Annotated in this window: 51 protein-coding genes, 6 pseudogenes and 1 riboswitch; of the genes and pseudogenes, 27 read left to right on the forward strand and 30 right to left on the reverse strand. The window is 56.0% G+C overall.

Annotated features, from left to right (window positions below):
- Positions 1 to 224: 224 nt before the first annotated feature.
- Positions 225 to 425 carry a hypothetical protein gene (locus tag JCM12296_RS38055; protein WP_157067487.1) on the reverse strand — a complete coding sequence of 67 codons (201 nt, stop codon included), beginning with the start codon at positions 423 to 425 and terminating at the stop codon, positions 225 to 227.
- A 60-nt stretch (positions 426 to 485) separates the two neighbouring features.
- Between JCM12296_RS38055 and JCM12296_RS08805 the strand changes: the two genes are divergently transcribed.
- Positions 486 to 857, forward strand: coding sequence for a tetratricopeptide repeat protein (locus JCM12296_RS08805; RefSeq protein WP_054691622.1), 372 nt, complete (start codon positions 486 to 488; stop codon positions 855 to 857).
- On the opposite strand, the pseudogene ahcY reads toward JCM12296_RS08805, so the two are convergent.
- The 11 genes and pseudogenes from ahcY to JCM12296_RS08860 form a co-directional block, all read right to left on the reverse strand.
- Positions 825 to 2,416 (reverse strand): annotated as a pseudogene (ahcY, locus tag JCM12296_RS08810) (adenosylhomocysteinase). The gene JCM12296_RS08805 and the pseudogene ahcY overlap by 33 nt on opposite strands.
- Positions 2,417 to 2,478: 62 nt before the next feature.
- Positions 2,479 to 3,644: pseudogene (gene metK, locus JCM12296_RS08815) on the reverse strand (methionine adenosyltransferase).
- A 242-nt stretch (positions 3,645 to 3,886) separates the two neighbouring features.
- The gene (locus JCM12296_RS08820; RefSeq protein WP_054691624.1) at positions 3,887 to 4,519 is read right to left on the reverse strand and encodes a cytidylate kinase-like family protein; all 633 of its coding nucleotides are present in this window, start codon (positions 4,517 to 4,519) and stop codon (positions 3,887 to 3,889) included.
- A gap of 60 nt (positions 4,520 to 4,579) precedes the next feature.
- Positions 4,580 to 5,458, reverse strand: coding sequence for a universal stress protein (locus JCM12296_RS08825; RefSeq protein WP_054691626.1), 879 nt, complete (start codon positions 5,456 to 5,458; stop codon positions 4,580 to 4,582).
- 56 nt (positions 5,459 to 5,514) lie between these two features.
- On the reverse strand, positions 5,515 to 5,907 hold the full coding sequence (locus JCM12296_RS08830) for a response regulator (protein WP_054691628.1): 393 nt from the start codon (positions 5,905 to 5,907) through the stop codon (positions 5,515 to 5,517).
- A gap of 171 nt (positions 5,908 to 6,078) precedes the next feature.
- Entirely contained in the window at positions 6,079 to 7,998 is a 1,920-nt protein-coding gene (locus JCM12296_RS08835) for a GAF domain-containing sensor histidine kinase (RefSeq protein ID WP_246804089.1), read from the reverse strand.
- Positions 7,999 to 8,033: 35 nt separating this feature from the next.
- Entirely contained in the window at positions 8,034 to 10,859 is a 2,826-nt protein-coding gene (locus JCM12296_RS08840; RefSeq protein ID WP_054691633.1) for a PAS domain-containing protein, read from the reverse strand.
- A 35-nt stretch (positions 10,860 to 10,894) separates the two neighbouring features.
- Complete coding sequence (locus tag JCM12296_RS08845; protein WP_054691635.1) at positions 10,895 to 11,782, reverse strand: universal stress protein; 888 nt, start codon at positions 11,780 to 11,782, stop codon at positions 10,895 to 10,897.
- Positions 11,783 to 11,801: 19 nt separating this feature from the next.
- Positions 11,802 to 13,375, reverse strand: a pseudogene (locus tag JCM12296_RS08850) (sodium:proton antiporter).
- A gap of 136 nt (positions 13,376 to 13,511) precedes the next feature.
- Positions 13,512 to 14,231 carry a trypsin-like peptidase domain-containing protein gene (locus tag JCM12296_RS08855; RefSeq protein ID WP_246804090.1) on the reverse strand — a complete coding sequence of 240 codons (720 nt, stop codon included), beginning with the start codon at positions 14,229 to 14,231 and terminating at the stop codon, positions 13,512 to 13,514.
- A gap of 29 nt (positions 14,232 to 14,260) precedes the next feature.
- On the reverse strand, positions 14,261 to 14,590 hold the full coding sequence (locus JCM12296_RS08860; protein ID WP_054691645.1) for a DUF4124 domain-containing protein: 330 nt from the start codon (positions 14,588 to 14,590) through the stop codon (positions 14,261 to 14,263).
- A 450-nt stretch (positions 14,591 to 15,040) separates the two neighbouring features.
- On the opposite strand from JCM12296_RS08860, the gene JCM12296_RS08865 reads away from it, so the two are divergent.
- Both JCM12296_RS08865 and JCM12296_RS08870 read left to right on the forward strand, forming a co-directional pair.
- Entirely contained in the window at positions 15,041 to 15,724 is a 684-nt protein-coding gene (locus JCM12296_RS08865; protein WP_157067488.1) for a DMT family transporter, read from the forward strand.
- Positions 15,725 to 15,801: 77 nt separating this feature from the next.
- Positions 15,802 to 16,326, forward strand: coding sequence for a type I restriction enzyme HsdR N-terminal domain-containing protein (locus JCM12296_RS08870; RefSeq protein WP_054691647.1), 525 nt, complete (start codon positions 15,802 to 15,804; stop codon positions 16,324 to 16,326).
- A 31-nt stretch (positions 16,327 to 16,357) separates the two neighbouring features.
- Here the strand turns inward: JCM12296_RS08870 and JCM12296_RS08875 are convergent, their stop codons facing one another.
- The 8 genes from JCM12296_RS08875 to JCM12296_RS08900 all read right to left on the reverse strand — a co-directional run bounded on the left by JCM12296_RS08875 (position 16,358) and on the right by JCM12296_RS08900 (position 22,158).
- Positions 16,358 to 16,921, reverse strand: coding sequence for a nucleotidyltransferase family protein (locus JCM12296_RS08875; RefSeq protein WP_054691649.1), 564 nt, complete (start codon positions 16,919 to 16,921; stop codon positions 16,358 to 16,360).
- Between the two features lie 198 nt (positions 16,922 to 17,119).
- Complete coding sequence (locus JCM12296_RS08880; RefSeq protein WP_054691650.1) at positions 17,120 to 17,827, reverse strand: ABC transporter ATP-binding protein; 708 nt, start codon at positions 17,825 to 17,827, stop codon at positions 17,120 to 17,122.
- Positions 17,820 to 17,876: an ABC transporter ATP-binding protein C-terminal domain-containing protein gene (locus JCM12296_RS51340; RefSeq protein ID WP_308417250.1), complete on the reverse strand. Its 57-nt coding sequence runs from the start codon at positions 17,874 to 17,876 to the stop codon at positions 17,820 to 17,822. Before JCM12296_RS51340 ends, JCM12296_RS08880 begins: the two co-directional genes overlap by 8 nt.
- The gene (locus JCM12296_RS08885) at positions 17,855 to 18,625 is read right to left on the reverse strand and encodes an ABC transporter ATP-binding protein (RefSeq protein ID WP_306303993.1); all 771 of its coding nucleotides are present in this window, start codon (positions 18,623 to 18,625) and stop codon (positions 17,855 to 17,857) included. The genes JCM12296_RS51340 and JCM12296_RS08885 overlap by 22 nt, the downstream gene beginning before the upstream one ends.
- Positions 18,615 to 19,529 (reverse strand): ABC transporter permease subunit, encoded by a 915-nt coding sequence (locus JCM12296_RS08890; protein WP_246804091.1) that lies wholly within the window; start codon positions 19,527 to 19,529, stop codon positions 18,615 to 18,617. The genes JCM12296_RS08885 and JCM12296_RS08890 overlap by 11 nt, the downstream gene beginning before the upstream one ends.
- Before the next feature lie 53 nt (positions 19,530 to 19,582).
- Positions 19,583 to 19,870, reverse strand: coding sequence for a hypothetical protein (locus tag JCM12296_RS43880; RefSeq protein ID WP_246804092.1), 288 nt, complete (start codon positions 19,868 to 19,870; stop codon positions 19,583 to 19,585).
- 61 nt (positions 19,871 to 19,931) lie between these two features.
- Positions 19,932 to 20,840, reverse strand: coding sequence for a branched-chain amino acid ABC transporter permease (locus JCM12296_RS08895; protein ID WP_054691652.1), 909 nt, complete (start codon positions 20,838 to 20,840; stop codon positions 19,932 to 19,934).
- Positions 20,841 to 21,198: 358 nt separating this feature from the next.
- Positions 21,199 to 22,158: a branched-chain amino acid ABC transporter substrate-binding protein gene (locus tag JCM12296_RS08900; RefSeq protein ID WP_281491963.1), complete on the reverse strand. Its 960-nt coding sequence runs from the start codon at positions 22,156 to 22,158 to the stop codon at positions 21,199 to 21,201.
- A 320-nt stretch (positions 22,159 to 22,478) separates the two neighbouring features.
- Between JCM12296_RS08900 and JCM12296_RS43885 the strand changes: the two genes are divergently transcribed.
- From JCM12296_RS43885 to JCM12296_RS41565, 5 genes are all read left to right on the forward strand, one after another.
- Positions 22,479 to 22,994 (forward strand): NAD(+)/NADH kinase, encoded by a 516-nt coding sequence (locus JCM12296_RS43885; RefSeq protein WP_246804093.1) that lies wholly within the window; start codon positions 22,479 to 22,481, stop codon positions 22,992 to 22,994.
- Positions 22,952 to 23,335 carry an NAD(+)/NADH kinase gene (locus JCM12296_RS43890; RefSeq protein ID WP_304512139.1) on the forward strand — a complete coding sequence of 128 codons (384 nt, stop codon included), beginning with the start codon at positions 22,952 to 22,954 and terminating at the stop codon, positions 23,333 to 23,335. The genes JCM12296_RS43885 and JCM12296_RS43890 overlap by 43 nt, the downstream gene beginning before the upstream one ends.
- A gap of 445 nt (positions 23,336 to 23,780) precedes the next feature.
- The gene (locus JCM12296_RS41560; protein WP_218188019.1) at positions 23,781 to 24,008 is read left to right on the forward strand and encodes a hypothetical protein; all 228 of its coding nucleotides are present in this window, start codon (positions 23,781 to 23,783) and stop codon (positions 24,006 to 24,008) included.
- Positions 23,993 to 24,892: an OmpP1/FadL family transporter gene (locus tag JCM12296_RS08910; protein WP_246804099.1), complete on the forward strand. Its 900-nt coding sequence runs from the start codon at positions 23,993 to 23,995 to the stop codon at positions 24,890 to 24,892. Before JCM12296_RS41560 ends, JCM12296_RS08910 begins: the two co-directional genes overlap by 16 nt.
- 29 nt (positions 24,893 to 24,921) lie before the next feature.
- A complete protein-coding gene (locus tag JCM12296_RS41565) occupies positions 24,922 to 25,062 on the forward strand; it encodes a hypothetical protein (RefSeq protein WP_157067489.1) in 141 nt (46 codons plus the stop codon).
- A 253-nt stretch (positions 25,063 to 25,315) separates the two neighbouring features.
- Here JCM12296_RS41565 and JCM12296_RS08915 read toward each other — a convergent pair whose 3' ends face one another.
- Positions 25,316 to 26,623: an MFS transporter gene (locus JCM12296_RS08915; RefSeq protein ID WP_054691657.1), complete on the reverse strand. Its 1,308-nt coding sequence runs from the start codon at positions 26,621 to 26,623 to the stop codon at positions 25,316 to 25,318.
- 173 nt (positions 26,624 to 26,796) lie between these two features.
- On the opposite strand from JCM12296_RS08915, the gene JCM12296_RS08920 reads away from it, so the two are divergent.
- Entirely contained in the window at positions 26,797 to 27,636 is an 840-nt protein-coding gene (locus tag JCM12296_RS08920) for a methyltransferase family protein (protein WP_054691659.1), read from the forward strand.
- An 88-nt stretch (positions 27,637 to 27,724) separates the two neighbouring features.
- Positions 27,725 to 28,561 carry a M23 family metallopeptidase gene (locus JCM12296_RS08925; protein WP_054691661.1) on the forward strand — a complete coding sequence of 279 codons (837 nt, stop codon included), beginning with the start codon at positions 27,725 to 27,727 and terminating at the stop codon, positions 28,559 to 28,561.
- Here the strand turns inward: JCM12296_RS08925 and JCM12296_RS51345 are convergent.
- Together JCM12296_RS51345 and JCM12296_RS51350 are read right to left on the reverse strand one after the other, a co-directional pair.
- Positions 28,558 to 29,058 carry a hypothetical protein gene (locus JCM12296_RS51345; protein WP_340147794.1) on the reverse strand — a complete coding sequence of 167 codons (501 nt, stop codon included), beginning with the start codon at positions 29,056 to 29,058 and terminating at the stop codon, positions 28,558 to 28,560. The two genes, JCM12296_RS08925 and JCM12296_RS51345, sit on opposite strands and share 4 nt — an antisense overlap.
- Positions 29,055 to 29,441 carry an acyl-CoA thioesterase gene (locus tag JCM12296_RS51350; RefSeq protein WP_246804095.1) on the reverse strand — a complete coding sequence of 129 codons (387 nt, stop codon included), beginning with the start codon at positions 29,439 to 29,441 and terminating at the stop codon, positions 29,055 to 29,057. Before JCM12296_RS51350 ends, JCM12296_RS51345 begins: the two co-directional genes overlap by 4 nt.
- Before the next feature lie 156 nt (positions 29,442 to 29,597).
- Here JCM12296_RS51350 and JCM12296_RS08935 point away from each other — a divergent pair, with 156 nt between their 5' ends.
- Positions 29,598 to 30,416, forward strand: coding sequence for a DUF3786 domain-containing protein (locus tag JCM12296_RS08935; RefSeq protein WP_054691663.1), 819 nt, complete (start codon positions 29,598 to 29,600; stop codon positions 30,414 to 30,416).
- Between the two features lie 52 nt (positions 30,417 to 30,468).
- On the opposite strand, the pseudogene JCM12296_RS50320 reads toward JCM12296_RS08935, so the two are convergent.
- The 3 genes and pseudogenes from JCM12296_RS50320 to JCM12296_RS08955 form a co-directional block, all read right to left on the reverse strand.
- Positions 30,469 to 31,103: pseudogene (locus tag JCM12296_RS50320) on the reverse strand (LysE family translocator).
- Between the two features lie 26 nt (positions 31,104 to 31,129).
- Positions 31,130 to 31,594 carry a cache domain-containing protein gene (locus JCM12296_RS08950; protein ID WP_054691669.1) on the reverse strand — a complete coding sequence of 155 codons (465 nt, stop codon included), beginning with the start codon at positions 31,592 to 31,594 and terminating at the stop codon, positions 31,130 to 31,132.
- Positions 31,595 to 31,756: 162 nt separating this feature from the next.
- Positions 31,757 to 32,290, reverse strand: coding sequence for a nucleoside deaminase (locus JCM12296_RS08955; RefSeq protein ID WP_083455981.1), 534 nt, complete (start codon positions 32,288 to 32,290; stop codon positions 31,757 to 31,759).
- 98 nt (positions 32,291 to 32,388) lie between these two features.
- On the opposite strand from JCM12296_RS08955, the gene JCM12296_RS43905 reads away from it, so the two are divergent.
- The gene (locus tag JCM12296_RS43905) at positions 32,389 to 32,529 is read left to right on the forward strand and encodes a hypothetical protein (RefSeq protein WP_246804096.1); all 141 of its coding nucleotides are present in this window, start codon (positions 32,389 to 32,391) and stop codon (positions 32,527 to 32,529) included.
- Here the strand turns inward: JCM12296_RS43905 and JCM12296_RS43910 are convergent.
- A pseudogene (locus JCM12296_RS43910) lies at positions 32,493 to 32,798 on the reverse strand (type I restriction enzyme HsdR N-terminal domain-containing protein); the annotation flags it as partial. The gene JCM12296_RS43905 and the pseudogene JCM12296_RS43910 sit on opposite strands and share 37 nt — an antisense overlap.
- Between JCM12296_RS43910 and JCM12296_RS43915 the strand changes: the two are divergent.
- The 4 genes from JCM12296_RS43915 to JCM12296_RS08975 all read left to right on the forward strand — a co-directional run bounded on the left by JCM12296_RS43915 (position 32,691) and on the right by JCM12296_RS08975 (position 35,469).
- Entirely contained in the window at positions 32,691 to 32,918 is a 228-nt protein-coding gene (locus tag JCM12296_RS43915) for a hypothetical protein (protein ID WP_054691672.1), read from the forward strand. The pseudogene JCM12296_RS43910 and the gene JCM12296_RS43915 sit on opposite strands and share 108 nt — an antisense overlap.
- 80 nt (positions 32,919 to 32,998) lie before the next feature.
- Entirely contained in the window at positions 32,999 to 34,054 is a 1,056-nt protein-coding gene (locus JCM12296_RS08965; RefSeq protein ID WP_054691674.1) for a deoxyguanosinetriphosphate triphosphohydrolase, read from the forward strand.
- Between the two features lie 28 nt (positions 34,055 to 34,082).
- Positions 34,083 to 34,706, forward strand: a complete 624-nt coding sequence (locus JCM12296_RS08970; protein WP_054691675.1) for a CxxCxxCC domain-containing protein — start codon at positions 34,083 to 34,085, stop codon at positions 34,704 to 34,706.
- Entirely contained in the window at positions 34,693 to 35,469 is a 777-nt protein-coding gene (locus tag JCM12296_RS08975; protein WP_054691677.1) for a YkgJ family cysteine cluster protein, read from the forward strand. The genes JCM12296_RS08970 and JCM12296_RS08975 overlap by 14 nt, the downstream gene beginning before the upstream one ends.
- Positions 35,470 to 35,493: 24 nt before the next feature.
- On the opposite strand, the gene JCM12296_RS08980 is transcribed toward JCM12296_RS08975, so the two are convergent.
- The gene (locus tag JCM12296_RS08980; protein WP_054691679.1) at positions 35,494 to 37,161 is read right to left on the reverse strand and encodes a Na/Pi cotransporter family protein; all 1,668 of its coding nucleotides are present in this window, start codon (positions 37,159 to 37,161) and stop codon (positions 35,494 to 35,496) included.
- 387 nt (positions 37,162 to 37,548) lie between these two features.
- On the opposite strand from JCM12296_RS08980, the gene JCM12296_RS08985 reads away from it, so the two are divergent.
- The 6 genes and pseudogenes from JCM12296_RS08985 to JCM12296_RS50325 form a co-directional block, all read left to right on the forward strand.
- Positions 37,549 to 39,318 carry a putative Na+/H+ antiporter gene (locus JCM12296_RS08985; protein WP_246804097.1) on the forward strand — a complete coding sequence of 590 codons (1,770 nt, stop codon included), beginning with the start codon at positions 37,549 to 37,551 and terminating at the stop codon, positions 39,316 to 39,318.
- 29 nt (positions 39,319 to 39,347) lie between these two features.
- The gene (locus JCM12296_RS08990; RefSeq protein WP_083455985.1) at positions 39,348 to 40,172 is read left to right on the forward strand and encodes a PAS domain-containing protein; all 825 of its coding nucleotides are present in this window, start codon (positions 39,348 to 39,350) and stop codon (positions 40,170 to 40,172) included.
- Positions 40,139 to 41,161: a sigma-54 interaction domain-containing protein gene (locus tag JCM12296_RS08995; protein WP_172683820.1), complete on the forward strand. Its 1,023-nt coding sequence runs from the start codon at positions 40,139 to 40,141 to the stop codon at positions 41,159 to 41,161. Before JCM12296_RS08990 ends, JCM12296_RS08995 begins: the two co-directional genes overlap by 34 nt.
- Before the next feature lie 264 nt (positions 41,162 to 41,425).
- Positions 41,426 to 41,860, forward strand: coding sequence for a hypothetical protein (locus JCM12296_RS09000; RefSeq protein WP_054691686.1), 435 nt, complete (start codon positions 41,426 to 41,428; stop codon positions 41,858 to 41,860).
- Between the two features lie 34 nt (positions 41,861 to 41,894).
- Positions 41,895 to 42,242 carry a DUF2917 domain-containing protein gene (locus JCM12296_RS09005; protein ID WP_054691688.1) on the forward strand — a complete coding sequence of 116 codons (348 nt, stop codon included), beginning with the start codon at positions 41,895 to 41,897 and terminating at the stop codon, positions 42,240 to 42,242.
- A 59-nt stretch (positions 42,243 to 42,301) separates the two neighbouring features.
- A pseudogene (locus tag JCM12296_RS50325) lies at positions 42,302 to 42,505 on the forward strand (GreA/GreB family elongation factor); the annotation flags it as partial.
- 63 nt (positions 42,506 to 42,568) lie between these two features.
- On the opposite strand, the gene JCM12296_RS39730 reads toward JCM12296_RS50325, so the two are convergent.
- Both JCM12296_RS39730 and JCM12296_RS09015 read right to left on the reverse strand, forming a co-directional pair.
- Positions 42,569 to 42,754, reverse strand: coding sequence for a hypothetical protein (locus tag JCM12296_RS39730; RefSeq protein WP_054691691.1), 186 nt, complete (start codon positions 42,752 to 42,754; stop codon positions 42,569 to 42,571).
- Positions 42,755 to 42,789: 35 nt separating this feature from the next.
- On the reverse strand, positions 42,790 to 43,500 hold the full coding sequence (locus tag JCM12296_RS09015) for a universal stress protein (RefSeq protein WP_054691692.1): 711 nt from the start codon (positions 43,498 to 43,500) through the stop codon (positions 42,790 to 42,792).
- A gap of 270 nt (positions 43,501 to 43,770) precedes the next feature.
- On the opposite strand from JCM12296_RS09015, the gene JCM12296_RS09020 reads away from it, so the two are divergent.
- The 5 genes from JCM12296_RS09020 to JCM12296_RS09045 all read left to right on the forward strand — a co-directional run.
- Positions 43,771 to 44,736, forward strand: a complete 966-nt coding sequence (locus JCM12296_RS09020) for a class I SAM-dependent methyltransferase (protein ID WP_054691696.1) — start codon at positions 43,771 to 43,773, stop codon at positions 44,734 to 44,736.
- A 35-nt stretch (positions 44,737 to 44,771) separates the two neighbouring features.
- A riboswitch (cobalamin riboswitch) is annotated at positions 44,772 to 44,986 on the forward strand.
- Positions 44,987 to 45,168: 182 nt separating this feature from the next.
- Positions 45,169 to 45,714, forward strand: coding sequence for an anthranilate phosphoribosyltransferase (locus JCM12296_RS50330; protein ID WP_422698660.1), 546 nt, complete (start codon positions 45,169 to 45,171; stop codon positions 45,712 to 45,714).
- A gap of 2 nt (positions 45,715 to 45,716) precedes the next feature.
- Positions 45,717 to 46,421 (forward strand): hypothetical protein, encoded by a 705-nt coding sequence (locus JCM12296_RS50335; RefSeq protein ID WP_422698662.1) that lies wholly within the window; start codon positions 45,717 to 45,719, stop codon positions 46,419 to 46,421.
- A 93-nt stretch (positions 46,422 to 46,514) separates the two neighbouring features.
- Positions 46,515 to 47,003, forward strand: coding sequence for an alcohol dehydrogenase catalytic domain-containing protein (locus JCM12296_RS09040; RefSeq protein WP_054691704.1), 489 nt, complete (start codon positions 46,515 to 46,517; stop codon positions 47,001 to 47,003).
- A 108-nt stretch (positions 47,004 to 47,111) separates the two neighbouring features.
- Positions 47,112 to 48,166, forward strand: a 1,055-nt coding sequence (locus JCM12296_RS09045; protein WP_172683821.1) for a nicotinate-nucleotide--dimethylbenzimidazole phosphoribosyltransferase, incomplete at its 3' end; no start/stop codon positions are given.

The raw sequence follows: 48,166 nt of genomic DNA on the forward strand, positions 1-48,166 counted from the left end.
CAAGAATTAAATCATGGGTACGGAGACCGGGGCTTTGGCATCTTCCAAAGAATCCGCGGCAGGGTAACCGCATTTGCGTCGTTGTTCCGCGTTTTATACGGTGACGACGCGTAAAAATATCGAATATCCGATGACAAATGCGATTGCCCTGAAATCCACGGCGACGATTGTTGACTAATCCGGATTCTTACCCTATAACCCCTGGATATACTTCTATTACGTTATTAACCATCAAAATAGGTGACGCCCGCAAGCATGGCGGCCGGGTCGGTTATCGTCCCATGGTCATCAGCGCCATCCGCACCGCCCCCGGTCCCACCGCCCTGGTGATCGCCAACGCAGATGGGGCAAAGCTGCGCCATTCCGCAAAACACCTCGATTTCCTGAAAGCCTGCCGGGCTTGCATCGTGACGGACCAGAAGCATCAGTCCATCCCATCATCGGTGGGTTCAGGGTTGCCACCCATTGGCGGATAAGGAGATCCGATGGCTTGGAACCGCTCGATTGGCGTGTTGGTCTTGGTGATGTTGATGCTCAGCGCCTGCGGGCCGGATACCATTTTCCTTCGACCGGCGCTGGACACGCCCATGCAGCATGTGAAGAATGGCCAAAACCTGCTTACGCGCGGTAAAATTGACGCGGCGAACGATGAATTTCTGCGGGCAAAGAGCCTCGATCAGGGGTATGCACCCGCATATGTCGGAATGGCATTGGTACAGGGCCATCGTGGCGATGTCACCGGCGGATTCGAAATCCTCAGGCAGGCCAAGCAACTGGCGGCCACGCCGGAAGAGATGGACCGTGTCAATAAAGGCTTCGAGCAGTTAAGGGGCATGCTGCCCGAAAACGGGAAATAACGGGATGGCGACACCGGCACGATGGGGCAGTGCCCCATCGTGCCGGCGATATTTTTTATGCAGCGCATTCGCAATACCTGACGCTGCCCCATAGATGCTTCGTCGATCAATACCGGTAATGGTCCGGTTTGTACGGGCCTCCACCGGAACGCCAAGATAGTCGGCCTGAACGGGATTGAGCCGGGTCAGCTTGACGCCTAGCCGGCCCAAATGCAGACGGGCCACCTCTTCGTCCAGCTTTTTCGGCAAGGTGTACACCTTCTTCTCATACTGGCCCGAGGCCAGTTCGATCTGGGCCAGACACTGGTTGGTGAAACTGTTGCTCATCACGAAGCTGGGATGACCGGTGGCGCAACCCAGGTTGACCAGACGGCCCTCGGCAAGCACGATGATCGATCGCCCGGATTTTAGCATCCACTTGTCCACCTGAGGTTTGATGGGCGTTTTCTTGCACTCCGGATTTTTTTCCAGATAGCTCATTTCGATCTCGTTGTCGAAATGACCGATGTTGCAGACGATGGCTTCGTTTTTCATCTGCTCCATGTGTGCACCGGTGATCACCTGATAGCAACCGGTCGCCGTGACGAAAATATCACCTTCGGCAAGGGCATCTTCCATGGTGGTCACCTCATATCCTTCCATGGCGGCCTGCAAGGCGCAAATCGGGTCGACCTCGGTCACCAGTACCCGAGCCCCGTATCCCCGCATGGAATGGGCGCAGCCTTTGCCAACATCCCCGTAGCCACAGACCACCACGACCTTGCCGGCCATCATCACATCCGTTGCGCGCTTGATGCCGTCAGCCAGGGATTCGCGGCAGCCGTAAAGGTTGTCAAACTTCGATTTGGTCACCGAGTCGTTGACGTTGAAGGCGGCGAAAAGCAGTTCGCCTTTCTGGGCCAACTGATAGAGGCGGTGCACCCCGGTCGTGGTTTCCTCGGAACGCCGCGCACCGTATTGGCGATGCGCGTCCAAAAGCCGGGGTCCTTCGCATGGCTGGCCTTCAGGCGCGCCATGAGAAGTTGCATGTCGGCCGAATCGTAGGTTTTATCCAAAAGGCTGGGATCCTTTTCCACAAACGCCCCTTGATGGATGAACATGGTGGCGTCGCCGCCGTCATCCACGATCAGATCCGGGCCGCTGCCATCCGGCCATACCAGGGCCTGCTCCGTGCACCACCAGTATTCGGCCAGGTTTTCCCCCTTCCAGGCAAACACGGCCGCCGATCCCTTGCGCGCAATGGCCGCCGCGGCATGATCCTGGGTTGAAAAGATGTTGCACGACGCCCAGCGAATATCGGCCCCCAGCAATTTCAGCGTATCGATGAGCATGGCGGTCTGGATGGTCATGTGCAGACTGCCGGTGACTTTAAGCCCTTTCAACGGCTGCTGCGTTGCGTACTTCTCACGGACCGCCATGAGACCGGGCATTTCATTTTCCGACAGCTGCATCTCCTTGTCACCAAAATCGGCAAGGGACAGGTCGGCCACCTTGTATGGCAGCGATGGGTCATAAGCCATCATCCCTTCGGTTGCCACATGGGTTTCGGTATCCAACATAAAATCTCCTTTTCGCTTTACCGGGAAAACGCACCCGATAAAACGATAATGCTTGGCCGGGACTAAAGTCCGGCGCTTTCACGGATAATATCCGCCTTGTTGGTCATTTCCCAGGTAAATTCCGGTTCGGTGCGGCCGAAATGACCATAGGCGGATGTCTTGCGGTAAATGGGGCGCAACAGATCCAGGTATTCGATAATGGCCGCCGGGCGCAGATCGAACACCTCTTTGACGATTGTTTCCACCCGCTCCTTGGGCACAACGCCCGTATGCATGAGATCGATCATCACCGATACCGGTTCGGCCACGCCGATGGCATAGGCGATCTGGACCTCGCACTTTTTGGCCAGTCCCGCAGCGACGATGTTCTTCGCCACATGGCGACCCATGTAGGACGCGCTGCGGTCCACCTTGGAGGGATCCTTGCCGGAAAAACACCCCCCGCCGTGACTGCCTTGACCGCCATAGGTATCGACGATGATCTTACGACCGGTAAGTCCGCAGTCCCCCATGGGCCCCCCCACGACGAACCGCCCCGTGGGATTAATAAAATAGCGGGTATCCCCGTCGATCATGTTGGCCGGGATCACTTTCTTGATCACCTCTTCGATGATCGCCTCGCTCAAATCCTCGTGGGTGATGTCGGGTTTATGCTGGGTGGAAACCACGATGGTGTCAACCCGCTTGGGCTGGCCATCATGGTATTCGATGGTCACCTGGGATTTCCCGTCCGGTCGCAGGAAATCAAGTCCCCCGTTTTTGCGCACCTGGGACAGGCGCCGGGTCAGTTTATGGGCATACATGATCGGCATGGGCATCAGTTCGGGGGTCTCGTCCGTCGCGAAACCGAACATCAACCCTTGGTCGCCGGCCCTTGATCCTTGAAAAGCCCTTGTCCCTGGGTGACGCCCTGGGAAATATCCGGGCTCTGGTGACCGATGCTGGTGAGCACCGAGCATGTCCGCCAGTCGAACCCCATCTGGGAAGAATGGTAGCCGATATCCTTGATGGTATCACGGACGATCTGAGGCATATCCACATAGCAATCCGTGGTGATTTCACCGGCGATAAAAGCCAAACCGGTCGTCACCAGCGTTTCGCAGGCCACACGGCAGGACGTATCCTGAGCCATGATGGCGTCCAGGATGGAATCTGAAATGGCATCCGCCACTTTATCCGGATGACCTTCGGTTACCGATTCGGACGTGAATAAAAATTTATTGGTCATCAAAGTCTCCTTCAATCAAAACGTATTGTCAAAAACACATCGGCATCATGATGTTACGACGGTGCCAATACCGAAAGCCGCTGCAACCCGGCAGGCAACCATCGAGCCGATATCCACCGGCATATCGATCAGCGCCGGAACCGGATGCACACCGGAACCGGCGTCTGTCTGGGTTGCGCTACCTCGGCTGGCCGCAACGGCTTTTCAAGTTAAACCACTTAAACAAAAAATCCGTCAACGAATCAAGCGGCGCCGATACCGAAACGCTCTTTAACCGCTTTGCAAATCATATCGCGGCCCGTTTCCAGGTCTACTTTACTCATATTCAGGACCATGTGGTATAAAAGAGGGTTATCATAGTCCGTCTTACCCAACCGTTTGTAAAGGCTGGTTCGCCGGCGGTCTTCGCTCTCCACCATCCGCTCCGCCTTTTTAAAGGACATGTCGTAATGCTCCATCATGAACTTGACGCGATGGTCAAATTCGTCCATCAGCAAGACATGAAAGGCATCGGGGTGGTCATTGAGAATGTACTGGCTTCCCCGTCCCAGGATCACCACATCGCCTTCATCGGCGAACTGGGCAATGATCAACACCAGATAGTCCAGATAGATCTGTTCATCCAGATAGCCGCGTTCATCCCCCAGGACGCGGTCGATCCACCGTTTGGAAACCATGCTGGAAATTAAGCGGGAGAGTTTGCTGCCGGCTTCCTTTTCAAAGGATTCGACCCAATGGGTGGAAACGTTGGCCTCTTTGGCCACACGTTGAATGATGTCACTATCGGCAAACGTGTATCCCATAGCATCGGCAACCATCTTCCCAAGGGTGACGCCGCCTGCGCCGAATTGACGCGAAATCGTAATGACCGCCATCGTGCCTCCTCAATCTATCGCATTACGGGTTAGATACGTTTATTCAAATTGCTCCGGGGGCTATCCCTCTTTCGGAGGGATAAGCAGGACCGGGAATACCGATTTTTCTGTCAAGCCCTTACTGATGCTGGTCCCCCATCGGTCTTTCCATACACGCTTTCCCGGGGATCCGGCAATGATCATGGAAGATTGGCACTCGCGGGCGGCCTTGTCGAGTTCTTCGACCGTATCCCCGACATAAACGTGCGGCTTGGCCGTAATGCCGACATCCTCCAACTCATCGCACAAGGCTTCCAGTTTCGTGCGGTTTTCCTTGCGCGTCTTCTGGATCGCCATGGCGGATGTCCCCTTTAACTCTTTTTCACTGGCCACATATACCAATTCGACTTCTTGGATCACCGCCTTCAAGGATTTCAGATATTCAATGGCCCGCTGGCTGGTCGCAGACCAGCTGACCGCCAGCAAAGGCTTCTCGAAGGGGTTCTCGGCCAGCGGCCCCTTGCGCGAAAGGTACTTGTAGACCAACACGGGGGTAGCGGAACGATGAACAATTTCAGTGATGTCGGAACCGGAATAAAGCTGCTCCAAACGCCCCTTCTTCTCCGGGCTCAGGACAATCAGATCCACATCCTCTTTTTCAGCGGCCTGGATCACCTGGGCCGCGAAGCTACCGACGACGATGTAGACCCCCACCTCCATGCCCTGCTCGAAAAGGGTCTCCGCCCAGTCGATGAAACGGATATTGGCCTTTTCACGAAGCCGGATTTCGGCGCTTTTTTCATAACCCTTGCCCCGGCGCATGGCGACTTTTTCACGTTCGATGACGTTGAGAAAGACCACATGGTTCAAGGCCGCTTTCTTCAAGTCCATCAACGAGAGCAGCGCATCGAAACGGAGATGGTTGAACCGGGTAACAAATAGCAGCTTTTTAATCTCCATAATGTCTCATCCTTGCCTGCCTGTGATGAAAAATAGGCGTTTTGCCCACAAGCCGGCTACTCGAGATACTTTTTCATCTCCTTGGCCAGGTCTTCGGGTTCGACCGGCTTCTCCAGATAGCTTTCCGGCTCGGGAACGGGTTTGTCACCGAATTCGGTGAGGGCTTTCTGGGAACGCAGAAACGTACGCTTGGCAATACCGGAGAGGATAATCACCGGAATCCCCAACAGGGTCTTGTCGGTTTTCAGTTCCCGATACAACCGGATACCGCTTTGTTTAGGCATCAGCACATCCAGCAAGACCAGATCGGGCATTTCCTTCTTAAGGACCTTGAGCCCATCTTCACCATTGGCCGCTTCGATCGGCGTGTAGCCGTTCTCTTCCACAACCGTTGCATTAAATATTCTGACATCCGGATCATCGTCCACAATCAATACTTTTTTGCTCATCGTTGGGCCTCCTTGAAAGTTAACCACAATATTTGAAGTCGCATTGATAGTTAGCGTTAACAGCGTCGGTGGCAAACGGGCCGATTGATGGCCAACGCTGTCGGTAAAGCCTTGCATGCGAGTTGCCCATCCGCCGATCGAACAACCGTCTCAGGTAGCACTGAAAAGCCTTCAGCCCGGGCGATCCGCTTCGGGCAAACGCGCCGGAAAACGGAGGATGAATGTGGTTCCTTCCCCCTCGGTTGAAATGACGTCGATGGACCCCTTGTGCTCTTCGACCAATTTGCTGGTCACCAGGAGACCCAAACCGGTTCCCTTGACCCCCTTGGTGCTGAAAAAGGAAGAGAACAGTTTGTCCTTCACCTCCTGGGACATGCCGCTACCGTTGTCCCGCACGTCAAACCGGATGATCTCACCCGCTTCCCGGGAGGTAACGACGGTCACCTGATGCACCTTGTCGGCCCCAGGATCAAAAATACACGCATCGATGGCATTTGTCACCAGATTCATCAGGCAGCGATGAACGGTTCGCGGATCCATGATGACCGGTACGATGGCGTCGGAGAATTCCTTGACCACCTGCACATCATGGTCATGGGCCACCCCATCCAGGAGTTCGCAGACGTCGTCGGCAATGGCGTTGGGATCGCAGACCTCGAATTCGGGTTCCCGCTCTTTGGAATACGAGAGCAGGTCCATCACCAGGTCCGACGTACGCGTGATGTTACGCTGAATCATCGCCCAACCCGTGCGCAGCTTTTCGGTGTTGTCCCGATCCAGTCCCACGTCCACCAGATAGCTCCCACCCTTGAACCCGTGCAGAATGTTCTTGATGCAATGGGCCATGCCGGCCACGGTCTGGCCGACAGCGGCAAGCCGCTCGCTGTTCAATAGATCCCGCTCCAGTCGTTTGATCTCGCGCAGATCCTGGAAAAAGGAAACCGTTCCCATGTTTTTCTTGTTTTCACGCAACACCGAACCGGAAAAACGCACCGGAATCGACTCCCCCGTGCTGGCGGTGATTTCGGTCTCCGTCCAGGGTGAACTTTCGTTGGCGTCGAGAACGGCTTCCGAATTGGACAGCAGCGTTTCCTGCACCAGTTGTGGCAGATAATCCCGGACATCTTTCCGGCCGAGCACATCCTGGGCACTGTATCCGAAAATTCGTTCGGCGGCCGGGTTGAAAATCACCGTTTGCCACTTTTCATCCGTGGCGATGATGCCCTCATTGGCACTTTTGATCAACTTGAATTGGAACTTCGATTTACGCATCACTTCATCGTGCAACATCGCATTTTCAATGGTGGCGCCAATACGGTTGCCGATGAGATCCAGGAGATGCAGTTCCTCGGCCGAAAAAAGGCCACTCTCCTTTTCGATGCGCATGACCCCGATCCCCTGGGTGTCCTTGGCGCTGATGGGGATGTAGGCGAAGGTGGGGCCTTCGGTCTTTCCATTGACGGCGTCGTGGGTCCCCAGATGGTGGACCTGGGGTTTATCGGTCTTCGACACCTGTTTGATGATCCCAGGTTCCTCCGCCGGTCCGGCCTGACCATATCCCGGCTCGGCGTAACAGGCGTTGAAATAACGCAGGTCAAAGCGTCCCGTATCCTCGGCCATGTATAAACAGACGCTCTCGGCCCCCAAAAAGTCACGAATTTCCAGCACCGCCCCGCCGATTCGCTCCTGAAGGGTCGTCGGCGCATTCAGGGCCGTGTAAATGGAGCACAAGGTGGTCAATTCACGATTGCGCAAGCGCTGCTCTTCCTGGGCGCGCTTGATGGCAGTGGTGTCCAAAAGCGTTTCGATGGCGCCGATCACACTGCCATCGGCGGACTTCAACGGCGCGGCGGTGAACCAGCACCAACGGCCGCCGTGTCCCAGCTTGGGGAAAAAAACTTCGGCCTCGTATCCCCCCTCGATCATTTCCGAATTTTTGCACCGGCCGCCGTAAAGATTCCAGATTTCATGATCACTGCGCTGTTCCAGGATGAGGTCGCCCATGGAGGGACGCTCACTTTCCCAAAAAGGCGCCCATTGACGATTGGTCCCCACCATTTCCGGCGAGGAATGGCCGGTAAGCTTTTCCATGGCCTGGTTCCAATGGGTAATGATATGGTCCCGGTTCAAAACGAACGTCGGATGGTGCTGCCCTGGATGATTTGGGACAGGGTGTGCTGGTTCTCCTCCAGTTTGCGCGTATACTGCCGTCGGTCGGTCTCGGCTTGTTTCTTTTCCGTATTGTCCCACAAGGTTTCGATGGCACCGACGATGCTGCCATCGGCGGCCTTGATCGGCGCCGCCGTAAAAAAGAGCCATTTGCCGCCGTTGCCCAATTTGGCGAAAAAGACCTCGGCCTCATACCCCCCATCGACCAGCTCCGATTTCTTCCATTTGCCGCCGTAAAGGTCCCAGACCTCCTCATCCCCCTGCTGGTCGACGATCACATCGGCCATGGTGGGGCGTTCCTGGTCCCAAAAAGGCACCCACTGGCGATTGGTTCCCACCATTTGGGACGCCGGATAACCGGTCAGCTGTTCGAGAGCCCGGTTCCAGTGCGTAACCAAATGGGCCTCGTTGAGCACAAAGGTCGGAATGGTGCTGCCCTGGATGATCTGGCTCAGCGTACGCCGACTCTCTTCAAGATCGCGGGTATACCGGGCCCGATGGGACTCGGCCTCTTTTTTCTCGGTGGTGTCCCAGAAGGTTTCAATGGCCCCCACAACGCTGCCATCAGCCGATTTGATTGGCGCCGCCGTGAAAAAGAGCCACTTGCCCCCCTTGCCGACCTTCGGAAAAAAGACCTCCGCCTCATAGGCGCCCTCGATCAACTCCGATCGTTTCCACTTGCCGCCATAAAGATCCCAGATCTCCTGATCGCTACGTTGATCCAGAATAATGTCGGCCATGGAAGGGCGCTCCTGATCCCAGAATGGCGCCCATTGACGACGGGTTCCCACCATGCGGGAGGCCGAGTGGCCGCTCAGCCGTTCCAGGGCCCGGTTCCAGTGCGTGACGACATGTTCCTGATTGATCACGAAAGTCGGGATGCTGCTGCCCTGAATAATCTGGTTCAGGCGGTTTTCACTCTCCTCGATCCGTAAAAGATCCCGGCGATGTTCGGCCTCGGAGCGTTTGGTTTCCGTGCAGTCCCACAACGTCTCGATCGCCCCCACGAGCGTGCCGTCGGGCGCTTTGATGGGGGCCGCAGTGAAGATCAGCCAACGGCCGCTCTCACCGAGCTGCTCGAAAAACTCTTCCGCTTCGTATGCCCCCTCGACCAGGGGAGAGGGTCGCCACTTGGAGCCGTAGTACTGGCTGATCTCTCCGGTTTCAAACTGGTCCAGGATGACATCCGCCATAAGCGGACGGGCTTTCTGGCGAAAGGGTTTCCAGTGCTGGCTGGTGCCCACGATTTCATCGGCGGAGTAGCCGGTCAGCTTTTCCAGGGCCCGGTTCCAATGAGTGACAATATGGTTGCGATTGATCACGAACGTGGGTGTGGTACTCCCCTGGACAATATGGGAAAGCGCCTGCTCCTGTTCCTCCAGATCCTTGACATGGCGCCGGTTCTCCGCTTCAGCACGCTTCTTGGCTGTGGTGTCCTGCAACGTCACGATGACGCCGGTCACCGTGTCGTCGGCCGTTTTGAGCGGTGTGGCGGTAAGCCAGCACCAGCGGCCATTGCTGCCCAACCTGGGAAAAAAGACCTCTGCCTCGTAGGCATCTTCGATGAGCTCCGATTTGCGCCACTGTTGCTCACCGTACAGTTCGCGGATCTCATCTTCGCTGCGCTTTTCCAGGATCACATCGGCCATGGTCGGCCGCTCGCTATCCCAGAAAGGCTCCCAGTGGCGGCGGGTTCCCACCATCCTGGCCGCGGGAAAGCGGGTAAGGGTCTCCAGGGCGTGGTTCCAATGGGTCACCACATGGTCGCGGTCAAGCACGTAGGTCGGGATGGCGCTGCCCGCAACGATCTGGGACAGAGTTCGCTCGCTCTCTTCGATGCGGCGGGTATAATTGCGCCGCTCAACCTCGGCCCGACGGTTTTCGGTGTTGTCCCACAGGGTTTCAATCGCGCCGACGATCGTTCCGTCCGAGGCCTTGATGGGAGCGGCCGTAAAGAAGAGCCAGCGGCCGTCCTCCCCCAGGTGATCGAAAAACTCTTCAGCCTCGAAACCACCCTCCACCAGGGTCGACGGCCGCCACTTGGAACCATAATAATGATTGATCTCCCCTGTCTCCAGTTGGTCGAGGATCACATCGGCATGATGGGGCGTGGGTGTTTGCGGAAGGGTTTCCAGTGATTCTGGGTACCCACGAGCTGGCTCGCGGGGAAAACCGGTCATTTTTTCCAGCGCATGGTTCCAATGGGTGACCATGTGGTCACGATCGATCACAAATGTCGGGATGGTGCTGCCCTGGATGATCTGGCTGAGGGTCTTTTCCTTTTCGTAAAGCTCGCTTTCGATCTGTTTGAACCGCCGGTTGCGTTGCATGAGAATGTCGGCTGCCCGGCGAAAGCCCTGGTCGATGCGCGCCTGCACCGCTTCGAGGGTCAGGTTTTCCGCACCCAGGTCCGCCAACGCCTCCTCGCGAATCGTCTCCAGCTTGAGCAAATCCCATAGAAAACGTGAATCCTGGTGGTCAATCAGCGTGACCTCGGCCGGCTTGATCTTGGCGATGTTGCGGGCCAGGTCCAGATCCCAGGTCACTTCGATGATGGTTTCGAGTCCTTCCAGGCGGCAGAGCTCGCGGTAGTCCCCGCAGGTCATGATACCCTTCTCACGGGCATAGACCATCCCCACGGCCTTGGGGTTGATATCGGCAACCCCCAGAACCTCCGGATGCCGGCCGGCAAAATGTTCACTAAACAGGTGGCGAAGGAGCTTTTCACAGAACCGCCCCCCGCCCACGATAGCGATTTTCGCGTTTTCTAATTCTTGAATCATGGTATCATTCGCCGTTTGACGATGAACGTCGGCTCCTATGGGACCAACAGCACAGGCAATTCACTCAGTTCGGCAACCTGGTGGGAAACACCCCCCAACCAGTATTCCTGAAACCAGTCCTTGCCCGTACGGCCCATAACAATCAACGTGGCATTGTAGTCTCGCGAAAGCTTGATGATCGACTCGACCGTTCGTCCCATGGCCAGATGCGATTCATTGGGGACACCGGCATCTTCGATCTGTCGGCAGTAGGTCTGAAGCCGCCGGTTGCTCTCGGCGATGAGCGCCTCGACCGCTTCCGGGGCCAGGTGCTTGGTGCGACGCTGTCCCAAAACATGGGCCACGCCGATTTTTTCCACCAGCGGGCGCATGGCCAGGGTTGCATCCAGGGCACGGCGGGATGGGTCCGACCAGTCGGTGGCCAACAAGGGGCGTTGCCAGATCTGGTCATTGGTCCGCATCAGGGATTCACCCTGCCACTCATATTGGACCATGTATTTGCTCATCAATACCGGAACGCTGCTGCGACGCAGAACATCGAGCACATGCGTGCCCACGTACACCTTCTCCATGAGCGTCCGTTTTTTGCGCCCCACGACAATCAGGTCGACCGATTCTTCCTCGGCCATTTCCAGGATTTTCGCGTTGGGGGCGCCGATTTCGATCCGCTGGGTGAAGGTTATCTGCGGGTCGGCAAGGGTTCGGATCCAGTCATCGAAGGTTACCCGCGCCTCCTCCTGAAAGCGCTGAATGTCATCCTTCAAGGTCCCGCCATAGGGAACAAACGCGACATCTTCCCGTGGGATCACGTGGGCCAGGACCACTTTCTTGAGCCCGGCGCTTTTTAGCTGGAGAATGGTTTTCAACGAATTGAAGGCCAACTCCCGGAACCGGGTATGGAAAAGCAGGGTTTCGAAGCGCATCCGCGGCCACCCCCTTTGGTCAAAGAAAGAAGATAACGGTCACTACCACAAATGATGGCAGTAAAAAAACAAGCGTGTATTTTACAATATACCCGAAAAAGCTGGGCATGGGGGTGCCAGCTTCCTCGGCGATGGAACGAACCATGAAGTTCGGGGCATTGCCGATGTAACTGCAGGCACCGAAAAAGACGGCACCTGCGGAGATGGCTTCCAGATAGAGAATCTTCTCCGACATCAAAAGCGGCACCGCCTGGGCTTCGGCCATGCCCGGATAGTGGCTGCCAAGCGCCGTATTGAAAAACGTCAGGTAGGTGGGGGCGTTGTCCAGAAAGCCCGAAAGTGCCCCCGTAACCCAAAAATAATGCACCGGTTGCTTTACCGCGTTGATCAGAAAGGCCAACTGCCCATGGCTTCCGGCCTTTAGGATCAACAGGCAGGGAATCATGGTAATGAAGATGCCAACAAACAAATAGGCCACTTCAAGAATCGGAAACCAGGTGAAGTCATTCTCTTCACGGATCTCGATGGCTGTCGTGGTCATCGAAAGAATGCCCATGACAATCAAAAGGCCGTCCCGGACCCAATCCTGGACGCCGCGGTGGACGCCGAGCACATTGACCTGCCCCCAGTCCACCATGCCGCTCATCAATACGGCACCAATGATGCCCCCCAGAAAAATAAAATTGTGAATGCCCACCAGTCCGAGAGGCGTCTTATGGGCCTCTGTTTCCGGCACCCGGCCGGTTTCCCTGCGGAAATGGTAACGGTCGACAAAATAGTAGATCACCAAAAGCAGCCCGGACACGGTCAGCATGTGCGGGGCAATATGCAGCGTCCAGAAAAAGGAAACGCCATGTAAAAACCCCAGGAACAGCGGGGGGTCGCCCAAGGGTGTCAGGCGCCGCCGATATTGGCCACCAGAAAAATGAAAAATACCACCATGAACGTCCGGTTTTTGCGATAGTTGTTGGCACGCAAAAACGGTCGGATAAACAACATGGCCGCCCCGGTGGTTCCCATCCAGGACGCCAGCAGTGTCCCCAAGGCCAGAATGACAACGTTGACCAAGGGTGTTCCCCGCAGGGAGCCCTTGAGCAGAATACCGCCGGATACCGTGTACAAGGCCCACAGCAGGATGATGAAAGGGACATAGTCGGCCAGCAGGATATGAACGATCTCATATATCGCGGCCCCTTTGTAAACAAAAAGAAAGGGACCGGCCATGCTTATCGCCCAAAATGCGGATACCTTAGCAAAGTGGTGGTGCCAGAATTCCGGCGCCAGCAGGGGAAAAAGCGCGATGGAAAGCAACATGCAGGCAAAAGGAATGCAGCTCCACAGCGGCAAGCCCGGTCCGAGGTCCACATGGGCTTGATGACCCTCGGCATGATCCGCTTCCGGATGACTGTCCGAACCTGGGGCCGCAAGGGTCGCGTCGACGGAAAAGTCGGCTTCATTTCTCTCCGGCGATAGGTCCGCAGCGATCAACGGGAAAGTCGGCAATAGCGCCAGCAACAGGACCGACACCAGCAAAAACATCATCGGTCGCCTACAGGGCATGCTCATTTTTTGGGTCTCCCTGTTGTAAGGCATCGTCTAACCATTAGATATGAAATGAAATGTAGCACCTGCATACTACGGTTCTCCGTTTATTGTCAACTGGTTTGGCGCCCATGGACATTGTTTGAAAAGCGTATCAATGGCCATGGGAGAAACGGTGGGAAGGGATTCAGATCGATTCCAAATCATCCAAGGCGACCTGGATGGAGATGGCAAAGCCAAGTCCCTCGAACTTACGGGTCAGCGTTTTAAACGTATTGATGCCAATGACGTTCCCCTGGGATGTTACCAGGGGACCGCCACTATTGCCCGGATAAATCTGGGCATTGGTTTTGACAAAAGGCCCCTTGAAACCGGAAACGACGCCCGAAGCGACTGAATTTCGCAAAGTTACAGGATTACCAATGGCATATACGGGATCTCCCTGGGCACAGGTGAGGGGATTCCGGGCCTTGAGGAAAGGTGTGGCGTAACCATCCACCTTGAGCACGGCAAGATCGTTATCGTCACTGATTTCCACCACATACGCATAAAGTGGCGTATTGTCGGCCAGACGGATGGTAAAATTCTGATTGAGCGCCGCCATTCCGTCATCGATCCGTTTTTGCAAAAGCGCCGCTTCAAGGGACGATCGCTGGGCGGATAGCTTACGCCGCGCTTCGTCCAAGGCGCGCTGGCCGGCCTGATACCGCGCCAGGCTTTCCCGATAACGGGACTCGTTATATTGCCGAGTGACCGATTCGGGCTGATCGTCAATGTATCGTTTGAATGCATCCAGCTCATCCCGGGAAGCCTGCAGCCGCTGGGCCTGGATGTCGATTTGGGCCGTCCGGCGGGCCAATACCGCGGCCTGGGCCGAGGTGTCCGCAGCCTGCGTTGCGCCCGACACGCGTTGCGGTCGGACCACATGTTTGTTGGTCAGGATGTAGCCATCGGCGGTAACGAAAAACCACTGCCATATCCCGACCCCGTTTCGATCAACACGGTGGCCAGCGCCGCTGTCTCAATGGCATTCGAAGGGGATAAGGCCGCGATCAAGCGGGCCGTCAAATCGGTGGGGGCCGCATCCGGCAAGGCGGGAGCATCAACCGTGGCGGGTCGCTGGTCGGCCGGCAGGGCGGCTGGATCGTCGGTAAAATGCCAGACACCGTCTTGCTTGAATTTGTAAACGCCCGCCTGGGCCGTCGCCCAGAAAAGAAGCGGAACAAAAAGGACTATGCAGATTGTATGGATCGACCTGTGCATCATTACCTCATTCCATCCTGGAATCACCCATCCGTCAAGACCTTGATAGACTCGTAAAAAGTCGCATTTCCGACGGATTCGTAAAGAGCCCGAGATCAAGGCTTGCGAATCCCGAGGAATGAGGCGTACTTTTGCGTACGCCGCAGTGACGAGGGATGAAGCGTAACGCCGATATCGGGCTCTTTACGAATCCGTCAAACCTTGATCGGTGGGCGGGTTTCATTATACAAATCCAAGATTCCATTTCCTCGCAAAGGACCTCGCGCGCCACGCCATGACGAAAAAAGCGACCCCCTCCGGACTATTTGAAATTCATATCGCTGTTTTGCTTTTCGGCCTGGCCGGGCTTTTCGGCAAGTTTTTATCCATGCCGGCGTGGATGATTGTCTTCGGACGCACAGGCTTCGCCATGCTGGCACTGGGAAGCGTCCTCTTGGCCTCCCGAAACCGCCATTGGCTAAAGATCCACGGTCCATTGCCGTGTTCGGTCTGTTGGGCGTGATCCTGGCAATTCACTGGATCACGTTTTTCCACGCCATTCAGGTTTCCAGTGTGGCCGTCGGGCTGCTGTCATTTTCCACCTTCCCGGTATTCACCGCCCTCATCGAACCGTGGTGGTTTGATGAGCGCCGCCGAGTCATTGATATGGTCACGGCCCTTTTGGTGTTCAGCGGCCTGGCAATCATGGTCTATCCGGTACCGGCCGGCGGGCAGGTTCTGAAGGGTGCCCTCTGGGGAACCGTTGCCGGCTTCACCTTTGCGATCCTCTCCCTGTTAAACCGCAAATGGGTCCGCGACTATCCACCGGTGACGATCGCCTTTATGCAAAATGGCTTCGCCGCCCTGTTTCTGCTTCCCCTGGCACTTGCGCGGGGCGGATCGGTCAGTGCCGGCCAGATGGGCCTGTTGGTTCTCCTGGGTGTTGTCTGCACCGCCTTGTCCCACGCCCTGTTCATTCGCGGACTCACGTTTTTACGGGCGCAGCTGGCATCCATCATCGCCTGTCTTGAGCCGCTGTACGGGATTGTATTTGCCTATCTCTTGCTTGATGAACGGCCCTCGCTGCAAACCCTTGCCGGTGGTGCGGTGATTTTGGTCACCACCTTCCTGGCCATGGTCCATCGTGTCCGGGTTTGACAATCCCCCAAAGGTGTGAAATCCGTAATACCTTCAGCCCAACGTCATTATCAGCCGAAAACGGAGGAATCAGACAATTGGAAACCAATCCGGATGTGATCATCGATTTCGTAACCGGCCGATCCGTTCCCAACGTGGGTGCCGAGGCCAATCGTCAACAGGTGGAACGTTACCTGGTCGAGGAAAAAGGTTACCATCCTGACGACGTTCTGGTGGATCTGCCGATCGCCATCGACATCAACGGCGAGATCTACCGTTCGGCTGTTGACCTGGTCGTTCAAATCGACGGCCAGCCGCTGATGGCGGTCAAGTGTGCGGCCGGGTCGCTGGGTTCCAGGGAACGGGAAATTATCAGTGCCGCAAGACTGCTGCGGCCTTCACCACTCCCCCTGGCGGTGGTGTCGGATGGTGTCACGGCAACCGTGCTGGATGTAATGACCGGCAAAAAAAAGGGGACGGGGCTCGACGCGATCCCCCACCGGCAAGACCTGCCGGCATACGCAGGCGAGGTTCCGCTTCCCCCCATCGCGGCCGATCGCCTGCACCGGGAAAAGTTGGTTTTCCGCTCGTACGACACGATGAACGTCAACGTTTCGCGATGAAAAGGGCACGTCTCCGTCAATCCGAACGCGCTTAAATCATGAACCGGTCATTACCGGACCATTTATCGCTTAAACGCAACAGGGGGCCGCGCCGGTTCTGGGCATAGCGACGGAGTTGATCCCACCAGATCCTCCCCAGCAACACCCGATGGATCGAATAATCACGGGTATCGGTCATGCCATTGACCTCGATCTGCTCGATACCGAGATCACCGTAGCCGGGGCCCAGCAGCATGGCGGCGGCGATCACGTCAATGGCATGCTTACGGACAAGAACGTTCCCGTAAAGTTTGGCCAGGACCACGGGCCGGCTGTCATAACGCAGCGTGCGGGCAATTCCGACCATCCTCTCGACAGTAAACCGATGAAACTCCACGGGACAGCCGTAATCCCGGTTCAGCAGGGGAAGTGGCGGATTGTTGGTAACCACCAAAAGATCCACATCATTGGGCAAATGGTCACCCGGATCACCGGCCAGGTAGCGGGCCAGGGACCCGAAAAGCAGCAGCGTGCGGGGATGGTAATCGCGAATATCGATCCGGATCCGGGAAATCGCCGATAGCATGGGTTGCATGTGCATGGAGTCGACCGTCATGGTATCGTGCCTTTATGAATGGTCCCCCGCCAAACCAGACGATAAATTCCCGTTCAGTGCCCATCCAGAAATAGGAAAATTTGGTCGAGATCAAGGCGTGCGAAAATTTTACCGCAGGCATATAGTTGATATTCCGAGGATAAAATTTTTCGCGGAACACGGATATCGGGCAAATTGGCCATTTCTGGATGGGCACTGTTAGATTCCCAGATAGGCCTTCTTCACAGCATCATTGGCCAAAAGCGCCGAGGCCGTGTCCGCCAGGGTGATCATGCCGTTTTCCATGACATATCCCCGATGGGCCACTTTCAGCGCGAGATTGGCGTTCTGCTCCACCAGAAAAATCGTGGTCCGGCTTTCGGCGTTGATTTTTTCGATGATCTCGAATATCCGCTTGACAATCAGGGGGGCCAATCCCAGAGAGGGCTCATCCAGCAACAACAAGCGGGGCCTGGCCATCAGCGCCCGGGAGATGGCCAGCATCTGCTGTTCACCCCCACTGAGCGTCCCACCGGCCTGGTTGCGTCTTTCCGCCAGAATGGGAAACAGGCTGAAGACGTAGTCCAAATCCGCCTGGATGTCCTGTTTGTCTTTGCGCAAAAACGCCCCCATGTCCAGATTCTCGAGCACGGACAGATAGGGAAAAATCCGGCGCCCCTCTGGAACCTGGCTGATTCCCATGGCAACGATTTTGTCCGGATTGACCCGGCTGATGGGTTTCCCCATGAAATAAATTTCGCCGGTCCGCGGCGGCACGATTCCGGATATGGACATTAGGGTCGTGGTTTTACCGGCGCCATTGGCACCGATCAAGGTGATGATTTCACCGGTTTGAACCTCCAGGCTGACCCCCTTTAAAGCCTGAATATTGCCATAGTAGGTTTTGATCGCTTCCAGTTTAAGCATCGGCCGACTCCCCAAGGTACGCCTTGATTACCGCCGGATCCTGGCTGATCGCTGCGGGCGTGCCCTCGGCGATCTTTTTCCGTAATCGACAACAAAAATGCGATCGGAAAGGTTCATTACCAGCTTCATGTCATGTTCAATCAGCAAAATGGAGATCTTTTCTTCACGGCGTAATTTCTCGATCATCGCGTCGAGTTCTTTGGTCTCCTGAGCGTTCATGCCCGCCGCCGGTTCATCCAGCAGAAGAAGAAACGGCTCGGTGGCCATGGCGCGTGCGATTTCCAGCCGCCGTTGGGCACCATAGGGGAGGTTTTTGGCAAATTCGTTCACATAGGGATGCAGATCAAATTTTTCAAGGATTTGATAGCTATCGGAAATAACCTGTTTCTCTTCCGCCCTGGCCCGCGGTGGCCGGAAAACGGCACCCGGGATACCGGTACGCATGCGGCAATGCCGCCCAATCATCACGTTTTCCAAAACCGTCATGTTTTGAAACAGGCGAATATTCTGGAAGGTTCGGGCCATCCCCTTTTTGGTCACCTGATCGGGTTTGAGCCCGTTGAGACGGCTGCGGTGCCCCGCTTTGTCGGTCAGGACCACGTCACCCCCGCTGGGGGTGTAAATTCCGGTAATACAATTAAAGAAAGTGGTCTTGCCGGCGCCATTCGGGCCGATCAAGGCAACGATTTCGTTTTCGTTGATTGTCAGGTCCACCTCGTCGAGAGCGCACAATCCACCAAAATTCATGGTCAATCGGGTCACCGACAGGACCGCTTGCGTCGAATGATTAATTTCCACGGGTCTCGCTTCCACCTTCAAAACGATAGATTTTTCTGACGTCACTGATGATGCCTCCCGGACGAAAGACCATCATGAGCACCAGTACCATGCCGAAAACAAGCATCCGGTATTCCGAAAAGGCACGAAAGTACTCCGGCAGCAGTTTCAGCGCAAAGGCTCCGCAAATCACGCCCACGATGGACCCCATGCCGCCGAGGACCACGCAGCATAAAATAATGACCGACTCCCAAATGGTAAAACTGGCCGGGTTGATGAAGGTCGTCTTGGCCGCGAAGACCACGCCGCCCATGCCCGCCCAGGTCGCCCCCAAGGCAAAGGCGCTAAGCTTGGTGCGCGTTTTGTTGATCCCCATGGCCTGGCAGGCGACTTCATCTTCCCGAAGGGCCATCCACGCCCGACCGATGCGGGAGTTCTGCAGCCGTCGGACCACAAATATGGTGAACAGCGCCAAGCCCACCATCAAATAATAGATGTAGATATGATTTTGCTGTAAGGAGAGGGTCATCCCGAAAAACCCGGGGCGGGGAATGTTGGCAATGCCGCTGGGGCCGAAAGAGAATTCATTCCAATTTTCCAGGACCAGGCGGATGATTTCCCCAAACCCCAAGGTAACGATGGCCAGGTAGTCCCCCCGAAGCCTTAAAACGGGAAAACCCAGCAAAATACCGAAAATCATACCCAGGGCGCCACCAATGGGCAGGGCCAGCCAGAAGCCGATGCCGAAGTGATAATTCAGCAAGGCGTAGGAATAAGCCCCGACGGCATAAAAGGCGACGTAGCCCAGATCGAGCAACCCAGCCAAGCCAACAACGATATTCAGGCCCAAGGCGACCACCACGTAAATCAGGGCCGTGGTCATGATGTCGATTTGATAGAGGGAGGATATCAGGGGAAAAACCAAAAAGCCGACGCCGACGACAACAATCCCCGGCTTGGCGAATCGAGGATCCCTGATCAGGCGTTGAGCCGGGTAAGGGTCTCTTCTTCGCTCTCTTCGGCCCTTTTGATTCCCGCCTCCTTGCGTCGGATGAGAAACCGCCAGACAAAAGAGAGCAAAAAGGCGCCCACGCCGACATACGCCATGCGATGCCAACGCCATTCGACGGTTTTGTAAATGGTATTGACGCGAATGACCATGATGGGAAATGTCAGAAACATGAACCATAGGCTGGCCAAAAGCGATTTTCTTACTTCATCCCAACGAAATAGCCCGACGGCCATTGATTTGTCCGTGGTTGCCATAGGATCTAAACGGTCTCCTTCTCTATTCCACGATTGCCCACACAGAAAGCGTCAGACGATATCAGACTTTATCCATCTCTTTCCGTCCTAGAAGCCCCGAAGGACGAAAAATCAAAATCAGTACCAAAAAGAGAAAAGCAAATACGTCTTCATAGTCACTGGAGATGTACCCGGTAAAAAAGCTCTCCGTCCATCCCAATACCAGGCTTCCCAGAACCGCCCCGGGCATGCTGCCAATGCCGCCCAATACCGCTGCCACGAAAGCCTTGATGCCGGCGAGAAACCCGATGTAAAAATTGATCTGACCGATGTGCGAGGCAATCAAGATCCCCCCCAAGGCGGCGGTGGCCGACCCCAGCACGAAAGTCATGGAAATCACCCTGTCGACGTTCACGCCCACCAGCATGGCCATTTCGCGATCCTGGGATGTGGCGCGCATGGCTTTTCCCATCCGGGTGAATTTGATCAAGAATGTCAAAAGGACCATGACAATGGCCGTGGTGAGGTAAATGACCAATTCCGAAGGCCGCAGAATATGCTCAATCGGTTTCAAAAATTTAAAATCGGGAATCAAATTGGGAAAGGGGAGGAAATCGGATGTCTGAGCCAACAAAACGTAGTTCTGTAAAAACAGGGACATGCCGATGGCGCTGATCAACGCCGAAAGCCGGGGTGCCTTGCGAAGCGGCTTGTAGGCGATTTTCTCCATGGTCCAACCATACGAGGCAGCCCAAACGACCGCGGCAATCGAGGCGATTACCAGGATGGCCACGGTGTTCCAACCGGCCAGGGTTAAAATGCCCACCACGATCAGACCGGTAAAGGCGCCGATCATGTAAATTTCACCATGGGCAAAATTGATCAACTCGATAATTCCGTACACCATGGTATAGCCCAAAGCAATCATCGCATAGATACTGCCACGGGTCAGTCCGCCCAAAAACATTTCGAAAAAATAATCGACATTCATTTCCCCGTCATCTCCTTACAACGGCTGACCGGCGTGTTTTCGCCTGCGATCCAACCGTGACGGATTCGTAAAGGACCAAAACCGTCTGACCGTATAAACAATTAAGGAACGGAGGTTTTTTAGCCTCCGTTCCTTAATCGACATCTCACCGGCGGGCTATTTTATTTCCACATAGGCGCCGTTTTGAACCTGGTACATGGCAAAACCGACCCCGATGGCATCTCCCTTTTCATCGAATTTGATGATTCCCAAGGGGGTGGCCACCCATTCACTTCGCAGTGCATTGACGATGTCATCGTATTGGGTGGAGCAGGATTTTCCATGGCGTTGATCAACGCCAGGGCCGCTGCATAGGCGTTCAGGTAGAATGCGCCCGGGTCTTCGCCGTATTTCGCCTTGTGGGCCTCGACGGCTCGATGGCGATGGGATTCTTGGACGTATCCATGGGGCCGGTGGCGTATACGCCTTCGGCATATTCGCCGGCGACCTTGATGAAGGTGTCATCCTTTACGCCATCATCGGAGATAAAAATCGTATCCATGGCCTTTTTTCGCATCTGCGAGACAATCTTGGAAGCTTCGGGATGGTAGCCCCCGAAAATAACGGCCTGCGCTTCCGACTGTTTGATTTTGTTAACCACCGCCGAGTAATCCACGGCACCGGGGGTGACGCCTTCATACAATACCACCTCACCGCGGTTGTCCGCTTCGATGAAACTTTTGGCAAACTCGGCCAGCCCCTTGCCATAATCGCCTTTGTCATGAAGAACGGCAATCTTGCTGAGATTCAGTGTTCCCAGTGCAAATTCAACCTCCAATCGCGCCTGGGCATCGTCAGAAGCAATGGTTCGGAAGAAGTTCGGGTAATCACCACTTTGCGTCAGTCCAGGATTCGTTGCCGATGGCGACATGGTCACGATATGGGAATCCTTATAAATTCCCAAAGCCGCCTTCGTGGCGCCCGAACAGATGTGTCCCAAGACCACATTCACCCCTTCACCGGTAACTTTGGTGGCGGAACTGGTTGCAATCTCGGGCTTGCAAGCATCGTCTTCAACGATAAGTTCAATTTTTCGGCCATTGATCCCGCAAAGGGCATTGCGATGGTCCACCACCAATTCGGCGGCGCGGACCGTCGGAATCCCGTAGGACGCCAAATCACCGCTGTGAGCACCGACCACGGCGATTTTTACCGGTGGCAGTTCAACTTTTTCTTCTGCCTGGGTCGGCTCTTCCTTCTGACCGCAGGCAACGATCATGGCGGCGGATAAAATCATAGCGATGAACAGCTTGAACAAACGCCATTGCTTTTGATGCATCGTTTCTCCTCCTCGTGTCTCCTTTTGATTGTTGAGTTTTGCCTTCCATTGTGGATCTACTCTCTATAAGAGTGGGGCTAAGTATTGTCAAACAGAATCACCGACGCCCCCATGGCAACCGCATTTGGCACCCAATACGGCAGCCATGAAATGAATCGCCATCCATGGATCGCTCTCCGCCCCTGGAAACAAAACGTCAGCTAAAACCTTGCCCTGACCCGCAAACCCATGTATGAGAGTAAAAAATCAATAAATTGGGTCGGATTTGATCGCAGCGGATGACGGTAGGGATGATTCGACCTTAACCGTAACGATATATAATGAAAAAAGAAATCGGTCTGGTTGTCAAAAACGAAGCCACGGCACTCGAGCGGGCTGATCATTTTGAACAATGGCTGACGGGCAGGGGGCTCAGCGTGGTCCGCCGGCAGAGTTCGATGCCGGCCGTAAAACAGGCCCGGGGATCGCGGGGATGTTCTCCGGCGTCTCTGTTTTGCGTATTCGTCCTGGGTGGTGACGGAACCTTTCTCAGTGCCGTGCGCTGGATCGGCGATCAACAAACCCCCATCATTGGCGTCAAATTCGGTGAGGTCGGTTTTCTGGCCGAAACGACCGAAGACCGATTATGCGAGGTGGCCGAGGCCATTTTGGACCACCCCTTCACCGTTCGACCGCAAATGCGGTTGGAGGTTCAGATCTTTCGCCAGGGAAGAGAGATCGCCCAGGAGTGCGCCTTCAACGATGTGGTGATCAATAAAGGCGCCTGGCCCGGCTGGCGCGCATCCGCACCCATATCGACGACCAGTTCCTCACCGAGTACCGGGCTGACGGGCTGATTATTGCAACGCCTACCGGCTCAACGGCATACTCCCTGGCAGCCGGAGGGCCCATCATCCACCCGACCGTCCCCGGAATCCTCATCACCCCCATCTGTCCGTTCACCCTGACCAACCGCCCGCTGATGGTACCCGATGCCGTCACCATTACCGTCCAGCTGGTCGAGGACACGTCGGACATCATGCTGACCTGCGACGGCCAGGTCGGAATTCGAATCCATCAGGAAGACACGATCACGATCTGCAAAAGTCCCAGCCCGGTACAGATGATCACCCTGCCTCACCAAAACTACTTCGATGTACTCAAGGCAAAATTGAAATGGAGCGGCAGTCGTGTCTGACGACCGTTCAGAAACAAATCGAGCCTTTCAATTTATTGTCCTTTTCAATTAAAATAAATCGTGTTAACAATGTTCACATCGTTAAAATGAAAATTACATCTGCTCACATGCCTTGACGGTTGAACAGCCTGCACCCGACAGTTGCGTCTATGCGGCCATCCTGGATTCGCTGCTGAAAGGGACAGGTGCACTCCGGTTAGACTGTCATGAAGATCGCCGCGTTGTCGGCTGTGAAACCATTTGCGCGTTCGGTTTTACCGTTCACCTTAAACCGAGTCCAAAGGAGGTGATGACCCTTTTAATCTGGATGTATCGGCCCGCATAAACTCGTATTTTTAACGTATTAAGCCAGTTATGGTCACCAATGAGAGCTCTTTGGCTATTTCGGAATTACTCGCGTGAAGAGCGCTCATGTCTCAAACTCAACACCGGGGAGAAGGAAGCGATGATGAAACGTCTGTTACAGGTTGTTTGTCTAACAGTTTTATCCGCATCGTATGCATGGGGCGCAAATGTGGATACGTTCGGCATTGGCGCCAAAGCGACGGCGCTGGGTGGTGCCTTTTCAGCCTATGCGGATGATCCCTATGCCATTCATTACAACCTGCGGGGCTTGTACAGATTGAGCGGCCGACGGTATCGGCCGGCGTCAATATCATTGATCCAACCTTGAAGGTAAATAGCTTCCATGTCGGCAATGCAGATCCGACGGTTAATGGCAGCACCGATTTTGAAGACACGTCAAACGATCTTTTCGTCCCCCACATGGGATTTGCCATGCGTCTCACGGACAATTGGGCGGTCGGTGCGGCATTTTATGTTCCCTTTGGTCTGGATATATCGTGGGACGATAATCCGACAAAAAATCCGGGTGCGTATAACTGCTATCACTCCTACTACGACCGGGTTGTCTTGACCCCTTCCGTGGCCTACAAGTTCAATGAGAAGTGGTCCGTGGGTCTGGGTTTGGTGTTGGGCAAGTCGGAAAGCGGGGTTGAGCACCGCCTTTATGCCCCAGGCAGTCGACTGCATGGTAGCAAGATCGAAAGCGAGCTGGAAGACAATTTCAACTACTCCTTCAATGTTGGTGTCATGTACCATCCAACCGAATCCATCACCATGGGGCTGACCTATCGCAGCAAAGCCGATACGGATTTCGAAGGGGAAGTCAAGATCGTTGGCACCGGCATCAAAAGCGATATCGAGCTGGATACGGTCGATCATCCCCAACAAGTCCAGTTTGGTCTGCGCTTCCAACCGATCAAACGGGTCTCCATGGAAGTGGATGTGGTCTGGACCGATTGGAGCATTGTCGACAGACAAACAACGACGTTTTCCGATAATTTTCTGGGTGTTTATGGACCCGGAAGTCCACAGGACATTCCGCGGCACTGGAATGATACCATGCAATTCAAGGCCGGCATCGAGTGGCAGACAACGGATTATTTGGCACTCCGGGTCGGCTATTTTTACGATCAGAGCCCCATTCCGGATGAAACCTTTGATCTTGTTTGGCCTGATGCGGATAAAAAACCTATTCGATCGGATTCGGCCTGAACCTCGGACGGGTCACGGTGGATGGTGTGGTGCAATACATCCGCACCGAGGTCAACCGCCAAATTGGCGGGGAAAGCGACAGCCTGAATTACACCTATCACGGAGCGACAAGCCTCGATGCGGAGGGACATTTGTGGGGCTATGGGCTGACCGTCAGTTATGCCTTCTGAGCCTGCATTTCCAACCCAATAATGATTGGCGGCTTCCGGCGATGTTGACCGGAAGCCGTTTTTTTGGCCGCTAAGCGGCTTAAAGGCTTAAGGCTGATGAACTCGTAAAAAGTTGCATTTCCGACGATTCGTAAAAAGCCCGAGATCAAGGCTTGCGAATCCTGAGAATACCGCTATCGCGGGTGCCGTAGGCAGCGTACTTTTGCGTACGCCGCAGTGACGAAGGATACGCGTAACGCCGATATCGGGCTTTTTACGAATCCGTCAAGGCTGTTTCAAACGTCTCCTTCATCATCATTCCACAAATCAATGCCGCCACCGAAGAAATCAGCAATACCAGCAGCATTGCCTGGTAGCCCGCCAGCGCGTAAACACCATTCGTCCCGCGCGGATAGCTGTCCAGGATGTTTCCCAGCAGGGGCATGTAAACGGCACCGCCCAGAAACGGAAACAGGTTGACCGTGCCCACGGACGTGCCGGCCATGGCAACTGGAAAGAGTTCCTTGGCCGTGGTAAAGCCGATGGCCACGATGGCGGATGAACAGATCGCGAAAAGAAAAAAGAAAATGTAGAGGGCATAAACGGGCAGGCTTGACGGGAAAGCGTAAAGCACCCCCATCTCGATCACCAGCACCAACGTACAGCCGACGAGGGGTTTCTTGCGGCTTTTCAGGATGCGGTCGGAAAGAATCCCCAAAAACGGGCTGCCGATAACCATGCCCCATGCGATCATGCTCAAAACCATGCCCGCCGTTTCCCGGGTCAGCCCATACACATGCATCAGAAAAGGCCCTCCCCACAGGCCGCCCAATCCGAAAAAGATTCCGCAATCGAAAAAAAACCACAAGGCCAGGGGCCAGAAATACCGGTTGCCCAACACCATGCGCACCCCGGTGAAAAGCGGAATGGCCTGAACCGATGGGGTCCGGGCCGCAACATGGCCGTCCAGATCGGTAATCGCCGGCCAGCCCTTGGCCTGGGGCCGATCGCGAACCACCAGCCAAACCAACCCGACCAACCCGAAGGTGAATCCGCCGATCAATTCGAAGGAGAGCCGCCAGCCGAAGTTCTCCGTCATCAAGGCCAACAGCCACGTGGCGGCCATGACGCCGGCACCGCCCATGGCGTTGAGAATCCCCGCCATGGAGGCGAATTCATGGGGATAGTACCACTGGGAAAGGATTTTCATGGTGGGGATAAAGACCATGGAGACCCCAAATCCCACCAGAATGCGTCCGACAATGGCGGTCCCGATATTGGGCGCCAGGCCGAAGAGGATGCTGCCCGCCGCCGCGAAAAGAAGAAAAACGGTTACCGTGCGCCGCGGCCCCACGGAATCCGACAACAGACCGGCGGGAAGTTGCATGGCCGCGTAGCAGTAAAAGTAGATCGACCCCAGCAGCCCCATGGTCCCGGCTGAGGTGTGAAAATCCTTCACCAGGCTGTCGGCCACCACCGACAGGGACAACCGATGAAAATAAACGAAAAAATAGGCGGTTGCCAGAATCGAAAAAATCAGCCAGCGATAGCGAAACAGGGGATGGACGGACGTTGCGGACATGGCGGCGCCTCCAGGCATGCGGGAAAATATTTCGGTGGTGAATGGACAAAATCATCATGCCACAGACCATGGCCGATGGAAAGAAACCGGTTCCTTTTTTGTTTGAATCCAGACATCCCGGTCTTATGCTTACGCATCGAGACAACTGACCGATACCGATTCAAGGATGCCCTATGGATGCAAACGATCGAAAAACCTGCAAATTGACGGCCGTGAGCGATATTCAGGAACACCGGGGTACCGACAGCCAATGGATTGCCCGGAAGCCCGGCGCATGGATGCTGATCGCCGGCGCTATCTCCTGGGTGGCGGCGGCATGCTGGCCTGGCTTCTTTTTTTTAATAGCAGGGCCACACGCTTTCCGGGTTTTCGATCTGATACCGGCCGAGCGCGTGATCGTTGATACCCTGCTGTGCCTCGCCTTTTTCATCCAGCACAGCATCATGGTCCGTCGCTGGTTTCGCCTATGGCTGACCCGCCGTGTACACGCCGACTTTCACGGTGCGCTCTATGCCACCGCCGCCGGAACCTGCCTGTTGGCGCTGGTCCTCTTCTGGCAACCGGTCGGTGGCCCGCTATGGCACCCGCCGGACTGGATCCGCTGGTCGATGATGACAATTTTTCTCTCGGCGGGTATCGGTGCCGGATGGGGGGCGAGAAGTCTGGGAGAATTTGATGCTCTGGGGGTCAAACCGGCCCTGCAAGCGTTGGATCCCAACCACGCCCCCCCGCCGTCGATCTTCACCGTTCGCGGGCCTTACCGCTGGGTACGCCATCCCCTCTATCTTTTCAGCCTGACCATCATTTGGACGGGGCCGGTGTTCACCCTCGACCGGCTGCTGCATAACGGGTTATGGACGGTCTGGATCATCATCGGTGCCATCCTGGAAGAACGCGACCTGACAGCCTGTTTCGGGGATGCCTACCGAAACTATCGACAACGCGTTCCCATGCTGCTGCCCAAAAGCCTCAAGCCGTGTCTGCCCGAAACGCGCCACGCCCCTGAGCCATAATAATGAGAGCGGTTGAGGAGCTCATGGGCTTTTCTCTTGCCGGCAAACCGTGTATGGTGGCGCAACCCCTACTTACGAGGAAGTCTTGATGCAAGGTTTACGGATTCACGCCCTTATCGCCATCGTCGTCCTGGGCTTGCCCTTTTCGGCCCGGGCCTTTACCCTATCGGGGAACCTCGTTCAAGGCGGCATGGCCATCGGCCATGTAGCGCCGGGGTCGCGGGTTTCCTACGAAGGCCGGCCCATTCGCGTCTCGCCGGATGGATTGTTCGTGATCGGCTTTTCCCGGGATGCCAAGGCGCAAGCCATGCTGACGGTGCAGGCGCCGCAGGGAGGCATCGCAAAACACCCCATCAGTATCAAGCCCCGCCAATATGACATCCAACGCATCGACGGCCTGCCCCCGAAAAAAGTGACGCCCACCGCCAAAGCCGATCTGGCCCGCATCCGCGCGGATATCGCGTTGGTCCGAAAGGTACGCAGAAGGGATGACCCACGGACCGATTTCGACCAGCCCTTCATCTGGCCGGTCCTCGGCCGGATCAGTGGCGTTTATGGCAGCCAACGCATCCTCAACGGGAACCCGCGACGGCCCCATTTCGGCGTCGACATCGCCGTGCCCACCGGAACTCCGGTCAAGGCGCCGGCGGATGGGGTGGTGAGCATGGCCCATGATGACATGTTCTATTCCGGTGGCACCTTGATCGTCGATCATGGTCACGGGATCTCCACCGTTTACATGCATCTCAGTAAAATCCTGGTTGCCGAGGGCACGCAGGTCAGGCAGGGAGATGTCATTGCCCAGGTGGGCGCCACCGGCCGGGTGACCGGCCCGCATCTGCATTGGGGCATGAACTGGTTCGAGACCCGGTTGGATCCGTCCCTTTTGGTGTCGCCCATGCCGGAAACCGCCGCCACCCCTTAAGCCGGATCCGGATGGTAACGAATCAACCCTTCCTGGACCACGGAGGCCACCAGCACCCCCTTGCGGGTGAAGATCCGGCCAATCGTCAATCCCCTGGCTCCAGACGCACTGGGACTGTGCATGGCGTACAACATCCAGTCCTCCATGCGAAACTCCCGATGAAACCACATGGCGTGATCCAGGCTGGCCACCTGCATTTGCGGTTGCCAAATAACGCGGCCATGGGGACGCAGGACGTTGGAAATCATGCCGAAATCCGATGCATAGGCCAGCATGTATTGGTGAACCGAACGGCAATCGGGCATGGGGCCGATCGCCCGGAACCAGTAGGCACTGGCCGGCGCCTTTCGTTCCGGATGCAGTGGATCGACCGGATCGATGGGCCGGACCTCGATGGGTTTGGCACAAAGGACCTTATCGCGGATATGCCGCGGCAGGTGCCCGGCAAAGCGACGGGCCATTTCGATCTCCGGCTCCAGATCTTCCGGCCCTTTCATGAAAGGCATTTCGTCCTGGTGCTCGAAACCCGATTCATCAAGCTGAAAGGAGGCGGACATGGAAAAATGACGCGTCCCTTTTGCACGGCCACAACTCGTCGGGTGGTGAAGCTTTTGCCGTCACGGACGCAATCCACCGTGTAGACGATGGGTTGGGTGGCATCCCCCGGGCGCATGAAATAGGCATGCAGACTATGGGCATGCAGGTCTGGAGACACGGTCTGGGACGCGGCCGAAAGGGACTGTCCCAAGACCTGGCCGCCATACACGGCACCGAATCCCAGGTCCTGGCTCTGCCCTCTGAAGATGTTCTCCTCGATTTTCTCCAGCTTCAAAAGCGCCAACAGTACTTCAAGAACGTCTCTTCGCGCGCAATCACTCATAACAGCACGTAATCTATAAAATATTTTAACAATAACAGCACATGCCGCACAGCACCACCCCTCGCCTCACGGCCCGATAGGGTGACAGACAGGGCTATCAATCTTATCGTCTATACAAACAGACCGCGTCAACCACAAACACCAAGGAGTCCACCCATGCCCGCGCCCAAGAATGCCATGGAAATCTTCAAGCACCTGCCCAAGTCCAACTGCCGTGATTGCGGTGGAAAAACCTGCCTGGCATTTGCCGGTGCCGTTTTCCGGGGGCAGAAAGAACTCAGCGATTGCCCCTACCTCGATAAAGATGTGATCAGCCAGTTTTCCACCGATGACGGCGATCAAAATCCGTTTGACGAGAATTGGGTAGCTTTTTTAACGGATATGCAGCAAAAGATCGCCAGCATCGATCTATCCGTAGCGGCCGATCGTCTCGGCGGACGTTATGATCATGGCCGCTTGACCCTCAAAATTCTGGGCAAGGATTTCAGCATCGATGACCAAGGCCAGATCTATTCGGACATTCATGTCAATCCCTGGGTTGCCGCACCTTTTTTTGATTACGTCCTCAACGCCGCCGGTACGGATCCCACCGGTCATTGGGTCCCTTTCAGGGAATTGAAGAACGGCAAGGATCGCTACCCGCTGTTTCAAAAACGATGCGAAGAAGCCATGAAACAGGTGGCCGACGGCTATACCGAGCTGTTCGACGACATCGTGCATCTCTTCGCCGGCCGGCAGGTCGATCAGCAATTCCAGTCGGATATCTCCGTGGTGCTTTCACCACTTCCCAAAGTGCCGGTCATGCTCTGCTACTGGCGACCCGATGAAGGGCTTGGCTCCAGCCTCAATATTTTCTTTGATCAGGCCGTCGACCAAAACCTCGATATCGGTTCGGTCTTCTCGTTGGGCGCCGGGCTGACCCAGATGTTTCAAAAACTGGCCGTCCGCCATGGGTATTCGGCAGCACACCGGTAATCTTCGGCAACGCCACCCGTCCACCCGATATCGCGCCGGCCGGGTCCATCGATCAATGGGCCTTGGCAAAGGCCAAGCGGATTCCCACCCCGATAAAGAGGAGACCGGTAAGCCGTTTGAGCCTTCCGCCGATCGTACTGCGGTGGCGGAAGCGCTGCGATAGCCGGCTGGCGCCATGGACCAGAATCAGGTACCAGATGCTGCCGGTGGTGAAAAACACCAGCCCCAACAGCATGAAGGGCAAGAACACCGTATCCGTCCGGGATGAGACAAATTGAGGTAGAAAGGAGAGAAAAAAGAGCGCCACCTTGGGGTTGAGAACATTGGTCAGCATGCCCTGCTGGAAGATCTGCCGATCGTTACGCGCGGTCATCCGATTGTCCGGCATCACATCGGCGCCGTTGGATTGAAGGAGAAAACGGATGCCGATCCAAATCAGATAGGCGGCCCCGGCAAATTTCACGACGGCAAAAGCATGGCGGACGTGGCCAGGATCACCGACAGGCCCAAGGCGGCCAGCAAGGTATGCACCCAAACACCGGTCATGATGCCGAGCACCGAGACAATGCCGGCCCGTCTCCCCTGGGCCAGGCTGCGGCCGATAATGTACATGGTATCCTGCCCGGGGGTGAGGTTGAGCAGGATGCAGGAGAAGACGTACAACGGGAAATCATGGATTCCAAGCATGAATGCGTCCTTTATCGGCCATGGGACTAGTAGAGCACGCCGCCCACGGATATACCCGCCCCAACAAAAAGATCCTTGCCGGGAACCCGGTAAATATAGGTCCGTTTTTTGGAGATCGCTTTCTTCCCCGGCTGGGGCCACATATATTCAACCCATCCATGTCCCGCTGTCCGGGCCAGATTGACGAAATGGACAAAAAACGCCTTGTTCGTCGGATCGGTCATCAGCAGGACGTGATCCATGTGGGTCAAGTCGGGTCGAAAGGGATGGGCGAGCATCTTTCCATCCAGATTCATCAAAAAGACATAGGAATCTTTCCAGACGAACGGCCCCTTCGGATCGCCGATAGCCTTGATCGCCGCATCCACACCTTGGGATTTGATCATGGCCGCCGCTTCATGGCATTTCATGACACACCCGTCCTCGGTCGCCGCCCCTGCTGCCCACGCGTTGACGACAAGCTGCCCGAAGATAAACGCCAACGCCACCATCGTCGTTTTTTCATGTCATCCTCACAAAAGGGTTGGGATTGAACCGATAGCGCAAGCTGTTCGGTCTAAAGCGGATGCCGTAGCAGTGCACTTGACCGACGCACGCCGCAGTAACGAAGGATGAAGCCTAACGCCGGCAGGCCCTTTTTGCGACGCCGTCGATCAAGGTACGGCCATCTGGTCGAGGGTATAGCGACTGAGCAGGCTGTCCGCCCAATAGCGATTCCCCGTACGGGTGAAAAACCGTTGAAAAAGAATCAGGCTCTCGCCGCGCAGGACACCCGAAATCACCGTGAGACGGGCATCGCGATAAAGTGGGGGCAGCCCGGCTCGGTCACACGCGCTGCCCCCGCCCATGACATCCTCGTAGGCATACACAACCCGGCCGATGCCGCTGAGCAAAATCGCCCCATAGCACATCAGGCAAGGCTCCATGGTACAATAAAGCGTCAACCGGGTTCGATCGACCAAGGGGGCATGGACATACAATTCCTTGAGCGTGTTGATCTCGGCGTGGTCGATTTCGTTGGGCGGGCCGGCGGCGGTTCCCGTTCGACATGAACGAACGAGCACCGCCGAATCGTCGGCAATCACACACCCAACGGGGAAATCGCCGTTGGCCAGGGCCGCCTCGGCCATCTCGAGCGCCGCCGTCATGAATTCCTGATCTTTTTGAGTAACGGTTTCGGGTCTCATGCAATCCTACAGGCGGTATCGTCACACGGACAACCACCATCGATTTCAAATGCGTAAACGATTCTGCCTCCATCTCCGCCCGCTTGGCCGGGATGGGCGTGAAGGGTGCCGTTGTCAACTGGCTCAACAAATCTTCCCGGGAGGGAATCCGTTCAAACCCGGAGGCGATCAACCGTCCCGTCTCGCCATCCAAGACATCGGCGTCCTCACCGTTGGTCACCACCACCACGGGAATCTGATACGGTGCCACCAAGCGGGAAATGGCCAGTGTGGGCCGGTAACGGGTCACCAACGACCCCGGTCCGTACTTGATCAGCATCATCGTCCGATCATCAAGCCCGACAACGAAGTCCACCCACAGCCGTCCCCGACGCTCTCCCGCCGCAACGATCAACAGGTTGTGCGGTTTGATGTCGGTCTTGCGATATCCCTTTTCATCGACCAGGAAGCGGGCAATTTTCTGACGATATTGTTCATCATGGGTCTCTTCCCGGACTTCATCGGTAATGAAATCACGGATGGTTCCCAATATCAAGTGATGTCCTCCCATCGCAACCCTTTCCATTCATCTGATGGTTTGCATTGGCCGACGGCGTTTCCTTCATTATCCGGCCAGCCGCCAACATAGCTATTTACAAAGCCTTTTGTCTGTGAGTACATAACGACTTTAAATTAATACAAGGTTCGAGAGACTACAACCAGGATACCATGAATCTCCGCGAGCAGTTTGAAAAACGCGAACAGAACTTCATGTCTCCGTTAGGCTGCCAAAGCGCCCAAAGCCGTGGCCGTGAACGGATGGAAACACCCTGCCCCATCCGCACCGTCTTTCAGGTTGACCGAGATCGGATCGTGTACTCCAACGCCTTCAGGCGGCTCAAACACAAAACCCAGGTATTCCTCAACCCGCTGGGCGATGAATACCGCACCCGGTTGACCCACACCCTGGAAGTATCCCAGATTGCCCGGACCATCGCCCGCGCCATGTTTCTCAATGAAGACCTGGCCGAAGCCATTGCCCTGGGGCATGACCTGGGCCACACCCCTTTCGGACACGGCGGCGAAACCGTACTGCAGGAGATCCATTCGCCAAACTTCTCCCATCACCGGCAGAGCCTGCGCGTCGTCGACGTCATCGAGAACAATGGTCGCGGCCTGAATCTGACCTATGAAGTTCGCGACGGCATTCTCAAGCACTCCAAGGGCTACGGCAAAATCATCCCCGACAATCCCGAGGAGCTGGCCTGCACCGTGGAAGGACGCATCGTACGCGTCGCCGACATCATGGCCTACCTGAACCACGATCTTGACGATGCCATTCGCAGCGGTGTGATTCAGGAAAGCCAGGTACCGGCCAATTGCACCCGGACGATCGGCAAAACACACCAGGAACGGGCCACCACCATGATCCGGGATCTGGTCTTTTCCAGCCGAGCGACCGACGGTGAACTTCACCTGGCCATGAGCGACGACGTCTATGATGCCATGACGACGCTGCGCGCCTTTCTCTACGAAAATGTATACCGCAGCCACCGCGTGCACCGTGAATTCATCAAGGCCAAAAAAATTCTTTCGGAACTGTATGCCTATTTTTTGGAAAACGAGGCGGTCCTGGAAAGCGAGCTGGCCCGCATGGGCATTGCCGGCTGTCTGCACAACGGCGAGGGCCGGGAACAGGTGGTGTGCGATTTTATTGCCAGCATGACCGATCGCCACGCCCTCGACCTCTATCAAAAGATCTTCTTTCCATCGCCCACCATCTGATAACCCACCGGAATACCGAGAGACGGATATGCCGCTGACCCTGCTGACACGTCGCGATCGTTACCGACCGCTGCTGGACCGACTGGAACGTCTGTTTCAAAACATGGATCGGGCCTACGACGCCGTGGCCGACCGGTATGGCTTTCATTGTGACGGTTGTGTCGACAACTGCTGCCAGACCCGTTTTTACCATCACACCCTGTTGGAGATGCTTTATCTTCAGGAAGGGCTGCGGACCCTGGCCGGCGACCCGTTGCGCGACATCCGGGACCGGGCCCAGGCGGTCAACCAACAGATGGCCGCCGCCGATCAGGCCGGCAGCAGTGCCCGCATCATGTGCCCGCTGAACCAGGACGGTCGATGCCGGCTTTATCCCCATCGGCCCATGATCTGCCGGCTGCATGGAATTCCGCATGAATTGCATCGTCCCGATCGGGGAATCATCCGCAACCCCGGATGTGACGCCTTTTTCGAGCAATGCCGAAAACAGGGAAAAACCGACTATATTCCCTTTGATCGCACGCCATTTTATCGGGAAATGGCCACCCTTGAAAAAAAACTGCGCCACGAAACCGGATACGCCAAAAAAATCAAACTGACCATCTCCCAGATGCTGGAAATCCTCACGGACAACGCCCATGAAATCCATTGACCCAGAAATGATCGAGAAACTGCCGGGCATGCCGCTCAAGGCCGGCGATACGTTTCACTTCCGTTGCCACAAGGACCTGGCCTGCTTCAACCAATGCTGCCGGAACCTGAATCTGTTTCTCTACCCCTATGACGTGCTCCGCTTGCGGCGGGCACTGGAAATGGATTCCGACCCGTTTTTGGAAAAACATGTGGATGTGGTCATGCGTCCAGGCAATCACTTTCCCGACGTGCTGCTACGCATGGCGGACAACGACGCCCAGACCTGTCCGTTTCTCAGTGCGGCGGGTTGCACGGTGTACCCCGACCGCCCCGATACCTGCCGGACGTTTCCGGTCGAACACGGCATGCTTTTCAAGGCACATTCCAACACATCGGAAAGGGTCAGCTTTTTCCGCCCCCCGGACTTCTGCCAGGGTCGGCATGAAACCCAGACCTGGACCCTGGCCAGTTGGGCCGACGATCAGGAAGCCGCCACGTACAACCAAATGACCGCCCGCTGGGCCGCCGTCAAGGCGCTATTTGAAAAAAATCCGTGGGATTCCAACGGGATGGGCAGCCCCAAGGGGAAAATGGCCTTCATGGCCGCCTACAATATCGACCGCTTTCGCGAATTCGTTTTTCAGAGCAGCTTCTTGAAACGCTATCGGGTGAAGAAGAATCTGGTGAAAAAACTGCGGGTCAGCGATCGGGAGCTGATGCTGTTCGGCTTCGAATGGATCCGCATGTTCGTTTGGGGGCTGCCTTCATCCAGCATCCGTTGACGGGCCGGCATGCCAGGATAGGCGCTATTTTTTACCCGCCACCGCCTCGGCGATGTTGAAGCAATAATCGCCGATCTTTTCCAAATTGGTCAAAAGGCTCACGTAGACAAGCCCCTGGTCGATCCCACATTCGCAGGAACGCAAACGCTGGATGTGTTCTTCACGGAACTGTTCCCGCAAGGCGTCGATGGTATTTTCGAGCCTGTCCGCTTGCTTCATGAAATTGGCCGGCCGCTGGCGCATGGCCGATGTGAGCAAATTCATGAACTCGGCCACGGCGGTGACCAGCTGTTCCAGGTTCACCATGGCCGAGTCGGTGAAGGTGAGGTTGTTTTCGATCATGTCCTCGATGGATTGGGCGATGTTTTCCACCGAGTCGCCGATGCGCTCGATATTGTTGGTCATGCGCATGAGGCTGGAAACCTCCTTGGCCTCGGATTCGCTCACATCGCTCTGATAGATGCGGGTCAGGTAGGCCAGGATTTCACGCTGCATATCGTCCAGATGGTTCTCCACCTTGCGCCACTTGGCCAGCTTCTTGTAATCCCGATCCCTGAGCCGCTTGACTGTCTTGCGGAACGTATAATTGGCCGTTTCGGCCATGCGCAGGATCTCGCTGCGGGTTTCGACAATGGCGGCGATGGGGGTGTCAATGAGCCGGTCGCCGAAGTTGGGCAGACGGTAATAGTCGATCTCATCCTCTTCCTTGGGGGAGAGCAAGATCGCCACCTTGATCAGCCAAGGGAGGATAAGGAGGAAAAAAGAGGCGTTGATCACGTTGAAGAGGGTGTGTCCGTTGGCGATATAACGCGCCATGTTGACAAGGTCGCCGCCAACCATCTCATCCACCGGCCCGGCACCGAGCATCAGGCTCATCTTTTCGACCAGTTTGACAAACAGCGGAAAAACACTCACCATGAGGGTCACGCCGATCACGTTGAACATGGTGTGGGCCCGTGCGGCGCGATGCGCGTTGATATTGTTGGACCCGATGGTGGCCAACTCGGCGGTAATCGTTGTTCCGATATTCTCACCCAAAACCAAGGCCATGGCACCGGGAAAAGCAAGCAGCCCCTGACTGGCAAGCGTCATGGTCAGGCCGATGGTGGCGGACGAGGATTGCACCATGATGGTCAATCCGGCACCGACCACCACGCAAAGCAGCAATCCATGCAAGGAACTGGGATCGAAGCGGGTGAAAAAATTCATGAAATTGGGATCGCTTTTGATCGGCGCAAGCCCATTTTTCATGACCGTCATCCCGTAAAACAGGATGCCGAAACCGAGGATGACATCGCCGATGTAGCGCGTCTTTTTCTGTTGGGTAAAGTACTTGAGCACCACCCCGACGGCGATGGCCGGCAGGGCCAGGGACTCCAGCTTGAAAGCGATCAACTGAGCCGTGACGGTGGTACCGATATTGGCCCCCAGGATCATGCCCACGGCCTGCTGCAGGGTCATCAAACCGGCGGTGACAAATCCGATGAGCATCACCGTGGTCGCCGACGAGGATTGCACCATCGCCGTCACCACCGTGCCGGTCAGGCAACCGAGCACCCGATTGGAGGACACGGCACTTAAAATGGCCTTGATCCGTTTACCGGCGGACATCTGCAGGCCCTCGGTCATCGTCTTCATTCCGAGGAGAAAAAGGCCCAGCCCACCGAGGGTCGTAATGAACACTTGCGTCATTGAATGCTCCGTTTCGGGCAAGCCGCTTCGCGGCGGCCATCTCGTCGTCCGATCGTGCCGATAAGGATATATATATTATTATTTCAATAGGTTAAATAAAAACGAAAACAAAATGTGGTTTGTTCTTACCATATGCCGGTCAGAAGTCAAGCGACAATGGAACGGCGTTCAGGGCAATCGCACATGGCATTCGATAACCGTTGCGGACAAATAAAGGGCCGGGCGCAGGCGCGCCATTGCGACTTCCGCTTGCCCTTGCGTCGTGTTTTTTTTTAATAATGAATTTTGCGGTATTTGGCCGCTTCAATCCGCGGCAGGCAGGCGCCCCCTTGTCGCCAGGTTCAGGAGAACGCATGTGAAAACGATCCCCCTAAGACTGATTCTTTTTTGGTATTGGCTTTCGCCACCGTCGCCATGGCCGCCGGCGGTTCGTCAGGCACCGCGCCTGCATTTCCGCCCAGTCTGGACAGCTACGGTGACGGCCACATGGACAGCATTCCCGGCATCCTCGCCAACCGGATCCGCCAGGAGCCCTTCAACCTGATCGCGACCCTGATATTTATCGGGGCCATCGTACATACGTTTCTCACCGGCCGGTTCATGGTGATCGCCCACCGCTGGCACCATGACCACGCGGAAAGAATCAAAAAAGGCATGGCACCGCGTGAATCGGTCCACCACGGGGCCGAATTGTTTCATTTTCTGGGTGAAGTGGAAGCGGTGTTCGGCATCTGGGCCGCTGCCCTGGTAGGCGCCTTGGTGCTCTATTTTGACTGGCCCACCGCCAAAAGCTACGTCATTCACGGGGTCAATTTCACCGAAGCGATGTTTGTGGTCGTCATCATGACGCTGGCCGCCACGCGGCCGATCCTCAGGCTTTCCGAGCGATTGATGTGGAAGGTGGCCGGCCTGCTGGGCGGATCACTCACGGCCTGGTGGTGGGCCATCTTGACCATCGGCCCGCTGCTCGGGGCGTTCATCACCGAACCGGCGGCCATGACCATCGCCGCCATGCTGCTTGGCGAAAAGATCTATGCTCTGTCGCCTTCTAAAAAATTCAAATACGCCACCTTGGGCCTGCTCTTCGTCAATGTCTCGGTGGGCGGCACCCTGACCAGTTATGCCGCTCCGCCGGTCCTGATGGTATCGGGCCCCTGGAATTGGAACACGGTCTTCATGTTCAGCCACTTCGGCTGGAAGGCGATCATCGGTGTCCTGTTGGCCAATCTGATCTATTTTCTCCTCTTTCGCAGTGAGTTGAAAGCCCTTCAGGCCCCCTTTGCCATGGAGCGTCTCAAGGATGAAATCCAGCAACGCTATCTCAAACGGCAGGATGTCGAAGCACAGTTTGACGCCTGTGCCAGCGAGTTCGAAAACCGATATAAAATCGTGGAACAATTCTCCAGCCAGCTCGACGACGCCCGCCAAGCACTGAATCAGCGACTCGAACGCGAGGCCCTGGTGGATTTGAAACAAAAAGGCATCGATCCTGAAACGGCCCGCACGGCTTTTCGGGAACGCAACCAGGAAATCCAACTGCGACGCATGCGCAGGGACCTTCCCGGCCTGCTGCCGCCGGAAGAGCGGCCGCCGTTCATCGATCCGGACTGGGACCATCGCGACGACCCGATCCCCGTGTGGGTGACCGTCGTGCATCTGGCGTTCATGGGCTGGACGATCCTGAATGCCCACGACCCGGCCTTTTTCATTCCCGGGATCCTCTTTTTCTTGGGCTTCGCCCAGGTCAGCGCGCCCTACCAGAACCGGATCAACCTGAAGCCCGCGTTGCTGGTGGGCTTTTTCCTCGGCGGTCTGGTCATCCACGGCGGGCTGCAGGGGTGGTGGATCGAACCGGTCTTGAGCAACCTGAGCAAAGTTCCCCTGATGCTGGGCGCCACGATTTTAACGGCCTTCAATGACAACGCCGCGATTACCTTTCTCAGCACCCTGGTACCTGACTTTTCAGATGCCATGAAGTACTCTGTCGTGGCCGGCGCCGTGGCCGGCGGCGGGCTGACCGTTATCGCCAATGCGCCCAACCCGGCGGGCCTGAGCATCCTCAAGCCTTATTTCGACGATGAGGTCTCGCCCGGCGGCATTTTCCTGGCCGCGGCCATTCCGACCGTTGTCATGTGGTTGCTTTTTCTTTTCCTGTAAGAAGAAGTATTTTCGAAAGTAAACCGGCCATGAAAAAGAAACCTCCAGCAAGCGGAATTTCCCAAGATACGATGATGCTTGATAATTGCCGGCCGCTATCTGTTTCAGCGGCACCGAATGCTTTAACCGAACGCATAAAGGAGCTGAACTGTCTGTACGGCATTTCAAACCTGTTAGAAAACCAGGACGTGTCGCTATCATGGATCATGCAACGCGCCGTCGAACTCATCCCCGCGGCCTGGCAATATCCGGATTATGCATGTGCACGCATTAGAATTGACGGCCAGGAATTCAAGTCCAGAAATTTCAAAACCGCGCGTTGGCACCAAAATGCACAAATTATTTTAAATGGAAAACACGTCGGCGCCCTGGATGTCTATTACCTGAAGAAACCACCGGCATGCGACCCGGGCCCTTTTCTTGAGGAAGAAGGCCACCTGCTACGGGCAATTGGGGAACGATTAAGCAAGGTATTGTGGTTAAAGCGCTCTGAAGAGGCCTTGAAGGAAAGCGAATCCCGTTATCGCATCCTTACCGAGCAGGTGGCCGAAGGTGTCGCCCTGGTCCAAGGTCTTCATTTTCAATATGTTAACCCCGCTTTTGGCAAAATATTCAAAGTCCCATCGGCTCAGGAACTGATCGGCCAATCGTTGCGTGACCTTCCCGCGACGGTCCCTGACGATATCGCCCGACTCTATGGCGCGGTGGGAAACGGAATCATCGAAAAAAAGTGGAAGATATTTTCATGCTCGATCGGCCGGATAAGCGCATTTGGATTCAGGTCTGCCATAGTCCGATCGTATTCCGGGGGAATCCCGCATTGCTGTCCACGTTCAAGGACATCACGGAAATAAAAGAACAACAGTTGGCCGCACAGCATATGGCAGATCAATTGGATAACGAAAACCGCGTATTGCGATCTTCTTTGAAGGAACGCTTCAGACTTGGCGGCATTCTTGGCCACTCTCCGGCGATGCAGCAGGTGTATGAGTTGATCCTCAAGGCCGCGGCGACGGATGCCAACGTTGCTGTTTTTGGGGAATCCGGTTCTGGCAAAGAACTCGTTGCCAGAGCCATCCATGATTTCAGCGATCGTAAAAGTAAACGCTTTGTGGCCGTGAACTGTGGCGCACTGCAGGAGTCCTTGTTTGAACGGGAATTTTTTGGACACCGTAAAGGTGCTTTTTCCAGCGCCCATGCCAATTCTCCAGGGTATTTGGATATGGCCGACGGTGGGACTTTGTTTTTAGATGAAGTGACCGAGTTGACCGTCAATATGCAGGCCAAGCTTTTACGCGCGATCGAAGGCGGCGGCTACCATGCCGTGGGTGGCACCGAACCGTATCAATCTGATTTCAGGATTATATCAGCGTCGCATTCGGCTTTGGATAATCATGTCGGCAAAGGTTTGATGAGAAGTGACTTTTACTACCGCATCCAAGTAATCCAGATCCAGCTCCCCCCTTTACGCCTTCGAAAGCAAGATCTGCCATTGTTAGTCGAGCATTTTTTGCGACAAATGAAAGTACCCGCTGCAATGAAAAGAGTTCCAGGACACATCATGGACGCGATAGTTTCCTATGATTGGCCAGGAAATGTTCGTGAATTGCGTAACGTCCTGCAAAGATACATCACTTTGGGACACCTTGATTTTTTGTCTCCCGGGCAAACGCAAAAAGCATTTGCTGCAAGATCCGATTTGGATCTTCGCAAGGCGATCGAACAAGTGGAAAAAGATCTCATCTCCAAAGCGTTAAGTCAAGCCGATGGTAATCGGACAAAGGCCGCCGCCTTGCTGGGTATCTCTCGCAGAGCGCTTTTCAGGAAGTTGTCCCCGCCTTGAGTGCCATAATCGCCCATTCGGGCGATATCGCACACGCAGATAAAACGATTTAAATCCATCGGGTTAAACAAAACCGCCGGAATTCATCGCGGGCGATTTCGCCCAGTCTCATCTTTAGGCCATCTCCGGCAAACCATTTTTATTCAATAATTACAGGATTTAATCAAGTAGCATGGCGACTGGCATCGCCCTTGCTCAACGATACCGTTCAGAAACAATGCATCAAGAAAACGTAAAATGGCAATAAACGAAAGGCATTATTCGATGAAACCCGATCCTTTTGGAAACCTTACAGACTGGGCACCGGTTATCGACCATTTCGAGGAATTGGCAAATGGTGGTCAGCTGGAAAATATCCAACCTGGCATTATTCGAATTTTGCGTTTCAAGGGAAATTGGCGGCTTCGCGAAGTGGTGCTTAAGCGTCTTGGAGAAATCAAGGTTCCTTCAAAGAAATTGATTTTTGCCGTTCTCGCCATTTTGACGGATGACAACGTTTATTATGATGCCAGAGTAATCGCAGGCGATACACTTTGCGATCTGTTGCAAAACGGCCAACCCGGGCATTGCGATGAATTCATCACATTGGTGAGAAAGGCCGTCGAAAAACTCAAGACAAACATTCAGCCGCCTTTCTTTGATGATACGTTAAGCCGGCTTTGCCGGGCTGCAGAAAGTCGTACTGTATTGGAAAATTAACTGCGAGAAAGTGGACGACTGAAAGGAATCAGCAATGAAACACCGAATCAATGACAATGGAAACGCGTTGAATGTTCATCAACACTTTTTTCTGGCAAACAGCCCCCATCCGGACACGGTGATCGATTTGACTGCCGGCCAGAAGTGGCGGCTAATGGGTAAACGTAAATACCAAACGCTGTTTTGCCTTCGTGGCCGGGTCTGGATCACGCAAGAACGTGACATCCGTGATTACGTGCTCGAAGAGGGTGATGCCTTTATCGTCACTCAGCGAGGATTGGTGATCGTCCGGGCCATCAGCCAGGCACGTATCGGCTACGCCGAAAGCATCGCGCCATTGCAGTCGAAAGGATATTTCCGGCAAACCTCAATTGAATCGTAGGCTGTCGCCGGCGTTCAGGAAGGCTGCGCAGCAACGGAGGCACAATGGATCTACACAAAATGAAGGGCACCCCCTCAAGCCCAGAAAAAACCTGTACGGTAAAAGTAAATGCTCGGATATGCATAAAAGATGTGGATAGCGATGAAGTGTTCACCTTTTGTCTCGTTCCACCTGAAAATCTCGATGCAAGAAACGGCAAAATATCAATTTTGACGACCTTGGGCGCTGCCTTGATCGGCAAAGCTGTCGGAAATGTGGTCACCTGGCGGGCGCCTCCGGTCCTAGAAGATTTAAAGTGCAATCTGTATTTCTTGACGAAGCGATGCTCAGGGAACCACCCACAACGCACCGTCGGAGAATTGATTGACCAGGAATCGGCTGACGCTGCCGGTAAAAAACTGCTTGCCCATGCCCCGTCGACCGACCACCAGGGTACCGAACCCGCCTTTGCGATAGGCTTCCAGGACCGACTTGCCGACCCTGAACCCGCCGTCCCGCACATCGACACGCACCTGCCGCTCCTCGATACCGGCATCCTTGAGCTTTTTCAGGGCATGCGCAAAAAAGCGGTCGATACAGGCCTTGCCGCCCTGTTGGATGACCGCTTCGAGATTCGAGGTGTCTTTTTGGTTGAAGTCGATGGGGCAAAAATCACCCAACCGGGGAGCGACATGGAAAAACGTGATCGAAATTTCGGAATTGCCGCCCAGCATGAAGCCAGGTGGTCCACCGCCCGCAGAGAACTCTCCGATCCGTCCACCGCCACCATCACGGCATTCGAGGGTCCTTTTCCATCCACCAGCCAGACGGGAATCAGCTGCGAATTGTCCACGATATTGGTGCTCACGCTGCCCATGAAGACTTCCGTCAATCCTGAAATTCCCCGCCGCCCCACGACAATGGCATCGTAAACCAGGGCCGTTCCGTATTCCAGGATGTCCTTGCCCACACCGAATTTCCGGGGCAGCGACATCGGCTGGACATTATCCTCCGGAACGCCCAGGGAGACCATCAGCGCCTTGTAGCGATCGAGCATCGTCCGGGCCGCATCGTGACTGTTGCGCATCAACTTCTGCAGTTCGGCGTTGGCGCTGGGTTTTGTTCGGGCTTCATCCAAAAGGTATTGGGAGATCGTCGGTTCAACATGGAAAAGCACATGATTCATCTCATGAACCGTACCATGCAGTCCGGCGGCATAGCGCAGGGCATTTTCCGAATGCCGGGAATCATCCACAGCGACCAGCACTTTCTTTTTCATAACGCGTCTCCTCGAACGAATGGGTGGGGGGTGAAGGATCAATGGAACATGCATTTCAGGGGCCGGCTGTTGAATGGTGCCGGGTGGAAATGGCCGCCCCTAAAAATATCGTAAGGGAAATGCGAAACAACTGTAAAGTCCAAACCACCGAGGTGCCAACGCGGTCATCCATGATTATGGTAAAATTTTGACAGGTCACCGGACCGGTTGACAATTCAGGCGCGAAAGCCATATGAACGGGCATTTTGATTACCAAAATCGATGGAGCGTATGAACGACACCCCCCTTCCCGAGCATTTCACGCAGCAGGCCGAGATGCTGGCCAACCGCGTCAAGAAACGCTTCAAACATCTCTACAAGCGTTTCGCTCGCCAGCAGATCGATGTTTTCCGACTCTATGACTGGGATATCCCCGAAATCCGCGCCGTCGTCGACTGGTATGGCGGCCACCTGGTCGTGGGCGAATACATGCGGCGCCAATCGACGCCCGCATGGCTGCCCCTGATGGGCCGGGCCGTGGCGGACGCCATGGAGGTGCCCGCCGAACGGTTGCATCTCAAGCAGCGCTGGGCCGGCCGGCAGGACGGCAAGCGCTACGAACGAATCGATTATACGGACAAGAAAATCGTCCTGCGCGAACGGGATCTGCGGTTCCTGGTCAACCCGTACGATTACGTGGATACCGGGCTCTTCGCCGATCATCGCGATACCCGCCAGATGGTCCGCGAAATGGCCGCCGGCAAGGATGTTCTCAATCTGTATTGCTATACGGCGTCTTTCTCCTGCTATGCCGCCAAGGGCGGTGCCCGCAGCACCGTTTCGGTGGATCGGTCGAAGAGCACGATTGCCTGGGCCGGTGAGAATTTCAAGCTCAACGGGATCGACCCGGAAAGCAACCGGCTGGTGCACGCGCACACCTTCGACTTTCTGGCCAAGGCCCGCCGCAAGGGCCGGCAGTTCGATCTTGCCGTGGTGGACCCGCCCTCCTACTCCACCACCAAGGTCCGCAACGCGGCCTTCGACATCCTCGTCGACCACCCCCGTCTACTTTCGATGGTCGTGGAGCTGTTGCGGCCCCAGGCCACGCTTTTTTTCTCCACCAACCATCAGGATTTCATCCCCCGCATGGAAACGCTGCCCGTGACCCGGGTGGAGGAGATCACGGAGCAAACCATTCCCGAAGACTACCGCAACAAACGCAAAACCATTCACCGCTGCTGGCGCATCACGGTTTAAGTTTTCCCGGAAATTGACAAGCGCCGTCTTTTTACGTTAAGGAGACGATAACAGGTGCGGGAATGCGTGACGTCGCGCATCCCGTTAAAAGGAAAGATGGTGTGATTCCATCGCATACCAGCCGTTGCTGTGATCGGGAACGACCGCCGCACGATGCCACTGTCGACTTATCGTCGACGGGAAGGCGCGGTCAGTAGGAACTAAAAAAACGCCCGTAAGCCAGAAAGCCTGCCTGTTGATTGCCCGGCGGTACCTTAATAAAGGCCGCCACCACGGATACCCGCTGGAAACTGTCCGTATCGTTTTCGTCCGGTCGTTCAGGCGAAGGGATACAGGCATTGGCTGCCGCGGGTTTTTTCATGGCATGCCCCACAGCGCCCCCCACCCCCTGTCCGGCCCATTCATTGATCTGCACAATGGAGTCAGCAGCCCATGATCACGGACAAAACCTTCGGAACCTGGATCACCCGTCTCATCGACCGCCAGAATCTTAGTCGGGAAGAAGCCCGAGAAGCCTTTACCACCATTTTGAACGACGGCACCACGGCCATGCAGCAAGGCGCCTTTCTCGCCGCCCTGCGGGCCAAGGGCGAAACCGAAGCGGAAGTAGCCGGCGCCTGGGAGGCGATCTACACCTTGGACACGGTCAAGGTGGATACGGCCATGGGCCTGCCGGTAGTGGAAAACAGCGGCACGGGCATGGACAGTTTCAAAACCTTCAATATCAGCACGGCCGCCGCCATCGTGGCCGCCGCCGTGGGCGTCTCCATGGCCCGCCACGGTGCCCGCGCCATCACCTCGGTCTGCGGCACGGTGGATATGGCCGAAGCCCTGGGCGTGGATGTGGAATGTGATGCCAACCTGGTGGCGCGCAGCATTTCAAGCGCCGGCATCGGCCTGTTCAACGGCATGAGTCCCAACATCCACCCAAGGCCCTGGGACGCATCCTCTCCCAGATCCATTTCGGTTCGACCCTGAATATCGCCGCTTCCCTGGCCAACCCGGCCATGCCCCGCATCGGGGTTCGCGGGGTCTACGCCCGGAAAATGATCGTACCGGTGATCCGGGTGATGAAGGCCATCGGCTACGCGCGCGCCATCGTGTTCCACGGAGCGGTGGATGGCACCGGCAAGGGCATGGACGAGGCCTCGGTGTGCGGCCCCACCTGGTGTGCGGAGCTCACCGAAACGGGCGAGTTCCACGAATACCAACTGCAGCCCGCCAAATTGGGTCTGGCTGTCCATGATCCGGCAGATCTGGCCCCGGAAAACGATCTCAAACGCGAGTCAAAACGCTTCGTGGCCCTGATCCAGGGCCGCGAAAACGGCACCGGCGCCCGCCGTCAGGCTCTCGAGCTCAACGCCGCGCTGATCCTGAAAGTGGCCGGCAAGGTGGATACGATCCCCGAAGGCATGGCCTGTGCCGCCAGAACCATTGACGATGGCAAGGCCTTCACCACGCTGGAAGCTGGGTCGCCGCCCAAAACCGACAGCCGACCGATGGCCTGGCACGGCTGCGCGGATTATTGGACTAAAGGAGAGGATCACGACCATGGAACTGCTGGTCATCAAATCAGGCGCCCGCTATCTGCGCATCAAAGCGGGCGAATTTACGCTCGTGGGACTGGACAAGGCCAGTGTTTTTCCCATGGCGCAACTGGAAACGGTGAAAGTCCATCTGGCTGACGCCACGCACCAGGGAATTCATGCAGCCGTTATTTACCGACTGATCCTCACGGAGGCGCCACTGGACGAAAAACCGCAAGAGGAGCCCGCCCGATGAAACTGGTACTAAGGGGTTTGGAACGGATCGCTATCGAACCGACAGCGGCCCTTGAGGCCAAAACCGGCATGACCCGGCTCTTCGTGCGCTACTGCGGGATCTGCCGCACCGATGCCAAGATGTGGCACGAGGGACACCGCGACCTGGTCTTTCCCCGGGTGCCCGGGCACGAATTGTTGGCCGAAGACGAAGAGGGCCGGGCCTTCACCGTCTGGCCCGGTCGCGTCTGCGGCCACTGCCGGTATTGCACCGGCGGACGCGAAAATCTCTGCGAATCCATGCAGATCATGGGCTTTCATTTCGATGGCGGATTCAGCCACACGGTATTGGCACCCACCGAAAGTCTGATTCCGGTACCGGCGGCATCGCCAACCATCAGGTTTGCTTCGCCGAACCGGTGGGCTGCGTCCTCAATGCCCTGGAAGCCCTCGACCTGCAAGCGGGTGAACAGGTACTGGTTTTCGGCGGCGGCACCGTCGGCCTGATCGCCGCCCTGGCGGCAAGGGAAAAAGGCGCCATACCGCTGATCATCGAAAAGGACGCCCGCAAGATCGCCAAGCCGCCGCCTTTCTGGCGGCGCCCAGATCACCGCCTTGCGCGAAACCCACCAAAGTGAGTTCGACGCGGTGATCAACGCCTGTCCCGATCCCATTGCCTTCAGCCAGGGAATCACCAAGCTGGCCAAGGGCGGCCGGTTCTCCTTTTTCAGCGGCCTGAAAAAGAACCAGACCATCGAGAGCAATTTGCTCAACCTGCTGCACTATCGCGAAGCCGCCGTTTTCGGCGCCTATGGGCTGACCCGCCGCGACATGAGGGCCGCCCTGGAACTGATCGGCCGCCACCAGGCGGCCCTGGAACATCTGGTGGAGGCCATCATCCCGCCGGAAGCACTCCCCCAAACACTTCCCCGCGTGCTGGCCGGCGAGCTTTTCAAGGTAATCCTGGATTTTACGGGAAATGCCGAAAAACCCAATGCGGTTCAACCCCAAACCACCCCGATCGCGGATTCGGTCATATCCTCTGGGCCATCCTCCGGCCTTTACCGGCGGGTCCGTGACGCCATCACCGCGCCGGCCACCGAGAACCTGCCCGCCGCGCGGGAAAAGATGGACAACAAGACCAAGCCCCTGGGGGCGCTGGGCCGCCTGGAGGAGCTGGCCATCCAGATGAGCCTGATCCAGGGCACCCTTTCCCCCCGCATCGATCATAAGGCCCTGTTTGTCTTTGCCGCCGACCACGGCGTCACCGAGGAAGGCGTTTCGGCGTATCCATCTTCGGTCACCGCCGAGATGGCCAACAATTTCCTCAACGGCGGCGCGGCCATCAACGTGCTCTGCCGCCACCACGGGATCGAAACCTGTATCGTGGATATGGGCATCGATGCCGATCTTTCGCCCCATCCGAACCTGATCGACAAGAAGATCGCCCGCGGCACGCGCAACTTCGCCCTGGCAGCAGCCATGACCCGGGAGCAGGCCGTCCAGGCCCTGGAAGCCGGCATGCGGTGCGTGATCGACGCCCACGCGAAAACGCCGCTCGACATCATCGGGTTGGGTGAAATGGGCATCGGCAACACCACGGCCGCATCGGCGATCATCAGCGCGGCCACCGGGATCCCGCCGGAAACCGCCACCGGCCGGGGAACGGG

Origin of the sequence: Desulfosarcina cetonica JCM 12296 (assembly GCF_001311845.1) — a bacterium.
Classification (GTDB): Bacteria; Desulfobacterota; Desulfobacteria; order Desulfobacterales; family Desulfosarcinaceae; genus Desulfosarcina; species Desulfosarcina cetonica.

What these genes read in the sequence shown, in the direction of transcription:
- JCM12296_RS38055 (WP_157067487.1), bottom strand. Translation starts at nt 425, where the DNA reads ATGCTTCTGGTCCGTCACGATGCAAGCCCGGCAGGCTTTCAGGAAATC.
- JCM12296_RS08805 (WP_054691622.1), top strand. Translation starts at nt 486, where the DNA reads ATGGCTTGGAACCGCTCGATTGGCGTGTTGGTCTTGGTGATGTTGATG.
- JCM12296_RS08820 (WP_054691624.1), bottom strand. Translation starts at nt 4,519, where the DNA reads ATGGCGGTCATTACGATTTCGCGTCAATTCGGCGCAGGCGGCGTCACC.
- JCM12296_RS08825 (WP_054691626.1), bottom strand. Translation starts at nt 5,458, where the DNA reads ATGGAGATTAAAAAGCTGCTATTTGTTACCCGGTTCAACCATCTCCGT.
- JCM12296_RS08830 (WP_054691628.1), bottom strand. Translation starts at nt 5,907, where the DNA reads ATGAGCAAAAAAGTATTGATTGTGGACGATGATCCGGATGTCAGAATA.
- JCM12296_RS08835 (WP_246804089.1), bottom strand. Translation starts at nt 7,998, where the DNA reads ATGGAAAAGCTTACCGGCCATTCCTCGCCGGAAATGGTGGGGACCAAT.
- JCM12296_RS08840 (WP_054691633.1), bottom strand. Translation starts at nt 10,859, where the DNA reads ATGATTCAAGAATTAGAAAACGCGAAAATCGCTATCGTGGGCGGGGGG.
- JCM12296_RS08845 (WP_054691635.1), bottom strand. Translation starts at nt 11,782, where the DNA reads ATGCGCTTCGAAACCCTGCTTTTCCATACCCGGTTCCGGGAGTTGGCC.
- JCM12296_RS08860 (WP_054691645.1), bottom strand. Translation starts at nt 14,590, where the DNA reads ATGATGCACAGGTCGATCCATACAATCTGCATAGTCCTTTTTGTTCCG.
- JCM12296_RS08875 (WP_054691649.1), bottom strand. Translation starts at nt 16,921, where the DNA reads ATGACGGTCGACTCCATGCACATGCAACCCATGCTATCGGCGATTTCC.
- JCM12296_RS08880 (WP_054691650.1), bottom strand. Translation starts at nt 17,827, where the DNA reads ATGCTTAAACTGGAAGCGATCAAAACCTACTATGGCAATATTCAGGCT.
- JCM12296_RS43880 (WP_246804092.1), bottom strand. Translation starts at nt 19,870, where the DNA reads ATGGCAACCACGGACAAATCAATGGCCGTCGGGCTATTTCGTTGGGAT.
- JCM12296_RS08895 (WP_054691652.1), bottom strand. Translation starts at nt 20,840, where the DNA reads ATGAATGTCGATTATTTTTTCGAAATGTTTTTGGGCGGACTGACCCGT.
- JCM12296_RS08900 (WP_281491963.1), bottom strand. Translation starts at nt 22,158, where the DNA reads ATGCATCAAAAGCAATGGCGTTTGTTCAAGCTGTTCATCGCTATGATT.
- JCM12296_RS43885 (WP_246804093.1), top strand. Translation starts at nt 22,479, where the DNA reads ATGAAAAAAGAAATCGGTCTGGTTGTCAAAAACGAAGCCACGGCACTC.
- JCM12296_RS41560 (WP_218188019.1), top strand. Translation starts at nt 23,781, where the DNA reads ATGATGAAACGTCTGTTACAGGTTGTTTGTCTAACAGTTTTATCCGCA.
- JCM12296_RS08915 (WP_054691657.1), bottom strand. Translation starts at nt 26,623, where the DNA reads ATGTCCGCAACGTCCGTCCATCCCCTGTTTCGCTATCGCTGGCTGATT.
- JCM12296_RS08920 (WP_054691659.1), top strand. Translation starts at nt 26,797, where the DNA reads ATGGATGCAAACGATCGAAAAACCTGCAAATTGACGGCCGTGAGCGAT.
- JCM12296_RS08925 (WP_054691661.1), top strand. Translation starts at nt 27,725, where the DNA reads ATGCAAGGTTTACGGATTCACGCCCTTATCGCCATCGTCGTCCTGGGC.
- JCM12296_RS51345 (WP_340147794.1), bottom strand. Translation starts at nt 29,058, where the DNA reads ATGAAAGGGCCGGAAGATCTGGAGCCGGAGATCGAAATGGCCCGTCGC.
- JCM12296_RS51350 (WP_246804095.1), bottom strand. Translation starts at nt 29,441, where the DNA reads ATGAGTGATTGCGCGCGAAGAGACGTTCTTGAAGTACTGTTGGCGCTT.
- JCM12296_RS08935 (WP_054691663.1), top strand. Translation starts at nt 29,598, where the DNA reads ATGCCCGCGCCCAAGAATGCCATGGAAATCTTCAAGCACCTGCCCAAG.
- JCM12296_RS08950 (WP_054691669.1), bottom strand. Translation starts at nt 31,594, where the DNA reads ATGGTGGCGTTGGCGTTTATCTTCGGGCAGCTTGTCGTCAACGCGTGG.
- JCM12296_RS08955 (WP_083455981.1), bottom strand. Translation starts at nt 32,290, where the DNA reads ATGAGACCCGAAACCGTTACTCAAAAAGATCAGGAATTCATGACGGCG.
- JCM12296_RS08965 (WP_054691674.1), top strand. Translation starts at nt 32,999, where the DNA reads ATGAATCTCCGCGAGCAGTTTGAAAAACGCGAACAGAACTTCATGTCT.
- JCM12296_RS08970 (WP_054691675.1), top strand. Translation starts at nt 34,083, where the DNA reads ATGCCGCTGACCCTGCTGACACGTCGCGATCGTTACCGACCGCTGCTG.
- JCM12296_RS08975 (WP_054691677.1), top strand. Translation starts at nt 34,693, where the DNA reads ATGAAATCCATTGACCCAGAAATGATCGAGAAACTGCCGGGCATGCCG.
- JCM12296_RS08980 (WP_054691679.1), bottom strand. Translation starts at nt 37,161, where the DNA reads ATGACGCAAGTGTTCATTACGACCCTCGGTGGGCTGGGCCTTTTTCTC.
- JCM12296_RS08990 (WP_083455985.1), top strand. Translation starts at nt 39,348, where the DNA reads ATGAAAAAGAAACCTCCAGCAAGCGGAATTTCCCAAGATACGATGATG.
- JCM12296_RS09000 (WP_054691686.1), top strand. Translation starts at nt 41,426, where the DNA reads ATGAAACCCGATCCTTTTGGAAACCTTACAGACTGGGCACCGGTTATC.
- JCM12296_RS09005 (WP_054691688.1), top strand. Translation starts at nt 41,895, where the DNA reads ATGAAACACCGAATCAATGACAATGGAAACGCGTTGAATGTTCATCAA.
- JCM12296_RS09015 (WP_054691692.1), bottom strand. Translation starts at nt 43,500, where the DNA reads ATGAAAAAGAAAGTGCTGGTCGCTGTGGATGATTCCCGGCATTCGGAA.
- JCM12296_RS09020 (WP_054691696.1), top strand. Translation starts at nt 43,771, where the DNA reads ATGAACGACACCCCCCTTCCCGAGCATTTCACGCAGCAGGCCGAGATG.
- JCM12296_RS50330 (WP_422698660.1), top strand. Translation starts at nt 45,169, where the DNA reads ATGATCACGGACAAAACCTTCGGAACCTGGATCACCCGTCTCATCGAC.
- JCM12296_RS09040 (WP_054691704.1), top strand. Translation starts at nt 46,515, where the DNA reads ATGAAACTGGTACTAAGGGGTTTGGAACGGATCGCTATCGAACCGACA.